The organism is Thalassovita gelatinovora, assembly GCF_001458355.1.
GTDB classification, from domain to species: Bacteria; Pseudomonadota; Alphaproteobacteria; order Rhodobacterales; family Rhodobacteraceae; genus Thalassobius; species Thalassobius gelatinovorus.
The window spans coordinates 109,140-164,920 of the sequence record NZ_CYSA01000027.1 but is presented as its reverse complement, the minus strand read 5'-3'; the positions used below and the strand labels follow the sequence as shown (position 1 = coordinate 164,920).

The window sequence follows — 55,781 nt, the reverse complement described above, 5'->3', positions numbered from 1 at the left end:
TCTTGCCATAGCTAAGTTTTGATCAACCCAACCGATCAACTGACCGAGGTGTCCCATGTCCCGCCTTCCCAGCTATTTCATTTCCCATGGCGGCGGTCCTTGGCCATGGATTCCGCAGATGGCCGCCGAACTGGAACCGCTGGCCGCGTCATTTCGCGCCATGCCCGATGAAATCGGCCAGACGCCCAAGGCGGTGCTGATGATTTCGGGCCATTGGGAAAAAGACGACTTTGCGGTGATGCATTCGGCGCGCCCGCCGATGGTCTATGATTACCACGGATTCCCACCCGAAACCTACGAAATCCAATACCCTTCCCCCGGCGCGCCGGATCTGGCCGAAGACGTGGCGCAGATGATCCATGCGGCGGGGTTGCCGACGCGGCTGGATGACGAATATGGCTATGATCACGGCACTTTCGTGCCGATGGCGGTGATGTATCCGCAGGCCGACATACCGCTGTTCCAAGTGTCGATGCGTCACAGTTATGACCCGGCCGAACATTTCGAACTGGGTCGGGCGCTGGCCCCCTTGCGCGACCGTGGCGTGTTGATCGTCGGGTCGGGATTGAGCTACCACAATCTGCGCCTGTTCGGGCCCGCCGCAAAAGCCCCTTCAACCGCGTTCGACGGCTGGTTGTCCGAGGCTCTCGCCCTGCCGCCGGCAGACCGTACCGCTGCCCTGCTGGATTGGGAAAAAGCCCCCGAAGCCCGCACCTGTCATGCCCGCGAAGACCACCTTGTGCCGCTGTTCGTGGCGCTGGGTGCTGCGGAAAACGACCCGGCCAGCCGGGTATATCATCAAACCGGCATTCGCGGTGGCGTCACCGCCTCCAGCTTCCGCTTCGGCTAATCGCAAAAGAAAACGGCACTCGCGGGGTTACGAGTGCCGTTCAATCCATATTGAAATGCCGATCAGATACCGGATTTCACGCTTTCTTCCAGATAGATTTCGCGCAGCCGCTTGGCCACCGGACCGGGCTTGCCATCGCCCACCTTGGTGCCGTCGATTTCCACCACCGGCATCACGAAGCTCGACGCCGAGGTGTAAAATGCCTCATCTGCGGCCTGTGCCTCGGCGATGGTGAAGGGGCGTTCTTCGACCTGCATCTGTGCTTCGCGGGCAAAGCGCAGCACGGCGGCGCGGGTGATCCCGTGCAGGATGTCTTGCGAAAGGTTGCGGGTGATGATGGTGCCATCCTTGACGATATAGGCGTTGTTGCTGGTGCCTTCGGTCACCTGACCGTCTTCGACCAGCCAAGCATCATCGCACCCGGCTTTCTTGGCCGCCATCTTGCCCATCGACGGGTACAGCAACTGCACCGTCTTGATGTCGCGCCGGCCCCAGCGGATATCCTCGATCGAAATGACCTTGATGCCTTTTTTCGCCACCGGATTGTCGGCAAGTCCCGGCTTGTTCTGGGTGAACAGGACCAAAGTCGGCTTGGTTTCTTCCGGATCGGGGAACACGAAATCACGATCCCCAGCTGACCCGCGCGAAACCTGCAGGTAAATCATGCCCTCGTCGATGCCGTTCAGTTCCACCAGCTTGCGATGAATGTCCAGCAGGTCATCGAAGGCTTCGGGCTTTTCCATGTCCAGTTCGTTCAGTGACCGTTCCAGCCGCGCCAGATGGCCGTCAAAATCGATCAGCTTGCCGCCCAGAACGGAAGTCACTTCGTAAACCCCATCCGCCATCAGGAAGGACCGATCGAAGATCGATACCTTGGCTTCGGTTTCGGGCAGGTACTCACCGTTAAGGTAAACGGTACGGGTCATGGGCTGTCTCCTTATCCCCAAAGCGCCGCAACGGGCGGATGCACCCCTGCGGCGTCGAATTGCAATGCGTTATCGCGGTCTTCGGCCAGAAGCAGCGGCCCGTCAAGGTCCGTCACCATCGCGCCTTGCGCCACCAAAGTGGCCGGGGCCATCGCCAGCGAACTGCCAACCATGCAGCCAACCATGACCTTATAGCCGGCCACCAGCGCTTCGTCGCGCAGCAACAGCGCCTCGGTCAGCCCGCCGGTTTTATCCAGCTTGATGTTGACCACGTCATATTTGCCTTTCAACCCGGTCAGCGAGGCGCGGTCATGACAGCTTTCATCGGCACAGACCGGCACCGGGCGTTCCATCCCCAACAGCGCATCGTCCTGCGCGGCGGGCAAAGGTTGCTCCACCAGGGCCACGCCCAGACGCACCAGATGCGGCGCCAGATCGGCATAGACTTCGGCGCTCCAGCCTTCGTTGGCGTCCACGATGATCGTCGATTTCGGCGCCCCAGCGCGCACCGCTTCCAGACGCGCCATATCGTCGGGCGTGCCCAGCTTGATCTTCAACAAGGGTCTGAACGCATTCACTTCGGCCTGCGCCCGCATCGCGTCGGGTTCGTCCAGCGACAATGTATAGGCGGTGATTTCAGGCCCCGGCGCGGTCAACCCGGCCAATTGCCAAACCCGCTTGCCGGTCTGCTTGGCTTCCAGATCCCACAGGGCGCAATCGACCGCATTGCGCGCCGCCCCGGCTGGCAACACGGTTTGCAACGCGTCGCGGCTGACATCTGATGGCAGGCTCAAGATTTCTTCGGTCACGCTGTCGAGCGTTTCATCATAGCGGCCATAGGGCACGCATTCGCCCCATCCGGTCACGCCCCCACGGGTCACCTTCACCGTCAGAACCTGCGCCTCGGTCCGGGCGCCCCGGCTGATCCGGAATACCTGCGCCAACGCAAACACATCTCTCTCAACGGTAATCGTCATGCGCCCCATCCCCTTCTTCTTGGTCCAAATACTCAAACCGGCGGACCACCCACCACCGGGTGCCCCGCCTTTCGTTTCAATCAGATCGCCGCCAGCGCGTCCACCAGATTGCCCGCGCCGAACCGGAACGGATCGGTCGCCGGCAGACCCAGATCGGCCTCGACCTTGGCCAGATAGGCCTTGGCATCGGCTTCGCTCATATGCTGGGTGTTGATCGCGTATCCCACCACTTTCGCATCCGGGTTTGCGACTCGCGCCAGCGTCGTCGCCATGTCGCGCACCGCTTCAAGGCTGGGCAGCGTGTAGCCCGGCAAACCGCGCATATGGTCCCGTGTCGGTTCGTGGCACACGATCAACGCATCGGGCTGACCGCCATGGATGAGCGCCATCGTCACCCCGGAATAGGACACGTGGAACAGGCTGCCCTGGCCTTCGATGATGTCCCAGTGATCGGCGTCGTTATCGGGCGTGATGTATTCCACCGACCCGGCCATGAAATCGGCCACCACCGCATCCAGCGGCACACCGTCGCCGGTGATCAGGATCCCGGTTTGTCCGGTGGCGCGGAAATCGGCCTTCATGCCGCGGTCGCGCATTTCCTTTTCCAGGCACAAGGCGGTGTACATCTTGCCCACCGAACAATCGGTGCCAACCGCCAGAACCCGCTTGCCGGTCCGCTTGACGCCGTTGGCGATGGGGTAATCGACTTCCGGCACCCGCACGTCGTGCAACGCACGGCCCGTCGCTTCGGCCACCGCGACAAGATCCGGTTCGTCGCGCAAGAGGTTGTGCAACCCGCTGGCCAGATCGAAGCCTTCTTCCAGCGCCGTCACCAGCACCTTCTTCCAGGCCGGGCTGATGATGCCGCCGCGATTGGCCACACCAATGACCAGCGTCTTGGCACCCGCCGCCTTGGCCTCGTCCAGCGTCATGTCGGTCAGGCCCATATCGGCGTTGCAGCCCTCCATGCGGAATTGCCCCACGGCGAATTCCGGGCGCCAGTCCTTGATGCCCTGCGCCACCTTTGCGGCCAGTTGGTCGGGCGCATCGCCCAGGAACAGAAGATAGGGGGTCTCAATCATCGTTTCGGCCTTTCAATCATAATTCCCGAACCATTCTCCATATTCGCAACAGGATTGCTTTGCGAAATCATCACGATATTGCAGCGCAGAAATAGATTTCTGCGAATTTTTCAGATATCTTCGAAGATTCTTCGAAAAATTCACAAGCATGAACAATCATTCACCATAGAACCCGAAAAATGCCGCGTCTGCAAAATAACCTTGCGCAGAGATGCGCAATTTAATAACTCTCAACGGGAAAATTCCGCAATTTAGTTACCCGAAGGATGATGCCATGAGCTTCCGCATTCAGCCCGCCGCCCCCGCCCGCCCGAACCGGTGCCAATTGTTCGGCCCGGCATCCAATACCAAGCTGTTCGCCAAAATGGCGACCTCGGCGGCGGATGTGATCAATATCGACCTGGAAGATTCGGTCGCGCCTTCGGACAAGGACAGCGCTCGCGCCAACGCGATCGAAGCGATCAACACCGTCGACTGGGGCAATAAGTACCTGTCCGTCCGAATCAACGGGCTCGACACGCCTTACTGGTACCGCGACGTGGTCGACCTGTTGGAACAGTGCGGTGACCGGCTCGATCAGATCATGATCCCGAAAGTGGGCTGCGCCGAAGACGTCTATGCCGTCGACGCGCTGGTCACCGCGATTGAACGTGCCAAGGGCCGCAGCAAACAGATCAGCTTTGAAGTGATCATCGAATCGGCCGCTGGCATCGCCCATGTCGAAGCCATCGCCGCCGCCAGCCCGCGGTTGCAGGCGATGAGCCTTGGCGCCGCCGATTTCGCGGCCTCAATGGGGATGCAGACCACCGGCATCGGCGGCACCCAGGAAAATTACTACATGCTGCGCGAGGGCGCGAAATACTGGTCGGACCCGTGGCATTGGGCCCAAACCGCCATCGTCGCCGCCTGCCGCACCCACGGCATCCTGCCGGTCGACGGTCCGTTCGGCGATTTCTCCGACGATGACGGTTTCATTGCGCAGGCGAAACGCTCCGCCACTTTAGGCATGGTCGGCAAATGGGCGATCCACCCGAAACAGATCGCGCTGGCCAATCAGGTTTTCACCCCCTCCGAGGAAGCCGTCAACGAGGCCCGCGAAATCCTCGCTGCGATGGAAGACGCCAAAGCCAAGGGCGAAGGCGCCACCGTCTACAAAGGCCGTCTGGTCGACATCGCCAGCATTAAGCAAGCCGAGGTCGTCGTCGCCCAGGCCGAACTGATCGCGAAGAACTGACCCACAGAACGCGGCGCGGGGGCAGCCTTTGCACCGCGCCACGTGTTCTGTTCGAAAATATCCCCGGGGGGCGCGCATCGCACGACGGGGGCAGCGCCCCCTCCCCCGCGCGAAAACAAAGCGCCTTTCCCTCACCTGCATGTGACCTGCCCCATGATCCTGGCCCTGATCCATACAGCTGACATCCACCGAACCACCTTCGACCGGCTGCGCGACCGCATCGCGCCGCAACTGGGGTTACATCACATCATCCGCGAAGACTGGCTTGCACGCGCACGGCAAAGGATCGACGGTGCTTTGACGCGGGAAATCACCGAAACAATCGCAATGACGGATGGTCCGGTGCTGTGCAGTTGCACAACGCTCGGCCCCATCGCCGAAGCCGCCGGGGCGCTGCGGGTCGACCAACCGATGATGCGACAAGCGGCACAAAGCGGCGGCAAGCTGCTGATCGCCTATTGCCTCAAATCAACCGAAGCATCCAGCTTGTTACTGCTGCGCCGCGAGATGGCCCGGGCCGGCAATGACTGCGGTGTCGAACCGCTTTACCTCGGATCTCTCTGGCCGTTATTCGAAGCGGGCGAGACAGAGAGTTTCGCCAAAGCCACGGCCGCAGCGTTGCGCGCGTCGGTCGGGAAACGCTGCGACCTTGCCGCGGTGGTGCTGGCGCAAGCTTCGATGGCGCAGGCCGCCGATTACCTCGTTGATCTGCCGATTCCGGTTCTCGCATCGCCCGAAACCGCATTCCGGGCGGCGTTGGAGCGGATCGGTCAGGCCTGAGGCCCAGCCCCATCGCCAATCAGAAAAGCATTGCCAGTTGCATCTGAGCCTTGTCGCGGCCATATAACCAGCCAATACCGGCTGGAGAACGACCTATCATGACCAACTACCTCGACTTTGAACGCCCGCTTGCCGAAATCGAAGGCAAGGCAGAGGAATTACGCGCCATGGCGCGGCAGAACGAGGAGATGGATATCGAAGCCGAAGCTGCGGCGCTGGACAAAAAGGCGGGCAATCTGCTCAGGGATCTTTACAAGGATCTGACCCCGTGGCGAAAATGTCAGGTGGCACGTCATACTGACCGGCCCCATTGCAAAGATTACATCGAAGCACTGTTCACCGAATACACACCGCTGGCCGGTGACCGGAATTTCGCTGATGACCATGCGGTGATGGGCGGGCTGGCGCGGTTCAACGACCAGCCGGTGATCGTGTTGGGCCAGGAAAAGGGCCATGATACCAAAAGCCGGATCGAACGCAATTTCGGCATGGCCCGACCCGAAGGGTATCGCAAGGCGGTGCGTTTGATGGAAATGGCGGAAAAATTCGGCCTGCCGGTGATCACGCTGGTCGACACGTCGGGCGCCTATCCCGGCAAGGGTGCCGAAGAACGCGGCCAATCCGAAGCGATTGCGCGGTCGACGGAAAAATGCCTGCAAATCGGCGTGCCGGTGATTTCGGTGATCATCGGGGAAGGCGGATCGGGCGGTGCAGTGGCCTTTGCCACCGCCAACCGTCTGGCGATGCTGGAACATTCGGTCTATTCGGTGATCAGCCCCGAAGGCTGCGCTTCGATCTTGTGGAAAGATGCCGGCAAGATGCGCGAAGCCGCCGAAGCGCTGCGCTTGACCGCGCAAGATCTGAAAAAACTGGGTGTGATCGACCGGATCATCGGTGAACCGATGGGCGGGGCCCATCGGAACCGCGATGCCGCCATGCAGGCGGTCAGCGATGCCATCAAATCCATGCTGGACGAGATCGGCAAAGACAGCGGCAAGAAACTGATTGCCGACCGGCGCAAGAAATTCCTCGACATGGGATCAAAGGGTCTCGCGGCCTGACCCGGCAAACGCCGCGAAATCCGCGCCGGATTGCGGCCCCCTTTCGCCGCCCCGGATTTACCGCGATAGTCGGCCCATGATCGACAAACTGGAAATGTTCATCGCGCTGTCCCGCGAACGGCATTTCGGCCGCGCCGCCGAAAGCTGTGGCGTGACCCAACCCAGCCTGTCTGCGGCCATCAAGCAGCTGGAGGATCAGCTGGGCGTCATGCTGGTCTATCGCGGGTCACGGTTTCAAGGTCTGACCCCCGAAGGCCAGCGGGTGCTCGACTGGGCGCGCCAGATTGTCGGCGATGCCCGCACGATGAAGGAAGAAATGCGCGCCGCCCGTCAGGGCCTTTCGGGCAATCTGCGGCTTGCGGTGATCCCGACCGCGCTTACCCTGGTGGCCGATCTGACGGCGACATTCACCAAAGCCCATCCCAAGGTGCGCTTTACCATCCTGTCGCGAACATCCATCGAAATCCTATCGATGCTGGAAAATCTGCAGATCGACGCCGGTCTGACCTATCTCGACAACGAACCTTTGGGCCGGGTCAGCACGGTGCCGATCTATGCCGAACGCTATGCGCTGATCCTGCGGCACGATCATCCGTTGGCGGATCGCCCTCAGATCGGTTGGGAAGACCTGACCGACCTGTCGCTTTGTCTGCTGACACCGGACATGCAGAACCGGCGGATCATCACGCAGCACCTTTCCGAAGCCGGGATTGAAGCCGAGCCGATGATTGAAGCCTCGTCTTTGATCGTGCTGATCAGCCATGTCCTGAAGGGGGGGTGGGCCACGATTCTGCCGGTGAAGGCGGCCGAAGTGTTTCTTATGAGCGGCGAACTGGCCGCGATTCCGCTGCAATCGCCCGATGCCAGCCATCGTGTCGGGTTGATCGCCCCCTACCGGGAACCCCATACGCCGGTGCTTGCGGCGCTTTTGGATCAAGCAGCGTCGCTGTCGGACCGTTTCAGAGATTAATAGGCAATGCCTATCGATTAACGAAACAACGATATTGATTCCCGGTGTGAAAACGCGCCAGATCGCGCTAGTTTACTTTTAGGGAGGGCTGTGCGGTGCCGCATGCTTCGCTTGCCGATACTCAATTGGACCGACTTCAGGAAATTCTTGCCCGGCATGACGGGCTGGAAGGACCGCTTTTGCCGATCCTGCACGCGATCCAGACCGAATTCGGATATATCCCCGCCGCCTGCATTCCCGTCATTGCCGACCACTTGAATATCGGTCGCGCCGAAGTGCATGGCGTGGTCAGCTTCTACCATGATTTCCGCGACGCCCCGGCAGGCCGCCATGTGGTCAAGATCTGTCGGGCCGAAGCCTGTCAGGCCGTCGGAGCCAAGGCGCTGGCGGAAATAGCGCTGGCAAAGCTGGGGTTGGAATGGCACGGCACCACACCGAATGGCGCGGTGACGATCAAACCGGTCTATTGCCTGGGGCTGTGCGCCTGCGGCCCGGCGGCGATGGTCGATGACAAGGTGGTGGGCCGGGTCGATGCGGCCAAGCTGAACCGAATACTGACGGAGGCGGGCGCATGAAGATCTATGTCCCCCGTGACAGTGCCGCCAAGGCGCTTGGTGCCGATGCCATCGCCGATGCGATCCGGGTCGAAGCACAAGCGCGCGGCATCGAGGTGACAATGATCCGCAATGGCAGCCGCGGCATGGTCTGGCTGGAACCGCTGGTCGAGATCGAAACCGACAGCGGCCGGATCGGGTTCGGCCCGATCGACCCCGCCGACGTCCCGGCCCTGTTCGACGATCTGTCTGCCCATCCCAAGGCCTTGGGTCGGGTCGAGGAAATCCCGTTTTTTGCCCGCCAGACCCGGCTGACCTTTGCCCGCTGCGGGGTGATCGATCCGCTGTCGTTACAAAACTATGAAGCCCATGGCGGTTTGGTCGGGCTGCGCCGGGCGCTGGACATGACAGCAGACGAGATCATCACCGAAGTCACCGAAAGCGGTTTGCGCGGGCGCGGGGGCGCAGGATTCCCCACCGGCATCAAATGGCAGACCGTGGCAGCGGCAGAGGCGGATCAGAAATATATCGTTTGCAATGCCGATGAAGGCGATAGCGGCACCTTTGCCGACCGGATGATCATCGAAGGCGACCCGTTTTGCCTGATCGAAGGGATGATCATTGCCGGGATCGCCGTCGGGGCAACCAAGGGCTATGTCTATATGCGGTCCGAATATCCCGATGCCATCGCGGTGCTCTGCGATGCGGTCCGCATTGGACAGGCCAGCGGGGTGCTGGGCGCGGATGTGCTGGGCTCGGGCCGCGTTTTTGACATCGAAGTTCGCGTCGGGGCCGGGGCCTATGTCTGTGGCGAGGAAACTTCGCTGCTCAATTCGCTGGAAGGCAAGCGCGGCGTGGTCCGCGCCAAGCCGCCACTGCCCGCTCTGGAAGGGTTCATGGGCAAGCCGACGGTGGTGAACAATCTGCTGTCCCTGACCACCGTGCCGGTGATTTTCGAAAAAGGCGCCAAGGCCTATGCCGATTTCGGCCTTGGCCGGTCGCGCGGCACCATGCCGATCCAGATCGCGGGCAATGTCCGTCATGGCGGATTGTTCGAAACCGCCTTTGGCATGCCATTGGGGGACCTGATCGAAGACGTTGCCGGCGGCACCGCATCGGGCCGCCCGGTCAAGGCGGTGCAGGTCGGCGGTCCCTTGGGGGCCTATATGGGGGTTGAGAAGTTCGACACCCCCTTCGGATACGAGGAATTCGACCAGAGCGGCGGGTTGATCGGCCATGCCGGGGTCGTGGTGTTCGATGATCGCGCAGACATGCTGGACCTGGCCCGGTTCGCAATGGAATTCTGCGCGGTGGAAAGTTGTGGCAAATGCACGCCCTGCCGGATCGGCGCGGTGCGCGGTGTGGAAACCATCGACCGGATCGCCGCCGGGGACGTGGACGCCATCGATCTGCTGACCGATCTTTGCGAGGTGATGAAATCGGGGTCGCTCTGCGCCTTGGGCGGGTTCACCCCGTTCCCGGTGATGTCGGCGCTGGAACAGTTTCCAGAAGAATTTACCGGCGTGAAGGAGGCGGCAGAATGATGTGCAAAATAGATTTCGCCGCGCTGTCGCGCACCGATCCGCTGGGGGGCGCCGCCCCCCAGATCCCCCGGGATATTTTTGAACAGAAGAAGATCAAAGGGATGATTTCATGAGGGATTTCATCCTTCCAAACGATCGCGACATGGGCACGCCCGCATCGAAATCCGACACGATGGTAACGCTTACCGTCGATGGGTTCGAGGTGACAGTGCCCGCAGGCACCAGCGTGATGCGCGCCAGCAACGAAGCCGGGATCGCAATCCCCAAGCTGTGCGCCACCGATAGCATAGAGGCATTTGGGTCGTGCCGGCTTTGCATGGTGGAAATCGAAGGCCGCCGCGGCACCCCTGCCTCCTGCACCACGCCTGTCTCCGAAGGCATGGTGGTGCAGACCCAAAGCACCAAGCTGAAAAAGCTGCGCCGCGGCGTGATGGAGCTCTATATTTCCGATCACCCGCTGGATTGCCTGACCTGTGCTGCCAATGGGGATTGCGAATTGCAGGATATGGCCGGAGCGGTCGGGCTGCGCGATGTGCGATATGACGCCAAGGCCAACCATTTCGAACCGCGCAACACCTCCGGAGAGGTCAATCCCGATTACATCCCGAAAGACGATTCCAATCCCTATTTCACCTATGATCCGGCGAAATGCATTGCCTGTTCGCGCTGCGTGCGCGCCTGTGAAGAAGTCCAGGGCACTTTCGCCCTGACCATAGAAGGGCGCGGTTGGGACAGCCGGGTATCCGCCGGCATGGCGGGTGACGATTTCCTGTCCTCCGATTGCGTCAGTTGCGGTGCCTGCGTACAGGCCTGCCCGACCGCGACTTTGCAGGAAAAATCGGTGATCGAACTCGGCACGCCGGAACGATCCGTGCTGACGACCTGTGCCTATTGCGGTGTTGGCTGTACGTTCAAGGCCGAATTGCAAGGCGATGAACTGGTCCGGATGGTGCCGTATCGGCATGGCAAGGCGAACCGGGGTCATTCCTGCGTCAAGGGCCGCTTTGCCTATGGCTATGCCCATCACCGCGACCGCATTCTGAACCCGATGATCCGCGACAGCATCGATCAGCCGTGGCGCGAAGTCGGTTGGGACGAGGCGCTGAATTTTGCTGCCAATCGCCTGCGCGGGCTGCAGCAAAAGCATGGCCGCGAATCCATCGGGGTGATCACTTCTAGCCGCTGCACCAACGAAGAAACCTATCTGGTGCAGAAACTGACCCGCGCCGTGTTCGGCAATAACAACACCGACACCTGCGCCCGGGTCTGCCATTCACCGACCGGGTACGGATTGGGTCAGACCTTTGGCACCTCGGCCGGGACACAGGATTTCGACAGTATCGAACAGGCCGACGTGGTGGTAGTGATCGGAGCCAACCCCACCGATGCGCATCCGGTTTTCGGATCGCGGTTGAAAAAGCGGTTGCGCGCCGGTGCCAAGTTGATCGTGGTCGATCCGCGCCGCACCGATCTGGTGAAATCGAACCATATTCGCGCCGCGCATCATCTGGCGCTGCGCCCGGGCACCAATGTCGCCGTTGTGACCGCGATGGCTCATGTCATCGTGACCGAGGGCCTGATGAAGGAAGACTTCATCCGCAGCCGCTGCGATTGGGATGAATTCCAAGACTACGCGGCCTTCGTCACCGATCCGCGCCACAGCCCCGAAACCACCGAGGCATTGACCGGCGTGCCGGCAGAGGACTTGCGGCAAGCGGCGCGGCTTTATGCGACCGGGGGCAATGGCGCGATCTATTACGGGCTGGGCGTGACCGAACACAGCCAAGGATCGACCACCGTGATCGGGATTGCCAATCTGGCGATGCTGACCGGCAATATCGGCCGCGAAGGCGTCGGGGTGAACCCGTTGCGCGGGCAAAACAACGTGCAGGGATCCTGTGACATGGGATCGTTCCCGCACGAATTGCCGGGCTATCGCCATGTCAAACTGCCCGAGGTGCGGGCGATTTTTGAGGACGCATGGGGCGTCAAGATCGACCCCGAACCGGGATTGCGGATTCCCAACATGCTGGATGCCGCCGTCGAAGGGACGTTCAAGGGGCTTTATTGTCAGGGTGAAGACATCCTGCAATCGGATCCCGATACCAAACATGTGGCGGCGGGACTGGCGGCGATGGAATGCGTCATCGTGCATGATCTGTTTCTCAATGAAACCGCCAATTACGCCCATGTTTTCCTGCCCGGATCGACCTTTCTGGAAAAGGACGGCACCTTTACCAATGCCGAACGCCGCATCAACCGGGTGCGCAAGGTAATGGCACCGAAAAACGGATATGCCGATTGGGAAGTCACCCAGTTGCTGGCCAATGCGATGGGGGCAGAGTGGCATTACACCCACCCCGCGCAGATCATGGCGGAAATTGCCGCCACCACGCCCAGCTTTGCCAATGTGACCTATGATCTGATCGATGAAAAAGGGTCGATCCAGTGGCCTTGTAACGACGCCCATCCCGAAGGCACCGCCACCATGCATGTCGACGGTTTTGTGCGCGGCAAGGGGCGGTTCATCGTCACCGAATATGTCGCCACCGATGAAAGGACCGGGCCGCGATTCCCGCTGTTGCTGACCACCGGGCGGATCCTGAGCCAATACAATGTCGGAGCACAGACCCGGCGCACCGAAAACGTGATCTGGCACGATCAGGATCTGCTGGAAATCCATCCGCATGATGCCGAAGTGCGTGGCGTTAAGGATGGCGACTGGATCAAGCTGGCTTCTCGGTCGGGGGAAACCACGTTGCGGGCGCAAATCACCGACCGGGTCAGCCCCGGCGTCGTTTATACCACCTTCCACCACCCCGATACACAGGCCAATGTGATCACCACCGATTATTCTGACTGGGCCACCAATTGCCCGGAATACAAGGTGACTGCGGTGCAGGTTTCCATGTCGAACGGACCGTCCGAGTGGCAGGAAGATTATGCCGAACAGGCCAAGCGGGCGCGGCGGATACAGCCGGCGGCGGAATAGGCGATGCAGCGGCGTGCGTCTCATATCCTGCCGGTTCACACCTCTGGTCCAACCGACCTGCGCGATCTGGATCGCGCCCTGCCCGACGAAGTGCCGGTGGCATTGGTGTATAACGGATCGACCCTGGCGGTGATGATGGCATCGCCCGGCGATCTGTCCGATTTCGCGCTTGGGTTTTCGCTGACCGAAGGGATTGTCAGATCGGCGCAGGAACTGGGCGAGATCGAAATCATCGCCCATGACAAGGGCATTGAGCTGCGCATGTGGCTGGCAGCGGACCGTGCCGAGGCGGTCGCCGATCGCCGCCGCGCCATTGCCGGGCCGGTCGGATGCGGATTGTGCGGCATCGACAGTCTGGATCAGGCACTGCGGTCGCTGCCCTCGGTCGGGGTCGGCACGCTGTTGCGCAGCCGCGATATCGTTGCCGCCACCGAGGCTTTGCGCAATGCACAGCCCCTGCATGATGAAACCCGCGCGGTGCATGCCGCCGGATTCTACCGCCCCGGCGACGGGATCCTGTGCGCCCGTGAAGATGTCGGACGGCACAATGCCCTAGACAAACTGGCTGGGGCGTTGTCGTTGCAAAACCATGACCCGTCCTATGGTGCTTTGGTGGTGACCAGCCGATTGTCTTCGGAAATGGTTCAAAAGGCCGCGATGATCGGCGCACCGGTCCTGATCGCGGTTTCTGCCCCGACCGCGTTGGGTGTTCGGTTGGCCGAAGACGCTGGCATCACCCTTGTCGGTCGCGCCCGCAACGGACGGTTCGACATTTTCACCCATGCCCAGCGCATCGATACCGGAGGCCCGCAATGAAGCCGGACAAGCTGATCTATATGGCGAACCAGATCGCGACCTTTTTCGAAAGCAGACCACATGAAGAAGGTGTCATCGGTGTGGCCGATCACATCAGCGATTTCTGGGAACCGCGAATGCGGCTGCAACTGTTCGATATTCTGGCAGCGGGCGGCGCGGGCCTGAAACCGCTGGTGGTTGAGGCCGCGCCGAAAATCCGCAAACCGGTTATGGTGGAGTGAGCAATCAGCGGTCCACCTAGAATGGGCCACCCCCTGATCGCCTAGACCCATTTGGCCAGTGGCGGCAGGCTCATCAGAACGGCATTCGCATCATGCCCGGTTTCCAACCCGAATTTGGTGCCCCGGTCATAGACCAGATTATATTCGGCATAGAGCCCGCGATGGACCAGTTGGGCATCCTTGTCCGCCTCATCCCACACCGTGTTGCGGCGTTTTTCGGTGATCGGCACGAAGGCGGGCAGAAACGCCCGGCCAACATCCTGAATGAAGGCGAAATCGGTTTCCCATTCGCCGGTATTGTGATCGTCGAGGAAAATGCCGCCGACACCACGCGCCCGCTTGCGGTGGGGGATATAGAAATATTCATCCGCCCAATCCTTGAATCGCGGGTAATAGCCCGGGTCGTGCCGGTCGCAATGTTCCTTCTGAACGGTGTGGAAATGCGCTGTATCCTCGGCGTATTCGATGCAGGGGTTCAAATCCGACCCACCGCCGAACCACCACGCGTGCGGAGTCCAGAACATCCGCGTGTTCATATGAACGGCGGGCGTATGCGGGTTTTGCATATGCGCCACCAAAGAAATACCCGACGCCCAGAACCGCGGATCATCCTGCATCCCCGGAATACCCTTGCGCGCGGCCATCGCCGCCTGCGCCCGTTCGCCCAGTTCACCGTAAACGGTGGACACATTGACACCGATCTTTTCGAACACCCTGCCGCCGCGCATCACGCTCATCAGACCACCACCGGCATCCGTTCCGTCTTCCGAAGCGCGCTTGGTCTCGGTCACTTCGAACCGGCCCGCCGGTTGATCGGCGAAGGGGCCTTCGGTCTGGCTGTTTTCCAGTCCCTCGAAGGCGGCGACGATATCGTCGCGCAATTGTCTGAACCACGCGCTGGCGCGCTGTTTTTCTGCTGCGAAAGCTTCGGTCATGGGGTCCTCATCCTGTCAGTGCAATTTGACTAGCAGCCCACGCCGATCAGGACCACTGTCACATTGGCGCAGGGATCAATGCGCCGGGGCCGAAACCGGGTCGATCAGGGTACGGCCCCCGTCAACGGTCATGATCTGCCCGGTCATGAAGGCCGATGCTTCGGATGCCAGATATTGCGCCGCATGGGTCAATTCGGTTGGGGCCGCGATACGCCCCAGCGGGGTGTGTTTTTCGATCTCGCCGCGATAATCGGTGTGGTCACGTAACGTGTCCATCAAGCTGTTCGACATCACCGACCCAAAGGCCAGCCCGTTCACCCGGATCCGGTGCGGCGCCAGCGCCACCGCCAAAGACCGAGTCATCTGATCCAGAGCAGCGGTCGATACCGAATATGCCAGAAGTTCCGGAGACGTCCGCCGCGCCGCAATGCAAGACAGGTTCACGATCGCGCCCGCGCTGCCTTCCCCGCTGCCATTGGCCTGCTTGATCATCCGCTTGGCAACCAGTTGCGACAGTCGCAGCGACGCCAGAAGATTTTGCTGCAACATCGCCTCGACCGCATCGTCATCGGCATTCAGCGGATCAGCGGCAATAATCTGACGCGACGCATTGATCAGGATATCAACGCTGTCGAAAGCATCCAATGTGGCCGAAAGCAGATTTGCCAAGGTCAGCTTTTCGCGCAGATCGCCCGCGAAATAGCGATAAGCGTTGCCCTCTTCATTCGGACCCAGCTCTTTGGCTAGGCTATCTTCGTCCATATCGGCGAACATGACGTTCGCTCCCTTGGCAATGAAATGCCGGCCGATCGCCAAACCGATCCCGTTGGCACCGCCGGTCACAATGGCTGTCTTGCCTGAAATGGCAAAGGTCATATGCGAAGCTCCTGATTCTGAAAGGTAGGGTAACCGGGTCTAACGTTTCTGACGAGAGGGCCGTTTGGCGTGAAGAACCTTGAACCGATTGTCGCCTGCCGCTTCTTTAACATCGGTGAAAAAACCGGCAAGAGCCGTTTCATAGGGAAGGTGTCGGTTGGCCACCATCCACAATTCACCCTGTGGCGACAGATTTCGCGCCGCCGCCGCGATAAAGGTCCGGCCCAATTCGGGATCTGCGGCGCGCCCGGTATGAAACGGCGGGTTCATCACGATACCGTTCAATCGACGATCCGCGCGCCATGTGGTCGCATCGGCCCAATGGAACGTGGCGCGTTCGTCTTCGATATTGATCCGGGCGCAATCCAGTGACGCATGATCGGCTTCGACCAGACTCAGGGTTTTCACTGCCGGGCGCTGTAACACGGCCCGCGACAGGTATCCCCACCCGGCCCCCAGATCGGCCCAGTCACCGCTCAGTTTTTGCGGCAAGGCCGCCGCCAGAAGGTCCGAAGCCGGATCGATGCCATCGGCGGAAAACACCCCCGGCGCGGTGACGAAGCCGCCTTCGATCTCGACCGTTTCGGGTGCGTCCCAATCGCTCAGATCGACGCTTCCGGTAAACCAGAACAATTTGCCATGCGCCTTGGAAATCACCGACTGCACGTCGATGCGCTTGCGGATTTCTTTTAATGCACTGTCGACACCGTCGGTTTTTTGCCCGTCGATCACCACGGCCCCATCGGTCAGCGCCACCGCCCGCGCAATCAGCGCCCGGGCCAACCGCTTGGCACGCGGCAAGAAAACAATGCTGACCGCATAGCGCCCTTCGGGGGTGATCGTGCAATCGAACCCCTGACCGCTCAACCGGTCGAAATCGGGTTTGAAACCGGTCACGATCTGGCATTGCGCCTGCGGCAGATCGGACAAATCGGTATCGGACCGCGCAGCAAACACACCGATCCGGCCATCGGACAGGTTCAGACCGCCGCCCTCAAGGGCCAGCGATAGACGTGGATGGCTCATCTGATCAGACCCTTTGACAGGGGAAAAGGATCATTCCTTTTCCATTGTGCATTGCAGCGGGTGCTGATGACGACGGGCGAAATCCATCACCTGCGTCACCTTGGTTTCCGCGATTTCGTGGCTGAACACTCCAACCACGGCCAGACCTTTTTTATGCACCGTCAGCATGATTTCAAAGGCCTGTGCGTGGTTCACTCCGAAAAACCGTTCCAGCACTTGCACGACGAATTCCATCGGCGTGTAATCGTCATTCAACAGCATGACCTTATAAAGCGGTGGCCGCTTGGTTTTCGGTCGGGTCTGCAACACGACGGACAGATCGGAATCATCGTCTTTCTTGTCAGACATTTTGACGGGCCAATCGATCATGAGCACGCTTCTTTGGTTTTGACGGTTGTGGCTTAGAACGGTCTATATAACCTGTGTGTTAGAATAGGAAAGAGGTCTGCCGCAGGCAGAGGGGAAAACTTGGCCGGAAAACTTGTAACAATCGGGTTCGATGCGGATGACACTCTTTGGCATAACGAACGCTTTTTTCGCCTGACACAGGATCGATTCGCAACCCTGCTACAGGATTATGCCGATTCTAATCACCTGATGGACCGTCTGTTGCAGGCGGAAAAACGTAATATCGGCCAGTACGGGTTCGGGATCAAAGGCTTTGTCCTGTCGATGATCGAAACCGCATTGGACGTGACCGGCGACCGGGTGCCGGGGTCAGTGATCCGGGCTTTGATAGATGCCGGGCAGGACATGCTGCAACATCCAATTGAATTGCTGCCCCATGCCCGCGAAGCGGTTACAGCTTTGGCGGAAACCCACCGGGTGATCCTGATCACAAAGGGCGATCTGATGGATCAGGAACGCAAACTGGCGCAATCGGGTCTGGGCGATTTGTTCGACGGGGTCGAAATCGTGTCCCAAAAAAACCCAACCGTTTATGCCGAAATCTTCAGCCGACTGGGCGACGGACCAGAAACCGGGCTGATGGTGGGCAATTCGATGAAATCCGACGTGGTGCCAATGGTCGAAGTCGGAGGGTGGGGGGTCTACGTGCCATACGGATTGGTCTGGGAAATCGAACGGGCCGACCCGCCAGTCGCGTCGCACAGATATCATGCGCTTGACCATCTGGGCCAATTATCCGCGTTGATCGAACGGATCGAAACGGGTTGAGGACTTTAGTTACCGCCTTGCCCGATCCCTTGCCGAAATCTGCAGGGCCTGTTCGCGCGAGACAGGCACGGAATGAAAAGGCGCAAGTCGGCTGGAATACCGAAACTTTGGCAAAACGCGACCGATCCCCGACATCCACGCGGGTGACGCGACCGGATATGTTCAAAAATTAGGCAAAAAACCACCCGCAAAACCAGAGATTGAAAAATTCACAATCTTGCCGCAATCGCACTTGTTGGGGATGCCACCCCAGTTACCCCCAAGATTTGCGCAGCAACGGCCGTTCGTCCGCTGTTCGCCCCCCGAAACGAACAAAAGCCTTAAAAATGATTGCTTTATTCGTGAAAATTCATGTGCTAGCCTGTTCATAATAAACGTCGCCAGATGGGCAAACCGTCGGCGCAGAGGCAGCAAAGGCAGTGATCGTGACGGATCAGCAGTGGAAACCGGCCCGCTTGGGCTTGGTGATGTTCGCATTTATTTGGATTCTGGCTATTGTGCCGCTTAGCGCGCACGCAGCCCCTTACGCAGCTATGGTCATTGATGCCCGGTCGGGCGAAGTGCTGCATTCACGCAATGCCGATACTCGTCTGCATCCCGCCTCCCTGACCAAGATGATGACGCTCTATATCGCTTTCGAAGCGATCGAGCATGGCGAAATCAGCCTCGACACCGTGGTGCGCGTGGCCCAGAAAGCCGCCGCCGAACCGCCGTCGAAATTGGGTCTTGTGACCGGGCAGCGGATCAAGCTGCGCTATCTGATCCGCGCCGCAGCGGTGAAATCCGCAAATGACGCCGCCACCGCCATCGGCATCGCGATTTCAGGCTCCGAAGCGGCCTTTGCCCGCCGGATGAATCGCACCGCCAAAGCGCTGGGGATGACCCGGACCACGTTCAAGAACGCCAACGGGCTGACGGAATCGGGCCATTTGTCCACCGCCCGCGACATGACCACCCTCGGACGGCATCTGTTTTTCGACTATCCGCAATATTACAACCTGTTTTCGCGCCGTTCCACCGATGCCGGTGTGCGCGAAGTCAGCAACACCAACCGCCGCTTTTTGAACGCCTATAAAGGTGCGGACGGGATCAAGACGGGCTACACCCGCGCCGCCGGTTTCAACCTCGTTGCGTCAGCCGAACGCGGTAACAAGCGAATCATCACCACAGTTTTCGGTGGCCGCTCCACCACCACGCGCAACGCACAGGTTGCCGAACTGATGGATCTGGGGTTCCGCCGGGCACCCAACCGGGTCGCAACCCGCAAACCACAGCGGCCCAATTACGCCGGTATCGCACCCGAATCGGGCGCAGAAGGTAAAACCATCCGGATGGCCACCGCCGTAAAGCGCAGCCTGCGCCCGCGGCTGCGTCCCGGTGAACAGGCCAAACCGCCGGTCCTGCTGGCGCTCAAGGATGACATCAACAGCGCCTTGGCCGAAGTTGAAACAGCAGGCACCCCCGCCGTCACCCCCAAAATGCGCCCCGAAGACGTGGTTCTGGCCAGCGCCGAAAACGCGGCTGCAGTCGAAGAAACCCTGGCCCGCGAATCCGCCACGCCGGAACCCGAAGTCGTCACCCGTGTCAGCACTTCGGGCGGGCGCCATTGGGGCATCAATATTGGTCGCTATCCCAGCCGCTACGCCGCCGAACGGCAGCTTCTGAAAGTGGCACTGACAGAAATGAGCACGCTTGACGGCAGCTTGCGCAAGGTCGTGAACCGTAAAAATGGCTATGACGCCAACTTCCTTGGCATGACCCGCGACAGTGCCGACCTGGCCTGCCGCCGTTTGCAGGCACGGCAAGTCACCTGCTTCATGGTCGGACCCGGCTGAACAACGACACCGGCCCGAATGCCCCACCGGATCTGAAAATACGCCGGGCCGCAAAACGGTCCGGCGTATTTCTGTCGGCGAACGCACTTGTCGCCGGTTGTTTTTTACTGAAAGTGCCCGCGTCAGGGCTTCGGATGATCGTCCCAATCGCCATTCAGGATACGTTGCGCATTGCCTTCGGGATCATCGTATTGATTGGTCCGCACCGTGAAGATAAAAAACAAAAGCCCCAGACCGCCCAGGATCAGTGAAATCGGGATCAGATAGGCCAGTACGTCCATATCACTTACCTCAGCCGCAATGCATTGAGAGAAACTGTAATCGAACTGGCCGACATCGCCAAGGCCGCAACCAGCGGCGTTGCCAAACCCAGCACCGCAATCGGCACCGCGATCACGTTATAGATCGTGGCGATGCGGAAATTTTCCCGAATCCGCTTTGTGGCAGATCGGGCGGTTTTCACCGCATCCGCAATCGGGCTCAGATCACCGCCCAGCAGCACGATATCGGACGCCACCCGCGCGGCATCAAGCGCCGATGCCGGCGAAATCGACACATGCGCCGCGCTCAGCGCGGCGGTATCGTTCAACCCGTCACCGACCATCAGAACATGTTTACCCTGCGCCCCCAACGCAGTGATCCGCGCCGCCTTGTCTTCGGGCAGGGCTTCGGCCACCCAATCCTGAATGCCCAGCCGAAGTGCCAGTTTTTCCACCGCAGCCGGCGCATCACCGGACATCAGGATAATTTCCTTGCCGCTGTCCAGCAGCGCCTTGACCGCCTCCTCTGCGCCATCGCGCAGACGGTCAGTAAAGGCGAAAGCTTTCGGTGCTTCGCCCGCGACCGACAGCCAAGCGCTGGTTTCACCGCGCGGTTCTGCCCCAACCCATTGGGCCCGGCCCAACCGGACGCGCACACCCTGCCAACGGCCTTCGGTGCCGTAACCCGGCACCTCGGTCAGGCCCTCGACCCGGGCCGGTTTCACCCCGGCCGCGGTCAACGCCGAACGCAGTGACACCGACAGCGGATGCGCGCTGCCTTGCGACAAGGCCAGCGCGATTTCAAGATCGCGCACAGCGTGATCGCCCATATTGATCAGTTCCGGCGTTCCCGCGGTCAAGGTGCCGGTCTTGTCGAAAACCACCGTATCGACCTGCGCCAACCGTTCCAGCGCCGTTGCGTGCTTGATCAGCATCCCCTTGCGGAACAACCGCCCCGACGCCGCCGTCGTCACCGCAGGCACCGCCAACCCCAAGGCACAAGGACAGGTGATGATCAGCACGGCGGCGGCAATATTCAGCGATATCCGGACATCGCCGGAATACAGCAACCAGCCAAAGAAACTCAGCGCTGACAAGATATGCACCCCCGGCGCATAAAGTTTGGCCGCCTTGTCAGCCAAAGACGTATAGCGCGACCGCCCCGATTCCGCGATGGCGACCAGATCGGCCATCCGGTGCAACGACGTGTCCTTGCCCACCGCAGTGGCGCGGATCACCAACGGGCCAGTCAGATTGACCTCGCCCGCCGACACAATCCGACCCGCTTCGGCAAAGACCGGCACGGTTTCACCGGTCAGCAAGGACCGGTCGATTTCCGAAGTGCCTTCAACGATTTCACCATCCACCGGCATCCGCCCGCCGGGCCGCACCAGCACCAGATCGTCCAGCTTCAATTCGGCCACCGGCACCTGCTTTTCCTCGCCGTCGATCAACAGGAAAGCGCGCGGCACTTCCAGCGCCGCCAATTCTTCGGCGGCAGATCGGGCAATCGCCCGGGTCCGGTGATCCAGATAGCGCCCCGCCAGCAGGAAAAAGGTCAGCGTCAGCGCCGCGTCGAAATAGGCATGTTCACCCGAAAGCGATATTTCCCACAGCGATGTTATCACCGCCAGCGTGATCGCCAAAACGATCGGCACATCCATGTTCAACCGTTTGTTCTTCAACGCATTCCAAGCGTTGCGGAAAAACGGTTGGCCGGAAAACACGATAGTCGGCAGCGCAATCGCCGCCGAAATCCAGTGGAACATGTCGCGGGTGGCATCCACCGCGCCGGACCAGACCGAAACCGACAACAGCATCACGTTCATCGACGCAAATCCCGCCACCGCCAACCGCATCAGCAGGTCGCGCCCGGCCTTGTCGGTTTCCGTCGCCGACAGCGTCCCCGCGTCCAATTCATGCGCCTCATATCCGATCCGGTCCAGAACACCGGTCAGATCCTGCGGCATGACATCCGGTTCGGCTTCGATGCTGACCCGCTTCAGCGTCAGGTTCACCCGCGCCGAATGCACCCCGGGATGCTTCATCAAGGCGCTTTCCACCGACGAAATACAAACCGCACAATGCACGGCAGGCACCGACAGCGCGATCCGAGCCTCTTTCGGTTGATCTTGTTCGGCCAAGGCTGCGGCCGCAGGCGCGGCGATACAGGCAGGACAGGCCGATGGAGGGGGACGCATCGCGGCAGTCATCGGTTTACCGTTTCACATGCAGGACGACCCGCTGGGTGAATTCGGTGCCATTGTCGGAAATTGCTTTCATCCGCACGTTCCATTTGCCGCCGCTCAATTGCAGCGGCGCGACATAGGCTTCACCATCATAGCTGAAATCGGGCGTCACATCCTCGGAGATCTCGGTCGGTCGCCCCACCGTCGCGTCCAGCTTGGCAGCGCGCACCGGGCGGCCGTCTTCGTTGGTGATCTTCAGGGTGATTTGCCCGTCCGCTTCACCGGCCCAGATGGTCCAGCCAAGCGCCTCTTGTGCGGCCTTGCGCTTGTTGAATTCCTGGCTGGCGACATAGGAATTTTTCACTTCCAGCCCCGGAAAGGTTCTCACCGCCTGCACCGCCAGAACGACATTGACAGAAATGATGATACCAAAGGCCGCAACGAAACCGATCAGAACATGTTTTCCGGTGATTTCCTTGACCATCAATTTGCCCTCCCGTTGAAAACGGTATCTTTGTAAGCGCGTTCACCGCTGGCTGTGTCTTCGACCCAGAAACGGAATCCGACCCGTTCGCTTTCGGCCGGTTCCGACCCTTTCGGGGCAATCACATAGACCCGCTGCAACAGCATGTCATCCGCTGGAACCGAAACCGAAGAATAGGGGGTTCCTTCCAATTGCACCCGCAAAGACGGATCGCCCTTCAGGGTGATATTGAACGGTCGGTCTTCGCCATGCTTGTTGCGCAGTCGCACATCATAGGTATTGCGAATAGAACCGTCCGACATGGTCACGAAAGTCGGGTTGCGCACCGGTGCCACGGTCAGGTCGATTTCGGGCCGGATGAACAGCGCCACCACCAAGCCGACACCGACCAGTGTCCAAAGCGTTGTATACATGATCGTGCGCGGCCGCAGGACATGTTTCCAGATGCTTTTGACCGGTTTTCCGGCACGTTCCGCCGCTTCGTCCGTCAGTGCCATGTAATCGATCAAACCACGCGGTTTACCGACCTTTTCCATTATTTCATCACAGGCATCGATGCACAGCCCGCAGGTAATGCATTCCATCTGCTGACCGTCGCGGATGTCGATCCCCATGGGGCAGACATTGACGCAGGCCATACAATCAATGCAGTCGCCCAAGGCTTCGGCGCCATCTGCCTTGCGGTGCTTGCCGCGCGGTTCCCCGCGCCAACTGCGATAACCGATGGTCAGGGTGTCTTCGTCCATCATCGCGGCCTGAATCCGCGGCCACGGGCAGGCATAGATACAGATCTGTTCACGGGCGAAACCGCCAAAGAAAAAGGTCGTGACGGTCAGCACCAGCATCGTCGTGTAAGCGACAGGATGCGCGTTCAATGTGACCAGATCGACCAGCAGCGTCGGCGCATCGGTGAAATAGAACACCCAAGCGCCGCCAGTGGCCAGACCGATCAGGAACCACGCCGCCCATTTGGTCACCCGAAGCCGGGCCTTGCGAAAATCCATTTTCTTCTGCCGATGCAGACGCAAACGGGCATTCCGGTCGCCTTCGATCCAGCGTTCGACCAGAATGAACAAGTCGGTCCAAACCGTCTGCGGGCAGGCATAGCCGCACCACACCCGGCCCAGCGCAGAGGTGAACAGGAACAATCCCAGCCCCGCCATCACCAGAAGACCGGCAATGAAATAGAATTCATGCGGCCAGATTTCGATCCAAAAGAAGAAAAACCGGCGATTGGCCAGATCGACCAACACCGCCTGATCGGGCAATTGCGGACCACGATCCCAGCGAATCCAAGGGGTCAGGTAGTAGACGCCCAGCATGAGCGCCATCAAGACCCACTTAAAACTGCGAAAAGCGCCTTTCACACGGCGCGGAAAAATGGGTTCTCGCGCAGCGTAGAGGCTTGGCGGGGCTTCGGGTTCGGTCTGAGACACGGAATCACTCCGATTATTTCGGTTTTTTTCCACCTCTTTTCACAGGCAACACACAAAGTAGCATTGACCTGCATCAAATAAATATCTTCCAGATATCTAATTTCCGATTTGGTTCTTTAACCATTTCGTGAACGCGCGCAGATGGGGCCGTTGCATCCCGGGTCGGGTTACCAGGAAATATCCCTTTTCGCGTTCATCCTGATACAGCACTCGCAACCGACCGGCCTGAATATCAGCTTCGACGAAAACCCGTGCCAGAACGGCGGCCCCCCGGCCCGCCCGCGCTTCTTCCATGATCAGATTTCCCGGCAACGTGGTCATGCCCGAAGCGGGGCGTTTTTCCACCCCCTGTTCGCGCAACCAGTCGGTGCTTTCATGGGTGCCCAATTCCTGCAACCAATGCAGCTTTTCCAGCTCTGCCGGGCAAAGCTGCCCCTGCTTGGGCACCAGATCGGGCGATGCGACCACCACGATCGGGGATTCGACCAACAATGTGGCGTCGTGCCCCGGCCAGTCCCCGCGGCCATAGCGCAAAGCGATATCAATCCCGCCGGGTTCCAATGGCTTCACCTCGGCGGTGGGGTCGATCATCAGGCTGACGTCGGGGTGTTTCTGCCGGAAAGCGGCCAATCGTGGCATCAGCCAACCCGACGCAAAGGCCGGTGTCGTGGAAATCTGAATCGCCCGGTCGGAATCGGCATCCACCAAACTGTCGACCATACGCGTGATTTCCCCGAAACACCGGTCCAGCACGGCCGCCAGTTGCACCCCGTCATCGGTCAGCACCGGTATACGCGGTTTGCGGTCCAGCAAGTGCAATCCAAGATGCGCCTCCAGCGCCTTGATCTGCTGGCTGATCGCGGCGTGACTGACATTCAGCATATTCCCGGCCGCGGCCATGCTGCCAGCTTGATGAAAAGCTGAAAAGGCGCGCAAGGCGCTCAACGGTGGTAGATTTCGCAAATTCATTCGTAAGTTATACTTACGCTAAAGTAAAATTACCAGAGTCGCCTGAACTGCACATATCCCCTATTTCATTCGGCACAACATCAGGAACAGGAGATTTGAAATGTTGACGATACTTGCAGGTTCATTCCTTGTTGCGGCACGGAACAATTCCACTGGGACACCCGGATTTTCCTATCCCAAAGTGGCTGAAAAACAGATTAAAACCCCACTTAAAGCGGAGAACCCCACCCGTCCCATCGCCCCGGTCCGGCGGCGCTTTCTTGGAAGGTTTTGACCGGTTGCTCTTCTCCGTGCCATAGTCGACCGACCAGCATGGAGGAGAGCGTCCCCCAACGGGGGGCGCATGAACTTTGGGAGAGGTTTTGACAGACAGTGCCGAGAAGAACCGCAAAAGCCTGACAACGTCCGAAATCACCGCCGTTGCGCATCTCTATCGTGGCGAAGTTTACCGCAGCACGATCTGGCGCACGCGTCTCGACACAACCACCAACTGGGCCGTTGTCACGCTCGGGGTGGCGCTGTCGATTTCCTTTGCGTCGCCAGATGCGTCACCGATCCCATTGGTTCTGGTCGGTGTGCTGATCGTGTTCTTTCTGATGCAAGAAGCCCGGCGCTATCGCTATTTCAACGTCTGGCGCGCACGCTGTCGCTGGATGGAAACCCATTTCTATGCGCCGATGCTGGATGATGGCGATCTGCATCTGGAAGAAAACTGGCAGAAAACGCTGGCCAACGATTACCTGAATCCGCGTTATCACGTCCCGATGATGACCGCGATCGGGCGGCGTATCAGACGTAACTATTTGTGGATATTGATGATTCAATCACTGGCCTATGCCGGTAAACTGGCGGTCCACCCGACACCGGTGCAAAGTCTGGATCAGGCATTTCAACGCGCCGATGTCGGCCCACTGCCCGGCGAAATTGTTGTCGGTATTGGTCTTACCTATGTCTTCACCTGGATCGGCATCGCGATCTGGAGCCGAAATGACGACAACCGGCGGGCCCAGCTGCGCAAAACTGACAGCTCGATGGGTTGATTTATTCCTGAATTCAGGAATAAGAGGCACCGGCCTTCCAGGAAACGCGCGAACAGGACGGAAGGACCGGTGCCAAACCCGGGGCGTCGGGAAACGCCTCGGGTATTCTTTATGCGATGTTACTCGCCGCCACCCAATTGATGGACATAAGCCGCCACGGCGCGGATCTGCGCTTCGCTAAGGCGTGCGTTCCAATTGGGCATCACCCCGAAACGGGCATTGGTGATCGTTTCTTTGACGGTGTTGTAATCCCCGCCATAAAGCCAGATCGCGTCGGTCAGGTTCGGTGCGCCCTGATAAATGTCACCGGTGCCGTCTTCGGCGTGACAAGCCGCGCAGTTATCTTCAAAAACAACCGCGCCTTCCGCCACTTTCGACGCATCCATCGCATCGCCCGAAAGCGACATGACAAAGTTTGTCACCTGATCGATCTGTTCGGGCTCCAGCAATTCATCGCGGCCAAAGGCAGGCATTTCCGAATACCGGGTATCGTCCGAATCTTCGCTGCGCACACCAAAGGAAATGGTCTGATGGATGGCTTCGATATCGCCGCCCCACAGCCAATCATCATCCAACAGGTTGGGATAGCCTTTGGCACCGGCGGCCCCAGACCCGTGGCACTGGGCGCACCAGGTCTTGAACACGGCGGACCCGGCGGACACGGCATAGGTATTCAGTTCCGGATTTCCCGAAATTTCGGTCAACTCGGCTGCTGCCAGCTTTTCGTTGATCGGACCCAGCTTGGCTTCCTGTGTCGCGATTTCCGCCGCCACGTCGCCACGCGTCGACCAGCCAAGGAACCCGGCAGAAGCCCGGTTGATCCCGGGCCAGGCCGGATAGGCGATAGAATAGATCACTGCAAAGACAATACAGGCGTAGAAGGTCCACAGCCACCAGCGCGGCAGCGGATTGTTGAGTTCCTCGATACCATCCCACTGGTGGCCGGTGGTGCCGACCTCTTGTTTCTGATTTGGTTTCTTAGCCATTTCCTCACGCCTCCTTGGCGTCACCGCGCGGGGCGGGTTTGTCTTCGTGCCGGAAGGGGATGTCCGCGACGTCGCGATAGGTCTTGCTGCTTCCCGGGCGCATCACGAACACGATGACGCCCACGAAGAAGATAAACAAAGCCAGCAACACCCAGCTATCCGCGATCTCTCTGAGCAGGGAATAGGTTTCCATCATTCCCTCCTTAGCGGCTTGCATCCGGGGTGAAAGTCGAAAAATCGACCAACGTTCCCAGCATTTGAAGATACGCGATCAAAGCATCCGCTTCGGTAATGCCCGGCTGACCGTCGAAGTTGCGCACCTGCACGCTTTCTTCACCATAGCGTTCCAGCAGCCCGTCATAGTCCGCATCCGGATCCGACTGAGCGGCAAAGTCTGCCTGAGCGTTTTCGATCATGTCATCGGTGTAAGGAACGCCGACGAATTTATGCGTCGCCATCAGTTCACCAACATACTTGCCGTCGATCGGCCGATTTTCGAGGAATCCATATTTCGGCATCACCGATTCCGGCACCACCGATTGCGGGTTACGCAGGTGATCGGCATGCCATTCATCCGAATACCGGCTGCCCACGCGGGCCAAGTCTGGCCCGGTCCGCTTCGATCCCCATTGGAACGGGTGATCGTATTGCGATTCCGCCGCCAGCGAATAATGGCCATAGCGTTCGACCTCGTCCCGCATCGGCCGGATCATCTGACTGTGACAGACATAGCAGCCTTCACGGACATAGATGTCGCGGCCCGTCAGTTCCAGCGGGGTGTAGGGGCGCATGCCCTCTACATCCTCGATGGTGTTTTCCAGCCAGAACAACGGAGCGATCTGAACGATGCCACCGATGGTCACGACAAGAAAGGCGAAGATAGCGAGAAGCGTTACGTTCTTTTCGAGAACGACGTGTTTGTCTAGAATACCCATCTCTCTAGGCCTCCTTATTCAGCCGGGACCAAGCTGTTCGTGGTTTCTACAGCCGGCGAACGCTTAACGGTCATGAACAGGTTGTAGCACATGATCAATGCACCGGTGAGGAACATCAAACCACCCGTACCACGCACAACGTACATCGGAAGCTTGGCGGCCACGGTGTCGGCGAACGAATTCACCAAGAAGCCGTTTGCATCCACTTCGCGCCACATCAGGCCTTCCATGATGCCGGTCACCCACATGGATGCCGCATAAAGAATGATCCCGATCGTAGCGAGCCAGAAGTGCCAGCTGACCAAGCTCAGGCTATACAGCCGCTCGCGGTTCCACAGCTTGGGCACTAGGAAGTACAAAGCACCGAAGGTGATCATCCCGTTCCAACCCAGAGCACCGGAATGCACATGGCCGATGGTCCAGTCGGTGTAATGCGACAGCGAATTCACCGCGCGGATCGACATCATCGGACCTTCAAAGGTCGACATGCCGTAGAACCCGATCGAAATCACCATCATCCGGATGATCGGATCGGTACGCAGCTTGTCCCAAGCCCCCGACAAGGTCATCAGACCGTTGATCATGCCACCCCAGGAAGGCATCCACAGTACGATCGAGAACACCATGCCAAGCGTCGACGCCCAGTCAGGCAGCGCAGTATAGTGCAGATGGTGCGGACCAGCCCAGATATAGATGAAGATCAGCGCCCAGAAGTGAATGATCGACAGCTTATAGGAATAGATCGGGCGCTCGGCCTGTTTCGGCACGAAATAGTACATCATGCCCAAGAACCCAGCCGTCAGGAAGAAGCCCACAGCATTGTGGCCATACCACCACTGCGTCATCGCGTCCTGCACGCCGGACATGACCTGAACCGATTTCGAACCGAAGATCGACACCGGGATCGACAGGTTGTTGACGATATGCAGTAATGCCACGGTCAGGATGAAGGACAGGTAGAACCAGTTGGCCACATAGATGTGGGGTTCTTTACGCTTCATGATGGTACCGGCAAAGACCAGCAGATAAGCGACCCAGATAATGGTCAGCCACCAATCAACATACCATTCGGGTTCGGCATATTCCTTAGATTGGGTTGCCCCCAGCAGATAACCGGTTGCGGCCAACACGATAAAGAGCTGATAGCCCCAGAACACGAACCATGCCAGATTGCCGCCCCAAAGCCGCGCGGCACTGGTGCGTTGCACAACATAGAGCGAAGTCGCGATCAACGCGTTGCCACCAAAAGCGAAGATAACCGCCGACGTGTGCAATGGACGCATACGCCCAAAATTCCCGTACCCCTGCAGGAATTCGAAATTCAACTGCGGGAAAGCCAGCTGGAAGGCGATGATGACCCCGACAAGGAAGCCGACAACACCCCACACGGCGGTCGCGATAACACCGAAGCGCACCACACCGTCCATATATTCCCCTGAAAAATCCTTGCCCGCCGGTTCATCCGTGCGGCGCAAGACAAAAATAAATGCCACGAAAGCGAACAGCGCGATTTCCAACGCGTTCACCGTATAGGCCAAATCGCGACCGTAATTGGCCGCGATCAGCGCCAGAAGCGTGACCAGACCAAGCGCGATCAGCTTGATATAGTTAACCATTTTGCGTCCCTTCGTCTCTAACCCGCACGATTCGATGCCGCACGGGCGGTTCTAGACTGGCCGTTTAATGCGCCCGGGCGGGGTATGTTTGCCTTGATCTGCATCAAAACCAATCTTTCCTTTTTGTCGTGCGCCGGTGTTTCTTATTGACCCGTATCAAAGTCGGCAGCGCAAACCGGCCTTAGTGTCACCACATGCAGCCCTGAACCAAAGAGGAAAATCATGGCTTACAAGACCCTATTCACGGTACTGACCAATGCCGACCTGATAAACCCCGTGCTGGAAAAAGGCATCGAATTGGCCAATGCCTACGATGCTCATTTCGACGTGCTCTGCCTGGGGGTGGATCGAACCCAGACCGGATATTATTACGCAGGCGCGAACGCGATGGTTCTGCAAGAAACCATCACCCGCGCCAATGACGAAGCCAAAGAGATCGAAGCGAAAGTGAAAAAGCGGCTCGGCAATTCCGATATCCGCTGGAACACCGATCTGGGCGTGGCCCAATTGGCCGATATCGGACGGCATGTTGCCGCCCATGCGCGGTTTGCCGATCTGGTACTGCTGCCACAGCCTTACGGCGAAAACCGCGGTGCCGAATTGGAACCCATCGTCGAAGCGGCGATGTTCGACGGCAAGGTCCCGGTATTGGTTTTGCCCGAAAATGGCGGCGATGTGACCGATCAGAAACGGATCACAATCGCTTGGAACGAAAGCAACGAATCGATGGCGGCTGTACGCGCGGCCATGCCTTTGCTGAAAGAAGCGATATCGGTGCGCGTGGTGGTGATCGACCCGCCAGCCCATGGCCCGAACCGGTCCGATCCGGGCGGTCAGCTGTCGCAGTTTCTGGCCCGCCACGGTATTCGGGCGGAAATAGACGTGCTGTCGAAAACGCTGCCACGTATTTCCGACGTGATCCTGCGCCACGCCACCGACACCGATGCGGATATGTTGGTGATGGGGGCCTATGGCCATTCGCGGTTCCGCGAAGCCATCCTCGGCGGTGCCACGCGCGATATGCTGGAAAAGGCGAAACTGCCTGTCTTCATGGCACATTGATCAGGTTGGGCGGGATTTCCCGCCCAGCCACCACGACCACCCGCCAAGGTCAGGCCCGGATCCAGAAAACACGAACCGAAAAGACCGGCGCCTGATCAGGCCCAACGGGCGTCAGGCGAACATGCCGCCATCGGCGTCATCGCCGGCTTCTTCCATCAGTCGGGTGAAATCAGGCACCGTCACGTGCCGCTTACCTTCCAGATGAATGACACCATCGCGTTTCAGCGCCGAAATCTGGCGGCTGACCGTTTCCAGTGTCAGGCCCAGATAATCCGCCATCGCTTCGCGAGTCAGCGGCAAGTCAAATACCAGCGCCCCTTCGGTCGGTCGCAGGTTTAGCGTGGCATCGCGCCGGGCGATGATCGACAGCAGGCTGGCAATCTTTTCCCGCGCCGTCTTGCGCCCCAGCACCAGCATCCATTCGCGCGCCGCATCCAGTTCGTCCAGCGTCATTTCCAATAGGCGCTGCGCGATATGCGGGGTTCTTTCCATCATCTGTTCGAATGGCTTTTTGCGGAAACAGCACATGACCAAATCGGTGGTCGCCACCACATCATACGCTGACCCGTCGCGCCCCGGACGCCCGACGAAATCGCTGGGCAACAGCAGCCCCACCATCTGGGTGCGGCCATCTTCCATCGTCTGGGTCAACGTGGCGATACCGGTCACCACCGATCCCACGAAATCCATCTTGTCACCGGACCAGATCACCGTCTGACCGGCTTCGAAGCTGCGATAATATTTGATGGCTTCCAACAAATCCAATTCATCCGCTTCACAGCGGGCGCAAACCGCACGGTGCCGGATCGGACAGTCGTCGCATTCATGGCTAATCTGGGCTTGCTCTTCTTTCAACATCTCGGACCGTTCGCGCGCTTGATCTGGGTCAAAGAGGACCCACTTCGTTTCTACTAGAGGCTATGCGCATGGAAACCAAAACGCAACTTGCAAAACTGGGACTGTTTGACGCGAAAGTGCCAAGGTACACCAGTTACCCCACGGCCCCGCATTTTTCAGGAAATGTGGACGCTGAAAAATTTTCCCAATGGATCAAAGAGATAGAACCTGACTCGGAAATATCTCTTTATGTCCATGTTCCATTTTGTCGCCGGCTGTGTTGGTTTTGTGCATGTCGCACGCAAGGCACACAAAGCGATTCCCCCGTCATTGCCTATCTGGAAACGCTCAAAGCCGAACTGGCCCTGTTGAAAAACGTACTGCCAAGGGGTGTGAAATTGTCGCGGCTACATTGGGGCGGCGGTACTCCGACCCTGTTGTCACCGTCGATGATGCGTGATCTGGCCGGGGCGATTGCCGATGTAGCCCCCTTTGCCGAAGGGGCCGAATTTTCGGTGGAAATCGATCCCAACGAAATCGACGACGCCCGCCTGACCGTTCTGGCCGCAGCCGGGATGAATCGGGCGTCGATCGGGGTGCAGGATTTCGATGACGAAATCCAGCAGACCATCGGACGGATCCAGGGCTATGACGTGACCCGCGACGCGATCGAAGCGATCCGCGCGCATGGAATTGACAGCGTCAACGCCGATATCCTGTTCGGCCTGCCGCATCAGTCGCGCGAACGGATCACTGAAAGCGTACAGAAACTGCTGTCGCTTAATCCTGACCGGGTGGCGCTTTATGGATACGCCCATGTGCCATGGATGGCGAAACGCCAGCAGTTGATCCCCTCTGACGCCCTGCCCACACCGCAGGAACGGCTGGAACTGTTCGAAACCGCGCGCAGCCTGTTTTTGTGGGACAATTACGTTGAAATCGGCATCGACCATTTCGCCACCCGCGAAGACAGCTTGGCGGTGGCACAGAAGGCGGGCAAGCTTCGGCGCAATTTCCAAGGCTATACCGATGATCGCTCCCAGGTTCTGATCGGCGTCGGTGCATCGTCGATTTCGCGTTTCCCACAGGGATATGCGCAAAACCACCCTTCTACCGGGGCTCATACAGCCGCGATACGCGATGGTCGGTTCTCGACCGCGCGCGGCCATGTATTCAGCGCCGATGACAAGTTGCGCGGCCGGATCATAGAAATGCTGATGTGCAATTTCGCCATTGATAGCGAAGAACTGCTGGATTGCTACGATGTCAGTCGCGCACAGCTCGAAGACATGGTGACCAAGGCTGAAACCTCCTTCCCCGGCATTCTGAACCGTCAGGGTCTGGATATTTCCATCCCCGCCAAAGCACGCCCGCTGACCCGGATCATCGCGCGTAGCTTTGATGCCTATGATCTATCCAAGGCCGGGCACAGTTCGGCAATCTAAGCTGCGGGGGAAAACGCAGTCCGGCACAGATTTCGCGGCGGGTTCCGGCGTGGAAAATGCGTCTTTGACCGGATAGGGTACGTCCATGCGTATTGCCACATTCAACCTGCAAAACCTGCGCCTGCGCGGCACCCATCTGGATGGCGCACGCGATGGCGACGTACCACAGGATCACGGGGCACAGGCCAAAGCGCTTGATCGCGCCGACCGCGCCCTGACTGCGCAGGTCATCCGTGACACCGATGCCGATATTCTGGCGTTGCAGGAAGTTTTCAATCAGCCGACGCTGGATCATTTCAACACCCATGACCTTGCGCCGCTCGGGGCTGACTATCCGTTCCGCACCTGCCTGCCGGGCAATGACGGGCGCGGCTTGGATGTCGGGCTGATGTCGCGGATCGAACCGGCGCTGATCCGGTCCCATGCCGACCTGACCCCGCAGGGTCTGAACCTTCATTTCGATGCTCTTGCCGACGATTTGCCGATTTTTCGCCGCGATGTGCTGTTGGTTGAAATTGGTCCCCTGACCCTGTTCATCTGCCATTTCAAGGCGCCCTACCCTGACAGCGATCAGGTCTGGGCCATTCGCCGCGCCGAAGCACAGGCGCTGCGAACACTGATCACCCGCGAAATCCCCGACCATGCCCGGGCGCTTTGGATGATCCTTGGCGATCTGAACGAACCCGCCCGCAACGAAAACCGCGCGGCCGCGATTGCCCCCTTGCGCGATGGCTTTGCCGTCGATCTGCTGGACCGTATCGCGCGCACGGACCGATGGTCCTGGCATAACCCGATTGAGCACCTTTACGGTCATCCCGATGCCATGCTGGCCAGCCCGGCATTGGCGCGACGCTGGCCCGATGCGATCCCCCGGATTATCCGCAGCGGCATGGGGTTGGAAACCCGTCGCAATGCAGGCCCCCACCTGCCGGGTGTGGGCCATCACCGTCCCCATGCCAGCGATCACGCCGCCGTGGTGGTGGAACTGTCGGGCATTTAGCCGCTGGGTTCCAGCGTCGCAGCCAGCAAGCTTCGGGCATAGTCGGTCTGCGGATTGTCAAATAGGTCTTGCGCCGATCCCGCTTCGACCACATCGCCCTGTTTCATCACGATCATCTTGTGGCTCATCGCGCGCACCACGTTCAGATCGTGGCTGATGAACAGATAGGCCAATCCGTATTTGTCCTGCAGATGCCGCAACAGATCGACGATCTGCACCTGCACCGTCATGTCCAAAGCACTGGTCGGTTCGTCCAGAACCACCAGACGCGGCCGCAGGATCATCGCGCGGGCGATGGCGATGCGCTGCCGCTGCCCGCCGGAAAATTCATGCGGGTAGCGGTGCATCATGGCGGGGTCCAACCCGACCTCCTGCATCACCTCGGCCACCATGTCGCGCCGGTTGCGCCCAGGTTCGACGCCATGCACGCTCAGCCCCTCGGCGATGATCTGTTCGCAGGTCATCCGTGGTGACAGGCTGCCGAACGGGTCTTGAAACACGATCTGCATTTCCTTGCGCAGCGCCCGCAATCGTTTGGTGGACCACCCCCGCACGTCGCTTCCGTCGAAGGTGATACCGCCCTCGGACCCGATCAAGCGCATGATCGCCAGCGCCAGCGTGGTCTTGCCCGACCCGCTTTCGCCAACGATGCCCAGCGTTTCGCCCTCGCGCACGCTGATCGTGGCGTCATTGACCGCCTTCACATGGCCGACGACCTTCTTGAAAAAACCCTGCTGGATCGGGAACCAGACCCGCAAACTGTCGGTCTTGACCAATTCCTTGGCCCCTGCCGGCACCGCGATAGGCTGCCCCGATGGCTGTGCCGACAGCAGCTTCTGGGTATAGGGATGCTGTGGATTTTCGAAAATCGCCGCAGTCGGCCCTGTTTCGACGATTTCACCATCCTTCATCACGCAGACCCGGTCAGCGATCCGCCGCACGATGCTCAGGTCGTGGGTGATGAACAACAGCCCCATATCTTCGGACCGCTTCAATTCGGCCAGCAATTCCAAAATCTGCGCCTGAATGGTCACGTCCAGCGCCGTCGTTGGTTCATCCGCGATCAGGATGTCAGGCTTGTTGGACAACGCCATGGCGATCATCACTCGCTGCCGCTGCCCGCCCGACAATTGGTGCGGATAGGCACCCAGTCGGCTTTCGGCGTCACGGATACCGACCTTCTGCAACAGTTCCAGCACGCGTGTCCGGGCTTCATGGCCCACCACAGATTGATGCAGGGCCAAAGATTCGGTCAGCTGCCGCTCGATCGTATGCAACGGGTTTAGCGACGTCATCGGTTCCTGAAAGATGAAGCTGATATCATTGCCCCGTACCTTGCGCAGCAACCGGTCCGGCGCATCGATCATTTCCTGACCGTCATAGCTGACAGAGCCACCGACCTGCGCCACATCGCCCAACAAGGACACAGTGGACAAAGCGGTCACCGATTTTCCGGACCCACTTTCCCCCACTAGGGCCACCGTTTCACCCCGGTCCACGCTGAACGACACGCCCTTGACCGCCATGTTGGTCTTGCCGTCCTGCCGGAAAGCGACGGTCAGGTCCTTGACCTCAAGAATACTCATAGAGACCTCATCGCATTCAGCATGATCACACCCCAGATCGCGCCACCGATGGTGAAGGACAACCCGAACCAGTTCAGGGGCCGGGCCTGCCACCGCATCAGGCCGGCATAGAGCACCGACAACGCCACCGGTCCGAAGGGCACCGCCCAAAGCCACAGCAAAGTGCCAAAACGACGCGCGGACAGATCGGCGCCCAGAATCCCGAACCCGATCCAGCCCAGCACAATGACCGACACGGCGACCGCCGTTCCGCTAAGCCCGTTCAGGGTGCATTGCCATTTTGAGATACAGACGGGCGCGGTCATTGAAACGTCTTCCTCGGATCAAACGCGTCGCGCACGCCTTCGAAAATGAACACCAGAAGCGACAGCATCACCGCGAACACGGTGAATGCGGTGAAAGCCAGCCACGGCGCCTGCAGGTTCTGTTTCGCCTGCAAGGTCAACTCACCCAAGCTTGGTGCCGAGGACGGCAATCCGAACCCAAGAAAATCCAGACCCGCCAGCGTCGAAATGGTGCCGGTGACGATGAAGGGTAGCATGGTCAGCGTCGCCACCATTGCGTTGGGCAGCATGTGGCGGAACATGATCACCCGGTTCGACACGCCCAAAGCCTTGGCCGCGCGCACATATTCCAGGTTCCGCGCCCGCAGGAATTCGGCCCGCACAACCCCCACCAAAGCGGTCCAGCCGAACAGCACGATGATAAACACCAGCAGCCAGAATCCACGCCCCAGAATGGCGAACAGGATGATGATCACGTAAAGCGACGGCGTCGCCCCCCAGATTTCGATCACCCGCTGGAAAATCAGGTCGAGCCAGCCGCCGAAATAGCCCTGCAATGCCCCTGCCGTGATCCCGACCACGCTGGCCAGAGTGGTAACGATCAGGGTGAACAGGATCGACAACCGGAAGCCATATATCACCCGGGCCAGAACATCGCGCTTGGTGTCGTCGGTTCCCAGCCAGTTCATGTCATTGGGCGGCAGCGGCGCCGCCCCCGGCCGATCCACCGTGGTGCGATAACTGTACGGGATCGGCGGCCACAGCGCCCAGCCGCGTTCAAACCCATCGGTGCCTTGGTCAAATCTACCGTCGGAAATCGCCGCGACCATCCCTTCGGGATCGTCCCAGCAGTCTTCCAGCCCGCCGCTCATGATCAGGCATTGCACTTCAGGATCGCGATAGGGCGCTTCGGTCTGGAAATCGCCGCCAAAGGCGGTTTCTGGATAGAACCGGACAATCGGCGCATAGAACTCACCGCGATATTTCACCAGAATAGGTTTGTCATTGGCGATGAATTCGGCGCAAAGCGACAGGCCGAACAGGATTGCGAACAGGATCAGCGACCAGAAGGCGCGGCGATTGCGTTTGAAATTGTTCCAACGGCGCTGGTTGAGCGGGGACAATGCCATCAGCCTTCCCTCTTCTCGAAATCAATCCGCGGATCGACAAAGACATACATCAGGTCCGACAGGATGCCGACCACCAGCCCGATGATACCGAAAATGAACAGGGTGCCGAAAATCACCGGATAATCACGCGCCACCGCCGCTTCGAACCCCAACCGGCCCAGCCCGTCGAGGCTGAAAATCGTTTCGATGATCAGCGACCCGCCAAAAAACACCCCTATGAACACCGCCGGGAATCCCGCGATCACGATCAGCATCGCGTTGCGGAACACATGGCCATACAGAACCCGGTTTTCCGACAATCCCTTGGCCCGCGCGGTCATCACGTAATGTTTCTTGATCTCATCCAGAAAACTGTTCTTGGTCAGCAGCGTCAGCGTGGCAAAGGCCGCAATGGTCGATGCCAGCACCGGCAGCGCGATATGCCAGAAATAATCGACCACCTTGCCGACCAACGACAGCTCCGCCCAATTGTCCGATGTCAGCCCCCTGAGCGGGAAAATCTGCCAGTAACTGCCGCCCGCGAACAGCACCAGAAGCAAAATCGCGAACAGGAAACCAGGGATGGCATAGGCCACGATGATCACCGCGCTGGTCCAGGTATCGAACCGGCCCCCATCCTGCACCGCCTTGCGGATGCCCAGCGGGATCGAAATGGCATAGGCGATCACGGTCGACCACAGACCCAAAGTGATCGACACCGGCATCTTTTCCAGCACCAGATCGATCACGCTGATCGACCGGAAATAGCTTTGGCCGAAATCAAGCCGCATATAGTTCCACAGCATGTTGAAAAACCGCTGCAATGGCGGCTTGTCGAACCCGAATTCCTTTTCCAGTTGGGCAATGAATTCCGGCGGCAAGCCACGCGCCCCGGCATATTCGCTTTCCGAGGTGACAGCGGCGCTGCCGCCGCCCGCATCACCGCCCCCGGCGATGCCTTCGAACACGTCACCTTGGCCCTGAACCTGGGCGATGATCTGTTCGATTGGTCCACCCGGCACAAATTGCACCAGCGCGAAATTGATCACCATGATCCCGATCAGCGTCGGAATCACCAGCAAAAGGCGGCGAAGAATATAGGCTCCCATGTTGCTGCCTTACCGGATTGCCCCGGCGTCTTTCAACGCCTGATATTTGTCCGGGTTGAACCACCACAGCCCCATTTCCCCCAGCGACGTTTTCGGCGGGGTATCGCCATAGGGTCGGTCATACATGTCGAAATAGGCGATGTTATGCGACGCCTTGAACCATTGCGGCACCCAGATATGCATCGCCCGCAAAACCCGGTCCAACGCCTTGACCGCCGTGGTCAGGTCTTCGCGCGACTTGGCGTTTTCGATTGCCGTGATCAACGCATCCACTGCCTCGTTCTTGACCCCCGCAATATTGCTGGACCCTTCCGCATCCGCCGCGTCGGATCCGAAAATGCCGCGCAATTCGATCCCCGGTGTTTGTGACATCGAATAGCGCCGCACGGTGATATCGAATTCAAACTTCTTTTCGCGTTCCTGCAATTGCGCATTATCAACCCGGTTATAGATCGCTTCGACCCCCAGCCGTTTCAGGTTCTCAACGTAAGGGTTGAAGATGCGTTCGAAGGAGGGGCTGTCATTCAGCATCTCGATGGTCAGCTTTTCACCCTTGGCGTTGACCCGGATACCGTCATCACCGACGGTCCACCCCGCCTCTTCCAGCAACTTGCCGGCTTGGCGCAGCATCTTGCGGTCCGCCACCTTGGCCGGGTTCGACACTTCGGGCACAAAAGCCGGTTCCGTAAACACGGATTGCGGCACGAAAGCACGCAGCGGTTCCAACAGCGCCAATTCCGCCTCTGAAGGCAGCCCGTCTGCTTGCAGATCGGAATTTTCCCAGAAACTGTCAGTGCGTTCGTACAACCCGTAAAACAGGCTTTCGTTCGACCATTCGAAATTGAACGCCATCGAAATCGCCTGCCGCACCTTCGGGTCGGCAAAAATCGGGCGGCGGAGGTTAAACCACCACCCTTGCGTCCCCGCCGGGCGACCGTCGGGCAGGGTTTCCACCTTGACCCAACCTTTGTCGATAGCCGGAAAATCATAGCCGGTGGCCCAGAGCAGCGACAGGAATTCTTCGCGGTAACTATAGGCCCCTCCCTTGAACGCCTCAAAGGCCGAGGTGTAATCGGCGTAATATTCCACCGTCAGAACATCGAAATTGTTCTGACCCACATTCACGTTCAGATCCTTAGCCCAATAATCGTCGCGCCGCTTGTACTTGACCGACCGACCCGGATCGACCGACAACAATTCATAAGGCCCCGATCCCAAAGGCGGTTCCAGCGACGATTCCGAAAAATCACGATCCGCGTAATAGGCTGCAGAAAAGATCGGCAAACCGCCCACTGTCATGATCATTTCACGCAATGGTCCATCGGGATCGAAGGTGAATTTCACCGTGGCTGAATCCAGCGCCTCGACACTCTGAACATCCTTGAGCAAAACCTTGTAGACCGGTACCCCCTTGTCGCGCAGCACGTTGAAGGAAAACATCACATCCTGCGCGGTGATCCGGGAACCGTCCGAAAATACCGCTTCGGGTCGCAAGTGGAACACCACCCATTCTCGGCTTTCGGGATAGTCCAGGCTTTCCGCCACCAATCCATAGGCGGCGTCAGGTTCATCCAGATTTCCGGTCAGCAGACTGTCAAAGAACACCGATGACATCGCCGCCGCATTCCCCTTCAGGATATAGGGCGACAGGCTGTCGAACGTACCCGACGTCCAGGTCGAAAATTCCCCGCCCTTGGGCGCGTCAGGATTGACGTAATCGAAATGCGCGAAATCTGCTTCGTATTTCAGATCCCCGAAGGCAGAAATCCCGTGGCTGTGGATGATCTTTTCTTCCGCCCGCAGTGGCAGTGCCAGCAATGTCAAACCCAGCACCATCATCATCGTCAACACGCGCCATAAGGCCGGCGTGGCAATGGCTTTAGTGGTGGATTGATTCGTGTTTTCCCGGTGGTCAGGGATCATCTCGGGTTCTCCTGCATGGACTTCTGCTTTTTGGGTCAAGCTATAGAGACATATTGCAGGTTCAAGACAAGATTACCTGATCAAAACGTGATTATCCCCATGTACCAACAAAAAACCGCCGTCCGATGTGGACAGCGGCTTTGAAATTCGTCCCGAAACGCGTTCGCTCAGTCGTCCAGGCTATCCAGATAAGCGACAAGATTGGCCCGGTCGGTGATCTTCTTCAGACCAGCGAATGACATCTTGGTGCCTGGCGCGAACCCTTTCGGATTGGTCAGGAAATCGTTCAGATGATCCGGGGACCAGACATCGGCAACAGCGACCAAGCTTCCCGAATATCCAAATCCGTCTATCGAACCGACAGTGCGGCCCACAACGCCGTAGAGCGACGGGCCGGTTGCGTTGGCGCCTTCTTCGATCTTGTGGCAGGCTTTACACTTCGAAAACACCTTGGCGCCTTTGGCGACATCGGCTTCGGCCAGCACTTCTTCAAAGCTCGGACCTTCTTCGACGACTTCTTCACCCTGGTCATCATCCGCGCCAGTATCAATGACATAGGCTTGTTCAGCGTGATCGCCGTGACCACCTTCCATTGAATAAAGTGTCTCTGCAGCCCAATTACCGAGCAAGAACACCAAGAGCGTTCCGCACAGCGCGCCACCAGCTTTCGTAAGGGTCATCGTATCAAACATGGGAGCCCATCCGTTTCGTGTCTGTCGGCGCGTATGTATCCGCTTCCCCTTGTCTTGTGCAAGGTGTAGTTTGCGCGACCAAACGCCTAAGTGGGGCAAAGTGACAGGAAAAACAACATATGACCAAGCGGATTGCATTCCAGGGTGAACCCGGTGCCTATTCTCACGAAGCCTGCCGCGCCGCGCGGCCCGGGATGGAAGCTCTGCCCTGTCGTACCTTCGAAGAAGTAATTGCGGCGGTTCGCGACGGTCGTGCCGAACTGGCAATGCTGCCGATTGAAAACTCCACCTATGGCCGGGTGGCCGACATTCACCGACTGCTGCCCGAAAGCGGGCTGCATATCATCGATGAAACTTTCGTACGGGTGCGCATCGCGCTGATGGCCAACCCCGGCGTCACGCTGGATCAGATCAACACGGTCAATGCCCATCTGGTGCTGCTGCCGCAAAGCGCCAATTTCCTCAAACAGCACGGTATCCGTGGCGAAGCCTATGCCGACAGCGCCGGCGCGGCGGCCGATCTGGCCGCCAGCGGGGCAACCGATCTGGGCGTGCTGGCTTCGGAATTGGCTGCCGAAATTTACGGCCTGAACGTGCTGGCCCGCGATATCGAAGATTTCGGCCATAACACCACCCGGTTCCTGGTGATGTCACGCGACCCGAACCATGACCGACGCGGGGAAACCTGCATGATGACCACTTTCGTGTTTCAGGTCCGTAACATTCCGGCAGCGCTGTACAAGGCGATGGGCGGCTTTGCCACCAATGGTGTCAACATGACCAAGTTGGAAAGCTATATGGTGAACGGATCGTTCACCGCGACCCAGTTCTATGCCGATATCGAAGGCCACCCGGACGATCCGAATGTCAAACTGGCGCTGGAAGAACTGGATTATTTCACCACCCACACCAAGATCCTGGGTGTCTATCCGGCCGAAACCCGCCATCACTGACCCGTCAATCGACAGACAAAAAACACCCCGCCACTGGCGGGGTGTTTTTTTTGCAAATCCTCTGACGCAGTTGCGTCTTAGTGCAGCTTTGCGTCAACTTCAGCAATAGCCGCGTCGATCAGCTTGTTGCCGGACGCTGCGGTCATCTTCTTGGCGATCACGTCATTGGCAGCACCAACGGCGATCCCGATCGCTGCATCGCGAACATCCTTGACCGCAGACGCTTCGGCCGAAGCAATCTGATCCTTTGCCGAAAGCAAACGGCGTTCGATGGATTTCTCCAACTCGACCTTGGCCTGCTCGGCAAAGATGCCGGCTTCTTCCTTGGCTTGCGCGACGATCCGGTCGGCCTGTTCCTGAACTTCCTGCTGCTTGCGCTCGTAGGAGGCCAGAACGGCTTGGGCTTCTTCGCGCAGGGCACGGGCTTCGTCCAGATCGGACTTGATACCCTCGGACCGCTTGTCCAGCATCCCGCCGATCATGCCGGGTACCTTGAAGTAGAACAGCACCGCGATGAACAGGATGAATGCCAGCAACACGATGAAATTCGTGTTGTGCAACGAAAAGAACGGGCCAGACGCCGCAAGGGCCGGGCTGGCCGCTGTCAGGGCGAAAAGAGTTGCCAGTTTACGCATATCCCTTACCCCTTGATCCGGGCAGCCACGGCTGCGTCGACGGTTTTCGCATCGGCTTCGCTGCCCAGGGCGGCGATGATTTCTGCGGCGGTGTCCTTGGCAACATCCTTGATGCTGTCGAGGGCATTAGCGCGGATCTCGGCGATGACTTTTTCACCTTCGGCCAGTTTGACGGCGATCTCGGCATCGGCTTTGGCAACCGCTGTATCGAGTTCCGCCTGCATTTCGGCCTTGGCTTCAGCACCAATGCGCTGAGCTTCGGCACGGGCTTCGGCCAAGGCTTTGTTATAAGCCTCTTCCGCGTCCAGTGCCTTCGCCTTCAGCTCTTCAGCCTTAGCGATATCATTCGTAATTGTCCCCTGACGCTCGGCCAGAACCGCAGCAATGCGGGGCAGCGCGATGCGCGACAGGACGAAATAGATCACGACCAGCGTGACCAGAAGCCAAAAAATCTGGTTACCCCAGGTGGAAAAATCCAGCTGCGGCATACCCGGAGCGGCAGCTTCGTGCCCCCCTTGCATTGCCTCGGCAGCGTGGCCTGCGGCTTCGTGCGTTTCAGTCGCCATGACGTCCTCCTTGGGAACTTCCGGTTACACCGGGAAGGCGCGCTGCGCCCACCCGGCCGTAAGGATGTGTTCCGTAAGGCTTAGACGGCGAACATCAGCAGCAGAGCGACGAGGAACGAAAAGATCCCCAGTGCTTCTGCAAACGCGATGCCGATGAACAGGGTGGCGGTCTGCGACGCAGCTGCCGACGGGTTGCGCAGGGCGCCTGCCAGGTAGTTACCTGCGACGTTACCCACACCGATTGCGGCTGCACCCGAACCGATTGCTGCCAGACCTGCGCCGATATGTGCCAGTTCACCTTCCATGATGTATCTCCTTACGATTGGAAGTTGGAATAGATAGAGTTCTTGAGACAGACCTTAGTGCGACGGATGCAGGGCATCTTTCAGATACACACAGGTCAGAATGGTAAAGACATAGGCCTGAATAAAGGCCACCAGGACCTCCAGACCATACATTGCGGTGATCGCCAGCACCGAAACCGGGCTAACCACTGCGATCGCTGCGAAACCCGCGAACACCTTGATCACGGCGTGGCCCGCCATCACGTTACCAGCAAGACGAATGCTGTGGCTGACGGGACGCACGAAGTAGGAAATCAGTTCGATAATGGCCAGGATCGGGCGCAGCGCCAGCGGCGCGCTGGACACCCAGAACAGTCCCAAAAATCCAAGCCCGTGCTTGACCAGGCCCAAAATTGTCACCGACAGGAATACCAGAAGCGCCAAAACCACAGTGACGGCAAAATGCGACGTGGTGGCAAAGCTCATCGGCAGCAGGCCAAGGAAGTTGGCGAAGACGATGAACAGGAACAAGGTCATCACATAGGGGAAAAACTTGACCGCATCCTTGCCGGTCACATCTTCGACCATCTTGTAGACGAACCCGTAAGCCAATTCACCGATCGACTGGCTGCGCGACGGGATCATGGCCCGGCGCGAGGTACCCAGAACCATCATCAAGATGACTGCGACAACCGCCAGACCCATCCACAGGGTTGCATTGGTGATCGTGTACCATTCGATTGTGTCGCCACCAAAGAGCGGCTTCACGATGAACTGATCCATCGGATGAAATACCAGACCGCCTGTTTCGGCGCCGTGCGCTTCGCTTGCCACGTCTATACCCTCTCGTTCTTCTCGGCCTCATCGGCCAATATCTGCTCCTGGATCTCTTTCGACGTGCGGATCATCGTCTTTATACCCGCCGCCAGACCCAGCAATGTGAATATGACAAGGAAGATCGGGATCGTCCCGAACAGGCGATCAAGCCCGTATCCTATGCCAAACCCGATCCCAAGACCGGAAACCATTTCAATCACCATGCGCCAGGCCATATTGGCCTGAGAATAGTGTTCATCCGCGCGGGGTTTCGGGGCCTGGGTCTTTCGAACCGCCTCGAGCCGGGCCTCAAGCTGCTGGATCTGCTGCTTTTGGTCGGGATCGGTCACGCGCAAAACCCCCATCGGATGTTCGGGCACTTGCTATGCTGCGCAGGCACCCGAGTCAAGCACGCAAAACAGGCCACCGAACCAATGCTAACCTATTGTTTTGTAGAGCATTTGTTGCGGCATGAAAATGCAGGCAAGAGACCGGCAAGCGGATGTTAGCGCCATCTGCGCCGGAAAACGTTATTCAACCTTTCGGTTGATCTTTGGCAGCACGCGGTTGACCGGTTGTTCCCGCCCGCCTAGGAAAAAGACATGATCAGACTTTCCGACCTTGATGCCGTTTTTGCAGCGCTTGCCGATCCGACCCGACGGCGGATTTTATCAATGTTGCTTGAAGACGACATGGCGGTCACCGATGTGGCCGACCCGTTCGAAATGTCCTTGGCGGCGATTTCGAAACACCTGACGATCCTGGCCAATGCCGGGCTGATCAGTCAGGAAAAACGCGGCCGGGTGAAATGGTGCAAACTGGAACCGGACGCGCTGCGCGACGCCAGCGTCTGGATGCAGGGGTTCGGCCAGTTCGAACCGGTCAACCTGGAAGCGTTCGAACGGTTTCTGAAAACCGAGCTTGGCGAAACGGGTGACGCCTCTGAAGGGTAAGCCCCCCGTTCTGCCGCGCCTTAATGTTCGTCGCGCAACAACAACAACAACGCCATCACCGTCAGAATCACCCCGCCCAGAACCCAGGCGGTCGGCACCCCGTGGCCCAGCGCCAGTTCCCAAACCAACACCCAGCTTGGGGTCAGATAGGTATAGGCCATTACCTTTGCCGATGGCAGCCGCAGCGACGCGTATTGCAGCAAAACGAAGGTCACCGCGCTGGCGAAGACCGCGATATAGATCAGCGTGATCCAGACGATCCCGGGCAAGGCCGCCCAATCGGTCGCCATGATGTCGCTCCAGCCAAAGACAGTGACGAGCCCGCAACAGGCCAGCAGCATGCCAAAGGTGAAAACCACCGCCGGTTCGCCCCGGTTCAGCAATCGCACCATCGGAGTATAGATCGCATGAGCGATACAGCCCCAGAAAAAGATCACCTCGCCTTCGCCGACCTGAAACCGCAGCAGCGCCGACACATCCGCCCCGAAAATGACCCAAAGCGCCCCTGCCCCGCCGATCGCCAACGCCAGAACCATCCGTCCCGTTGTCACCTGACGCAGCAGGGCGAACCCGGCCAGCGCGGCCATGATCGGCGTCAGGGTGAATACCGCAGCCGCCGACACCGGCTGCGCGGTTTTCAATCCATAGAACATCAGCACGAAATAGGTGGCAAAGGTGCCGCCCAGCACCAGATAGCGCCAAGGCGCGCGAAAGGCGCTGCGCGGAATGCCCGTGGTCAGCGCGGCAGCAATCCCGACCAACACGGCGGCAATGGCAAAGCGCGCCGCGGTCAAGGCCGTCGGCGCAATATGGTTCGCCGCCATCACGCCCAGCGAAAACGACCCCGCCACGAGGGCGGAAAACACCAACATGGCCAGATGGCCGCGTGCCGCTTGGGTCATCTCAACCCCAGTCCTTGGCACGTTCCTTGAGGAACTTCACGAAGGCCTGCACCTTGGTGGTGCGATGCAGATCGACATGAGTCACCAGCCACAAAGACGATTGCCAATCTTCGCGGTCGGTGCAGATTTCCGTCAGATCGGGATGTTTCTCGGCTTCCCATTTAGCCATGAAACCGATACCGACCCCCGCCAATACAGCCAGATGCAGTGCCCGGTAATCGACGCTACGGAAGATGATGTTTTCTTCGGGAACCTTTTCCCACAGCCAGCGATAAAAAGGCGCAAGACTGTTGCGGTTATCGGTGCCGACAAACAGGTGGGTCTTAAAATCGTCGGTGCAATCGGGCTTCCCCATTCGGTCGACATAAGATTTCGCCGCATAAAGCGCCGTATTCTGAGTCAGCAGTGGTTGCACGACGTTGTCGGGTTCTTCCGGTGCGCGCCCGGCGCGGATGGCGACATGGGCTTCACCATATTCCAATCGGAACAACCGATCCCCGGTCAGGTAGCGCAGAATGACTTCGGGATATTTGAGGCGGAAATCCGCCATGACCGGCATCAGCAGCGTCGATAACCCCGACAAAGAGGTCACGACCAATTCGCCCGACACGCCATCCCCCTGGCCTTTGATTCGTCCGGCCAATTGGCTGAACTGATCGTCGGTGGCCTGCGCCACCCGCATCAGATCCTGTCCGGCTTCGGTCGGGGTGTAGCCACGCGCATGGCGCTGGAACAGCTTGATGCCCAACTGGGTTTCCAAAGCGTCGATATGGCGAATCACGGTGGCGTGATGGACCCCCAATACTTCGGCAGCACCGCTAACCGTGCCCATGCGCGCCACCTGAAAGGCGGTGCGAATTTCATCCCAGTTATCCATTGAAAATCATCCTGTTTCGGCTCTGGAAAATGCCCCGGCCATGCGATAGCCGCCCATAACAGGCAGGCTATCAACGAAAAAAGCGCACCACAACGGGCGCGCTTCATTCAATTCTTTTAGGAATAAATTATTCCGTGGTGACGGTGGTGCTGTCGCTCGAGGACGAGGACGCGACCAGAGCCAGCACAACAGCACCAGCGATAGCGGCGGGCGCGATGCCTGCGCTGCCCAGCGACGGAGCCGCCAGAATATCGTCGTCGTCAGGAGTCACAACGGGATCGGCTGCGCCGCCCAGACCACCAGCAACGGCTGCGAGAGGAGAGAAAGCGACAATCGCGGCGGCCGCAATAATTTTGAATTTCATGGGTAAACCCCCTTAGATATAAGACTGGGCTCAACCTAGTCTTCCCGGGTGCAAATTGTCAATCACTCTGACCCTGCTAATTTTGGGGACACTGCGCAGTATGGCAGTATTGCTACACCCGTGCTTCAGAACGCCTCAAAAGGCGTCAATACCGCTTCCAGAACAATCATTTCCGATAAATCAGCCCGGAATCTCAATAAACTTCAGATCAGGCTTTGTCAGTGTGTTTCGCACCGTCTTCAAGGTCGCATCCGGGGCACATCAACGTTCAATTACGCACATAAATATGCGCATTTTGCGAGATTTTCAATATTTTCGCACATCGATATAGAAGGCACATCAGACGATTAAACACAGGACATGTAACATGACCCATTCCATCTTGCATATCGATGCCAGCATCAAACCTGCAGGCTCGATTTCCAAGGATTTGACCCGCGCCATCGTTGACCGGTTGCGCGGCGCTCATACCGATTCGGACCTCATCTATCGCGATCTGGGGGCCAACCCGGTGCCCGAAACCGACGCGGCCTGGATCGTTGCGGTGAACACCCCTGCCGATCAGCGCAACGCCGAGCAGTCCGAAATCGCCGCCCTGTCGGACCAATTGATTGCCGAACTCAAAGCCGCCGACACCGTGGTGATTGGCCTGCCGGTCTATAATTTCAACCTGCCCAGCCAGTTGAAAACCTGGTTCGATCAGATGGCGCGGGCGGGTGAAACCTTCCGCTACTCCGAATCGGGTCCGGAAGGATTGGTAAAGGGCACCCGTGCGATCATCGCCTATTCATCGAACGGTACCCGGCTGGGATCGGATATCGATTTCGCTTCGGGCTATCTGCGTCACATGCTGGGCTTCTTCGGTATTACCGATGTACAATTCGTCGCCTCAGACCACTTCGCCATCGATGCCGAAGCATCGCTGAACGCCGCCAATGAAGGCATCGCCAACCTCGCGGCCTGATTTTCGGCGCAGTGAAACGCACAAATTCCGAATGCCAAAGTCACGGGCGGTTGCAGATCAGCGACCGCCCGGATTTCTGTGGGATGCCCGCTTTCAGTTCAGCGCTAAGATACTGCGGACCTGATCCCATGTTATTACCAAGGTCGGATTATCCCCATTCCAACGGGTCAAGACGCAAAAGCATTGCCAGTTGTTCGTAAACCGCGGGTTCGCCACGTTCGAGCGCCGCCGGTTTTTCAAAAAACGCCTCAACCGCCACTGCGAAAAACTCCTCTGGGCCCTCGGCACCATAGGCGTCCAATACGGTCCTGCGCCCCGCCTGAACATGTTGAACGTGGTTTTCATACGCGGTGACGAACACGCGTTGCCAGTCTGCGAAGCTCTGATTTCCGTTGAGGTTGGGGACACCGTCAGTATGCCCGGACAGATCGTCGATCTGATGGGCGAATTCATGAAAAACGACGTTATGACCGTCCTCGTCATTGATGGCGCCCTGTTGGGCATGCGCCCAGGACAGAACCACCGGACCGCGGGCCCAACTTTCACCCGTCCGCACCGTTTCGCGTTCGGTCACCACATAGCCGCTGTGTTCGGCATGGCGCGACTTGAACGCCCCCGGATAGATCAGAATGGTGCGCAGATGGTCGTACCATGCGTCACTGTTGACGACGAGAAGGCAGGCTTGCGCCGCGATTGAAAGCCGCATTTCTTCGGTCACGTCCAACCCGTTGCAGCCGATAAATTCGATCTGGCTCACAAACGCGTTGATCTTGCCTTCGAACCTGCCGCGCAATTCGGACGGCAGTTTTCGGGTCAGCGGCACCTGTTGCGCGACAATGCTACGCTGATGATCCGTAAGCGGGGTCGTCAGAAGGTTTGCGCGCGCCTGCCGTTTAGACCAGGACCAAGCGCCCAAAGCACCTGCCGCGATGAGCAAGAGAATAGGATAAACTGCCATCTGAACCTGCTCCACCGGACAACCCGCCCCAGAGTAGCTAGACATTCGCGGGTATAAAACAAGCGGTAACGACGTTCGGTTCTGTCCTGCCGCACCTCGCAAAATACCGATTTTCCGCTCAGCGCTGCCATGGAGCGTCGGCCCCATCGGCGCGCCATTCTTCCTCCAGTGCGATACGTTCCAGCGCCCGCAATTCATCCAGCGTCGTCACCCGTGCGCCCCGTCCGCGCAAATGCTGCAACAACCGATGCGAATGGATGATTGTCGGCACCGCATCCAACGGTTCCCACGCATCCAGCATCGTAACCCGGCGCAGGTTGAATTCCGGCGGCAGCACATAAAAGCGCAGATCGCTGTCCCACAGCAGATCCTTCAGAACCGGCTGATCCCTGTCGCCGTCAGAGCCCTCATAACGCCGTTTCCATTCGGCGAAAAACGCCGCCATTTCGGCATCGTTTCGATACAGCATCACTCCCGAATTCAGCTGTGGAAACGCGTAAGGTGTCGGATGAGTCCCGTCCTGTATCAGCTCCATCCGCCGACGGACATCATGGGCCAGCGACAGCGCGAACCGGTCGGCCAGATCGAACAGATCACCCAAAGGGGCAATCACCAGCGTGTCGCAATCCAGAAACAACACCCGATCGAACCGCGCCTTGGACAAACACTCCAACTTGACGCGCGGATGGGTCGACGGCACCGGATGCACCCGGTCGAACCCGTCAACACCCGGCGCATCCGGCAGATCGGTGAACAGATCGACCGGCACCCCGGGATTGCTGTGCCGGATGCTGGCCAGGCATTGCACCGCCAGATCGACATATCCCGCCCCTGTTGCCACCAAGATCACGCCATCGCGCATGGTTTCCCCCATCACTTGCCACACTCCGTTTACAACACGATGCCACCGCGCGCGAACCCATCTTGGCCACCGCGCGCGAACCCATCTTGTTGAAAACCAATCCGGTTATGTCCGACCACAAAGCCCACAACGTTCGGAAATAATGACTATCGAAACACGAAGATCGCGCCTATCGTGCCGATCATTCCTGACCACAGAAAGAATGCCCCATGTTTGCCGTTGCAGATACTGAAAAACTGGTGGCGGATGGCATCATCACGCCCCTTCAGGCCAAGGAAATCACAAACCGCGCCCGCGACGCGATGATAACACTTGCCGTAAATTCTGTGCTTTGTCTGGGCATTCTGGCCGCAACGGCCGGATTCATCTTGTGGCTGGCCAATCCGGTCGCGGTTGCCCTGTTGGGATCGCTGATGCTGGCCGGTGGCATCGCCATTCTGGCGCGCGGCGCCAATATGGTCCGCATGTTCGGCAACGCGGCTTCGCTGATCGGCGCGGGCCTGTTGCTGGGCGGCGGCACGGTTGAACTGCTGATGAATTTCGAACACAGCGCCGGTTGGATCATGACGGCTGTGGGCGCAATCACCACCGCCCTGTCCGCCCTGGCGTTGACCCGCAAAAGTGCTGCGGCAGGCTTCGTGATCGGGGCGATATTGCTGATGGGTGTTGGGCTGCACCTTTTTGGACTTGGCTTCCTGTTCTATCAGTTCGACCTGTTCGGCGCCGTAAAAGCGGGCTTCTTCCTCTACGCCTTCGCGGTGATCGCGGGTGCGGGTTGGTTCACCGATGTCCGGCTGATCACGGCCTTATCCATCGTCCCCTTTGCGCAGGCGCTGGATACCGGGACCGAATACTTTCACGCCGCTTACGTGTTCTATTCTCCGGAACCGGTGCTTTCGATATTACAACTCAGCGCGCTGATTGCACTGTGCCTCTGGATCGCGGCGCGCCGGCCCGGTCAAGTGGCGCGCCATGCCGGTATTCTTGCGATACTGGCCTTTATCGTTGCCAACATGTCCGCGTTGGTCGGATCGCTTTGGGGCAATACGGTGGGCGAAACGATCTGGGGACCCGAATATTCCGATTTCAGCGGAACCGACGGCCAAAGCGACTTCGAACAATACCAAGCCGCGCAGGAAGCGTTCCGTGACATGTCCCTGCACATTTCTGCAAATGTCTTTTCCGTACTATGGGCCATCGCGCTGGTCGCCATCGTGTTCTGGGCCGCCCACCGCAACAAACGCGGGCTGTTCAACGCGGCCATGACCTTTGGCGCAATCCACGCCTACACCCAGTTTTTTGAAAGCTTTGCCGATGAACCGCTTGCCTATGTCATCGGCGGGCTGGCGGCGATCCCGCTGGCTTGGGGCATGTGGCGACTGAACGCGACCATGCTCGCCAAATCACATCCCCTTGCCGACAGGCCGATTTGAACCGGAAAACTTGACTCTGCCGCGCCGCATCTCTAAACGCTGCCTCAATTCCGGGAGTCTGTCATGCTTCCGGTCCTTTGCATCATGCAAGGATCGCCCCCCGTCAGCGCGTCGCGCCCACGGGGGCAGTTGGCATTTGGGCCGGTCCTGCTTACCTGTAGGACCATATTGAAACGGCGTTGAAGGAGCCGCAGGAATGTTTGAAAATCTATCCGAACGCCTGGGCGGAGTCTTTGACCGCCTGACCAAGCAAGGCGCGCTGAGCGACGAAGACGTCAAAACCGCCCTGCGCGAAGTGCGTGTCGCACTGCTCGAAGCCGACGTATCGTTGCCCGTCGCCCGCGATTTCGTCAAGAAAGTACAAGATCAGGCCACCGGCCAATCGGTGACCAAATCGGTCACACCGGGTCAACAGGTCGTCAAGATCGTACATGACGCGCTGGTCGATGTTCTGGCCGGCGAAGGCGATCCCGGTGCGCTGAAGATCGACAACCCGCCGACGCCGATCCTGATGGTCGGCCTGCAAGGGTCCGGCAAAACCACCACCACCGGCAAGCTGGCCAAGCGGTTGACCGAACGCGAAGGCAAGCGGGTGCTGATGGCCTCGCTTGATGTCTACCGTCCGGCGGCGATGGAACAGTTGGCGGTTCTGGGCACCCAGATCGGTGTCGACACCCTGCCGATCGTGCCGGGGCAGAAACCGGTCGATATCGCCAAACGCGCCAAGCAGCAGGCGACGATGGGCGGCTATGACGTCTATATGCTCGACACTGCGGGTCGGTTGCATATCGACGAAGTCCTGATGGACGAAGTCGAACAGGTTCGCAACGTCGTCAACCCGCGCGAAACCCTGCTGGTGGTCGACGGATTGACCGGTCAGGTCGCCGTCGAGGTGGCCGAAGAATTCGATGCCAAGGTTGGCATTTCTGGCGTCGTGCTGACCCGGATGGATGGCGACGGGCGTGGCGGTGCTGCCTTGTCGATGCGCGCCGTCACCGGCAAGCCGATCAAATTCGTCGGTCTTGGCGAAAAGATGGACGCGCTGGAAACCTTTGAACCCGACCGGATCGCGGGCCGTATCCTTGGCATGGGCGACATCGTGGCGCTGGTCGAAAAGGCGCAAGAAACCATCGAGGCCGAACAGGCCGAACGGATGATGCGGCGGTTCCAGAAGGGTCAGTTCAACATGAACGACCTGAAAATGCAGCTGGAACAGATGATGAAGATGGGCGGCATGGAAGGCATCATGGGCATGATGCCGGGCATGGGCAAGATGGCCAAGCAGGTGCAGGAAGCCGGGTTCGACGACAAGATCATCACCCGCCAGATCGCGCTGATCCAGTCGATGACCAAGAAAGAACGCGCCAATCCCAAATTGTTGCAGGCCAGCCGCAAAAAGCGGATCGCCAAAGGCGCCGGTCAGGATGTCAGCGAACTGAACAAACTGCTGAAAATGCACCGGCAAATGGCCGACATGATGAAGAAAATGGGCAAGATGGGCAAAGGCGGCATGCTGAAACAGGCCATGAAAGGCATGTTCGGCAAAGGCGGCATGCCTGCCGACATGGCCGGAATGGACCCGTCCCAAATGGACCCCAAAGCGCTGGAAGCCGCCGCCAAGGCGATGAGCGGCGGCAAGGGATTGCCCGGCGGATTGCCCGGTCTCGGCGGCGGCATGGGCCTACCCGGTGGCCTCAGCGGTCTGGGCAAGAAGAAGTAAACCGATGCTGACCCAAGCCCCCATTCTTGAAACCGATCGCCTGATCCTGCGCGGCCCCGAAAATCGGGATGCCGAACCGCTGATCGCCTTCCTGTGCGACCGTGAACGCGCGGCAGGTTTCGGGGCCTATGACAACCGGCATGACGCATGGCGCTGGTTCGGGTTGATGGTCGGGCATTGGCATATCCGTGGTTATGGATATTTCGTGATCGAAGAAAAAGCGACCGGGAAAGCCGCCGGAATTTGCGGTATCTGGAACCCCGACGGCTGGCCCGAACCGGAATTGGGTTGGGTCGTGTTCGACGGGTTCGAAGGCAAGGGATTGGCCTATGAAGCCGCCCTGCGTGCCCGCGAATGGGCCTATGCGCCCGACGGGCTGGGCTTTACCACGCTGACTTCGAACATCGTGCCATCGAATACGCGTTCGATCGCCTTGGCCGAACGGTTGGGCGCTTGGGCTGAACGCACCTATGTGAACGTCGCGATGGGTGAAGACATCCTGTACCGTCACCCGCGTCCCGATGACCTGGATTCCGACGGCTCGGTGGAAGCTTACGCATGAGCCTTGCATTGAACATCCCGGTGATCGAAACCGAACGGCTGATCCTGCGCGGCCCGCGTGAAAGCGATTTCGAACCTTTCGCCGCCTTCAGCGCATCGGAGCGGTCAAAATTCGTCGGTGGTCCCTATACCCGTTACCGCAGCTGGGGCGGGTTTCTGGCCGGCTACGGCCATTGGGTGCTGCGCGGATTCGGCATGTGGATGCTCGAAGACAAGACCAGCGGCACAACCGCCGGGCGCGTCGGCGTGATCTTCAACGAAGGTTGGGATGAACCGGAACTCGGCTGGCATATCTATGACGGCTTCGAAGGCAAAGGACTTGCCTATGAAGCCGCCTTGGCTGCGCGTGACTACGCCGCGCGCCATTTCGGCATCACCGCCCCGATCAGCTATATCGACCCGGACAACACCCGCTCCAAAGCTTTAGCCGAACGGCTGGGCGCACGGTTCGAACGGGCCGGCGAAGTGGTCGGCGAAACCTGCCACGTCTACCGCCATCCCGTGACGGAGGTCGCCTGATGCCGGTAAACATCCCCGTGTTGGAAACCAAACGCCTGATCCTGCGCGGCCCCGAACCGCAGGATTATCCGAATTTCAAATCGACCTTCACCAGCTACCGCGCCCGGTTCATGGGCGGGCCGCTGAACGATTATGAAACCTGGATGCTTTACGCCGCCGAAATCGGCCATTGGCAGATCCGCGGCTACGGCATGTGGATGATCCACGACAAAGAAACCGACAGGCCGCTGGGCATGGCGGGCGGCTGGAAACCGGCGAAATGGCCGGAACCGGAACTGGCTTGGATCATCTGGCCGGAAACCGCAGGCAAGGGCTATGCGCTGGAAGCGACCAACGCCGTGCGGTCCTATCTTTATAACACTTTGGGCTGGGAAACCGCGGTATCCTATCTGGACCCGAAGAACCTCGATTCGATCCGGCTCGCCGAACGGCTGGGCGCGAAAAAAGACCCCGAAGCGATCAGTGTCGACGGCAATGACGTGGTGTACCGACATCCCGGCCCGGCACGGTTGAAAGACACCCAATTGTCGCACGGCATTGCAATGGAATTGGCCAATTACGCCGATCCACTGTTCAAACCGAAAGGATTCGCCCTTGACTGACGCCGCAACCCGCGCTGCGGACCTCCTCAAGGAGCACCGCGAAAGTATCGACCGCCTGGATGCGATCCTTGTCTATACTCTGGGCGAGCGGTTCAAGCACACCCAGTCGGTGGGCCGTCTCAAGGCCGAACACGACCTTCCCCCGTCCGATCCGGCCCGCGAAGCCAAACAGATCGCGCGACTTGAAGATTTGGCAAACCGGGCTGACCTGGACCCCGATTTCGCCAAGAAGTTTCTGAACTTCATCATCGCTGAAGTCATTCAGCACCACAAAAAACATCAGGAATAACCGGTTCGATACCGGTCAACGCCATCTTAAGGAGAAAACACAATGGCTATGAAAATCCGTTTGGCCCGTGGCGGCTCGAAAAAACGTCCCTTCTACCGCGTTGTCGCAGCCGACAGCCGGATGCCGCGCGATGGCCGTTTCATCGAAAAGCTGGGCACCTACAACCCGCTGCTGCCGAAAGACAGCGAAGAGCGCGTGAAACTGGACATGGAACGCGTTCAGTACTGGCTGGACCAGGGCGCACAGCCCACCGACCGTGTGGCCCGTTTCCTCGAAGCCTCCGGCACCGTTGCCAAGACCGAACGCAACAACCCCAAGAAAGCCGTTCCGGGCAAGAAAGCTCAGGATCGCGCAGAAGAAAAAGCCGCCAAGGCCGCTGAAGCTGCCGAAGCCCCTGCCGAAGAAGCTGCGGCAGAAGAATAAGTCAAAGCAGCGTTGGAATACGGGCCTTCCCGCCCGATTTTCAACGCGATCTGGCTGGTCTGATGCGGTGGTGGCGCGATCTGCGCCGCTTCCGCACCGGCCCCGTGAACGAGGCATTGCTGCAGCAATGCCTCGACGCGTTTCTAAGGCCCTGTCTTGGGCTGGACATGCTTTGGTCCGGGGGCTGGTTCACGATCCTTGCGGAATATCCTGAACGTATTTTGGAACATGATACCCGCGCTGCACCGCTGGGCGCTCCAAGATCCGCTTGTACCAGTCTCGA

Annotated in this window: 60 protein-coding genes (1 of these 60 only partly in view); 26 read left to right on the top strand and 34 right to left on the bottom strand. The window is 59.0% G+C overall.

What is annotated here, in order from left to right; all coding sequences use genetic code 11:
- Positions 1-55 precede the first annotated feature (55 nt).
- The gene (locus tag TG4357_RS17115; RefSeq protein ID WP_058264118.1) at positions 56-850 is read left to right on the top strand and encodes a DODA-type extradiol aromatic ring-opening family dioxygenase; all 795 of its coding nucleotides are present in this window, start codon (positions 56-58) and stop codon (positions 848-850) included.
- A gap of 62 nt (positions 851-912) precedes the next feature.
- Here the strand turns inward: TG4357_RS17115 and TG4357_RS17110 are convergent, their stop codons facing one another.
- The 3 genes from TG4357_RS17110 to dgcN form a co-directional block, all read right to left on the bottom strand.
- The gene (locus TG4357_RS17110; protein ID WP_058264117.1) at positions 913-1,776 is read right to left on the bottom strand and encodes a D-amino-acid transaminase; all 864 of its coding nucleotides are present in this window, start codon (positions 1,774-1,776) and stop codon (positions 913-915) included.
- A gap of 11 nt (positions 1,777-1,787) precedes the next feature.
- Positions 1,788-2,753, bottom strand: coding sequence for an N-acetyl-D-Glu racemase DgcA (gene dgcA / locus TG4357_RS17105; protein WP_058264116.1), 966 nt, complete (start codon positions 2,751-2,753; stop codon positions 1,788-1,790).
- Positions 2,754-2,833: 80 nt separating this feature from the next.
- Complete coding sequence (gene dgcN, locus TG4357_RS17100) at positions 2,834-3,835, bottom strand: N-acetyltransferase DgcN (protein WP_058264115.1); 1,002 nt, start codon at positions 3,833-3,835, stop codon at positions 2,834-2,836.
- A 274-nt stretch (positions 3,836-4,109) separates the two neighbouring features.
- On the opposite strand from dgcN, the gene TG4357_RS17095 reads away from it, so the two are divergent.
- From TG4357_RS17095 to TG4357_RS17055, 9 genes are all read left to right on the top strand, one after another.
- Positions 4,110-5,069, top strand: a complete 960-nt coding sequence (locus TG4357_RS17095) for an L-malyl-CoA/beta-methylmalyl-CoA lyase (protein ID WP_058264114.1) — start codon at positions 4,110-4,112, stop codon at positions 5,067-5,069.
- 153 nt (positions 5,070-5,222) lie between these two features.
- Positions 5,223-5,849, top strand: coding sequence for a hypothetical protein (locus TG4357_RS17090; protein WP_058264113.1), 627 nt, complete (start codon positions 5,223-5,225; stop codon positions 5,847-5,849).
- 98 nt (positions 5,850-5,947) lie between these two features.
- The gene (locus tag TG4357_RS17085; RefSeq protein WP_058264112.1) at positions 5,948-6,910 is read left to right on the top strand and encodes an acetyl-CoA carboxylase carboxyltransferase subunit alpha; all 963 of its coding nucleotides are present in this window, start codon (positions 5,948-5,950) and stop codon (positions 6,908-6,910) included.
- A gap of 76 nt (positions 6,911-6,986) precedes the next feature.
- Entirely contained in the window at positions 6,987-7,880 is an 894-nt protein-coding gene (locus TG4357_RS17080; RefSeq protein WP_058264111.1) for a LysR family transcriptional regulator, read from the top strand.
- Between the two features lie 95 nt (positions 7,881-7,975).
- A complete protein-coding gene (locus TG4357_RS17075; RefSeq protein WP_082644181.1) occupies positions 7,976-8,455 on the top strand; it encodes a formate dehydrogenase subunit gamma in 480 nt (159 codons plus the stop codon).
- Positions 8,452-9,978, top strand: a complete 1,527-nt coding sequence (locus TG4357_RS17070; protein ID WP_058264110.1) for a formate dehydrogenase beta subunit — start codon at positions 8,452-8,454, stop codon at positions 9,976-9,978. Before TG4357_RS17075 ends, TG4357_RS17070 begins: the two co-directional genes overlap by 4 nt.
- 109 nt (positions 9,979-10,087) lie before the next feature.
- Positions 10,088-12,970 (top strand): formate dehydrogenase subunit alpha, encoded by a 2,883-nt coding sequence (fdhF, locus tag TG4357_RS17065; RefSeq protein ID WP_058264109.1) that lies wholly within the window; start codon positions 10,088-10,090, stop codon positions 12,968-12,970.
- Between the two features lie 3 nt (positions 12,971-12,973).
- Positions 12,974-13,786, top strand: coding sequence for a formate dehydrogenase accessory sulfurtransferase FdhD (fdhD, locus tag TG4357_RS17060; RefSeq protein ID WP_058264108.1), 813 nt, complete (start codon positions 12,974-12,976; stop codon positions 13,784-13,786).
- Positions 13,783-14,007, top strand: coding sequence for a formate dehydrogenase subunit delta (locus TG4357_RS17055; protein ID WP_058264107.1), 225 nt, complete (start codon positions 13,783-13,785; stop codon positions 14,005-14,007). The genes fdhD and TG4357_RS17055 overlap by 4 nt, the downstream gene beginning before the upstream one ends.
- A gap of 41 nt (positions 14,008-14,048) precedes the next feature.
- Here TG4357_RS17055 and hemF read toward each other — a convergent pair whose 3' ends face one another.
- The 4 genes from hemF to clpS form a co-directional block, all read right to left on the bottom strand.
- Positions 14,049-14,942: an oxygen-dependent coproporphyrinogen oxidase gene (gene hemF, locus TG4357_RS17050; protein WP_058264106.1), complete on the bottom strand. Its 894-nt coding sequence runs from the start codon at positions 14,940-14,942 to the stop codon at positions 14,049-14,051.
- A gap of 75 nt (positions 14,943-15,017) precedes the next feature.
- Positions 15,018-15,818, bottom strand: coding sequence for an SDR family NAD(P)-dependent oxidoreductase (locus tag TG4357_RS17045; RefSeq protein WP_058264105.1), 801 nt, complete (start codon positions 15,816-15,818; stop codon positions 15,018-15,020).
- 39 nt (positions 15,819-15,857) lie between these two features.
- On the bottom strand, positions 15,858-16,844 hold the full coding sequence (locus TG4357_RS17040) for a class I SAM-dependent methyltransferase (protein ID WP_058264104.1): 987 nt from the start codon (positions 16,842-16,844) through the stop codon (positions 15,858-15,860).
- Positions 16,845-16,874: 30 nt separating this feature from the next.
- The gene (gene clpS / locus TG4357_RS17035; protein ID WP_058264103.1) at positions 16,875-17,213 is read right to left on the bottom strand and encodes an ATP-dependent Clp protease adapter ClpS; all 339 of its coding nucleotides are present in this window, start codon (positions 17,211-17,213) and stop codon (positions 16,875-16,877) included.
- A gap of 99 nt (positions 17,214-17,312) precedes the next feature.
- On the opposite strand from clpS, the gene TG4357_RS17030 reads away from it, so the two are divergent.
- Together TG4357_RS17030 and TG4357_RS17025 are read left to right on the top strand one after the other, a co-directional pair.
- Positions 17,313-18,020 carry an HAD family hydrolase gene (locus TG4357_RS17030; protein ID WP_058264102.1) on the top strand — a complete coding sequence of 236 codons (708 nt, stop codon included), beginning with the start codon at positions 17,313-17,315 and terminating at the stop codon, positions 18,018-18,020.
- A 467-nt stretch (positions 18,021-18,487) separates the two neighbouring features.
- Entirely contained in the window at positions 18,488-19,855 is a 1,368-nt protein-coding gene (locus TG4357_RS17025) for a D-alanyl-D-alanine carboxypeptidase family protein (RefSeq protein WP_058264190.1), read from the top strand.
- A gap of 122 nt (positions 19,856-19,977) precedes the next feature.
- Here the strand turns inward: TG4357_RS17025 and ccoS are convergent, their stop codons facing one another.
- The 5 genes from ccoS to TG4357_RS17000 form a co-directional block, all read right to left on the bottom strand.
- Positions 19,978-20,136: a cbb3-type cytochrome oxidase assembly protein CcoS gene (gene ccoS / locus TG4357_RS17020; protein ID WP_058264101.1), complete on the bottom strand. Its 159-nt coding sequence runs from the start codon at positions 20,134-20,136 to the stop codon at positions 19,978-19,980.
- Positions 20,137-20,141: 5 nt separating this feature from the next.
- A complete protein-coding gene (locus tag TG4357_RS17015) occupies positions 20,142-22,328 on the bottom strand; it encodes a heavy metal translocating P-type ATPase (protein WP_058264100.1) in 2,187 nt (728 codons plus the stop codon).
- 4 nt (positions 22,329-22,332) lie between these two features.
- Positions 22,333-22,788: a FixH family protein gene (locus TG4357_RS17010; protein WP_058264099.1), complete on the bottom strand. Its 456-nt coding sequence runs from the start codon at positions 22,786-22,788 to the stop codon at positions 22,333-22,335.
- Positions 22,788-24,257, bottom strand: a complete 1,470-nt coding sequence (gene ccoG, locus TG4357_RS17005) for a cytochrome c oxidase accessory protein CcoG (RefSeq protein WP_425329297.1) — start codon at positions 24,255-24,257, stop codon at positions 22,788-22,790. Before ccoG ends, TG4357_RS17010 begins: the two co-directional genes overlap by 1 nt.
- A 63-nt stretch (positions 24,258-24,320) precedes the next feature.
- Positions 24,321-25,193: a LysR family transcriptional regulator gene (locus TG4357_RS17000; protein WP_058264097.1), complete on the bottom strand. Its 873-nt coding sequence runs from the start codon at positions 25,191-25,193 to the stop codon at positions 24,321-24,323.
- A 362-nt stretch (positions 25,194-25,555) separates the two neighbouring features.
- Here TG4357_RS17000 and TG4357_RS16995 point away from each other — a divergent pair, with 362 nt between their 5' ends.
- Positions 25,556-26,233 (top strand): DUF2270 domain-containing protein, encoded by a 678-nt coding sequence (locus tag TG4357_RS16995; RefSeq protein WP_058264189.1) that lies wholly within the window; start codon positions 25,556-25,558, stop codon positions 26,231-26,233.
- Positions 26,234-26,352: 119 nt separating this feature from the next.
- Here TG4357_RS16995 and ccoP read toward each other — a convergent pair whose 3' ends face one another.
- The 4 genes from ccoP to ccoN are packed head-to-tail and all read right to left on the bottom strand — an operon-like array spanning position 26,353 to position 29,770.
- Entirely contained in the window at positions 26,353-27,219 is an 867-nt protein-coding gene (gene ccoP, locus TG4357_RS16990; protein ID WP_058264096.1) for a cytochrome-c oxidase, cbb3-type subunit III, read from the bottom strand.
- A 4-nt stretch (positions 27,220-27,223) separates the two neighbouring features.
- A complete protein-coding gene (locus TG4357_RS16985) occupies positions 27,224-27,412 on the bottom strand; it encodes a CcoQ/FixQ family Cbb3-type cytochrome c oxidase assembly chaperone (RefSeq protein ID WP_058264095.1) in 189 nt (62 codons plus the stop codon).
- Between the two features lie 10 nt (positions 27,413-27,422).
- Positions 27,423-28,154, bottom strand: a complete 732-nt coding sequence (gene ccoO / locus TG4357_RS16980) for a cytochrome-c oxidase, cbb3-type subunit II (protein ID WP_058264094.1) — start codon at positions 28,152-28,154, stop codon at positions 27,423-27,425.
- Positions 28,155-28,168: 14 nt separating this feature from the next.
- Positions 28,169-29,770: a cytochrome-c oxidase, cbb3-type subunit I gene (ccoN, locus tag TG4357_RS16975; protein ID WP_058264093.1), complete on the bottom strand. Its 1,602-nt coding sequence runs from the start codon at positions 29,768-29,770 to the stop codon at positions 28,169-28,171.
- A 222-nt stretch (positions 29,771-29,992) separates the two neighbouring features.
- Between ccoN and TG4357_RS16970 the strand changes: the two genes are divergently transcribed.
- Positions 29,993-30,832: a universal stress protein gene (locus TG4357_RS16970; RefSeq protein WP_058264092.1), complete on the top strand. Its 840-nt coding sequence runs from the start codon at positions 29,993-29,995 to the stop codon at positions 30,830-30,832.
- Between the two features lie 111 nt (positions 30,833-30,943).
- Here TG4357_RS16970 and fnrL read toward each other — a convergent pair whose 3' ends face one another.
- The gene (gene fnrL / locus TG4357_RS16965) at positions 30,944-31,690 is read right to left on the bottom strand and encodes a transcriptional regulator FnrL (protein WP_058264091.1); all 747 of its coding nucleotides are present in this window, start codon (positions 31,688-31,690) and stop codon (positions 30,944-30,946) included.
- A 68-nt stretch (positions 31,691-31,758) separates the two neighbouring features.
- Between fnrL and hemN the strand changes: the two genes are divergently transcribed.
- Together hemN and TG4357_RS16955 are read left to right on the top strand one after the other, a co-directional pair.
- Complete coding sequence (gene hemN, locus TG4357_RS16960; protein WP_058264090.1) at positions 31,759-33,114, top strand: oxygen-independent coproporphyrinogen III oxidase; 1,356 nt, start codon at positions 31,759-31,761, stop codon at positions 33,112-33,114.
- Between the two features lie 85 nt (positions 33,115-33,199).
- Entirely contained in the window at positions 33,200-34,114 is a 915-nt protein-coding gene (locus TG4357_RS16955; protein ID WP_058264089.1) for an endonuclease/exonuclease/phosphatase family protein, read from the top strand.
- On the opposite strand, the gene TG4357_RS16950 is transcribed toward TG4357_RS16955, so the two are convergent.
- The 6 genes from TG4357_RS16950 to TG4357_RS16925 form a co-directional block, all read right to left on the bottom strand.
- Entirely contained in the window at positions 34,111-35,700 is a 1,590-nt protein-coding gene (locus TG4357_RS16950; RefSeq protein WP_058264088.1) for an ABC transporter ATP-binding protein, read from the bottom strand. The two genes, TG4357_RS16955 and TG4357_RS16950, sit on opposite strands and share 4 nt — an antisense overlap.
- Entirely contained in the window at positions 35,697-36,005 is a 309-nt protein-coding gene (locus TG4357_RS16945) for a hypothetical protein (protein ID WP_058264087.1), read from the bottom strand. The genes TG4357_RS16950 and TG4357_RS16945 overlap by 4 nt, the downstream gene beginning before the upstream one ends.
- Positions 36,002-37,114, bottom strand: a complete 1,113-nt coding sequence (locus TG4357_RS16940) for an ABC transporter permease (RefSeq protein ID WP_058264086.1) — start codon at positions 37,112-37,114, stop codon at positions 36,002-36,004. Before TG4357_RS16940 ends, TG4357_RS16945 begins: the two co-directional genes overlap by 4 nt.
- Positions 37,114-38,202, bottom strand: a complete 1,089-nt coding sequence (locus TG4357_RS16935) for a microcin C ABC transporter permease YejB (RefSeq protein WP_058264085.1) — start codon at positions 38,200-38,202, stop codon at positions 37,114-37,116. Before TG4357_RS16935 ends, TG4357_RS16940 begins: the two co-directional genes overlap by 1 nt.
- A 9-nt stretch (positions 38,203-38,211) precedes the next feature.
- Positions 38,212-40,125 (bottom strand): extracellular solute-binding protein, encoded by a 1,914-nt coding sequence (locus TG4357_RS16930; protein ID WP_074646840.1) that lies wholly within the window; start codon positions 40,123-40,125, stop codon positions 38,212-38,214.
- Positions 40,126-40,292: 167 nt separating this feature from the next.
- Positions 40,293-40,817, bottom strand: a complete 525-nt coding sequence (locus tag TG4357_RS16925) for a c-type cytochrome (protein ID WP_058264084.1) — start codon at positions 40,815-40,817, stop codon at positions 40,293-40,295.
- A 119-nt stretch (positions 40,818-40,936) separates the two neighbouring features.
- On the opposite strand from TG4357_RS16925, the gene TG4357_RS16920 reads away from it, so the two are divergent.
- Positions 40,937-41,770 carry a prephenate dehydratase gene (locus TG4357_RS16920; RefSeq protein ID WP_058264083.1) on the top strand — a complete coding sequence of 278 codons (834 nt, stop codon included), beginning with the start codon at positions 40,937-40,939 and terminating at the stop codon, positions 41,768-41,770.
- A gap of 77 nt (positions 41,771-41,847) precedes the next feature.
- On the opposite strand, the gene TG4357_RS16915 is transcribed toward TG4357_RS16920, so the two are convergent.
- From TG4357_RS16915 to TG4357_RS16895, 5 genes are all read right to left on the bottom strand, one after another.
- Positions 41,848-42,405 carry a F0F1 ATP synthase subunit B gene (locus TG4357_RS16915; RefSeq protein WP_058264082.1) on the bottom strand — a complete coding sequence of 186 codons (558 nt, stop codon included), beginning with the start codon at positions 42,403-42,405 and terminating at the stop codon, positions 41,848-41,850.
- 5 nt (positions 42,406-42,410) lie between these two features.
- Positions 42,411-42,971: a F0F1 ATP synthase subunit B' gene (locus TG4357_RS16910; protein ID WP_058264081.1), complete on the bottom strand. Its 561-nt coding sequence runs from the start codon at positions 42,969-42,971 to the stop codon at positions 42,411-42,413.
- 80 nt (positions 42,972-43,051) lie between these two features.
- Positions 43,052-43,276, bottom strand: a complete 225-nt coding sequence (locus TG4357_RS16905) for a F0F1 ATP synthase subunit C (protein ID WP_025046967.1) — start codon at positions 43,274-43,276, stop codon at positions 43,052-43,054.
- 54 nt (positions 43,277-43,330) lie between these two features.
- Positions 43,331-44,089, bottom strand: a complete 759-nt coding sequence (locus tag TG4357_RS16900) for a F0F1 ATP synthase subunit A (RefSeq protein WP_058264080.1) — start codon at positions 44,087-44,089, stop codon at positions 43,331-43,333.
- A 2-nt stretch (positions 44,090-44,091) separates the two neighbouring features.
- A complete protein-coding gene (locus tag TG4357_RS16895; protein ID WP_058264187.1) occupies positions 44,092-44,421 on the bottom strand; it encodes an AtpZ/AtpI family protein in 330 nt (109 codons plus the stop codon).
- A gap of 252 nt (positions 44,422-44,673) precedes the next feature.
- Here TG4357_RS16895 and TG4357_RS16890 point away from each other — a divergent pair, with 252 nt between their 5' ends.
- Positions 44,674-45,024 carry an ArsR/SmtB family transcription factor gene (locus TG4357_RS16890; protein WP_058264079.1) on the top strand — a complete coding sequence of 117 codons (351 nt, stop codon included), beginning with the start codon at positions 44,674-44,676 and terminating at the stop codon, positions 45,022-45,024.
- Between the two features lie 20 nt (positions 45,025-45,044).
- On the opposite strand, the gene TG4357_RS16885 is transcribed toward TG4357_RS16890, so the two are convergent.
- From TG4357_RS16885 to TG4357_RS16875, 3 genes are all read right to left on the bottom strand, one after another.
- The gene (locus tag TG4357_RS16885) at positions 45,045-45,926 is read right to left on the bottom strand and encodes a DMT family transporter (protein ID WP_058264078.1); all 882 of its coding nucleotides are present in this window, start codon (positions 45,924-45,926) and stop codon (positions 45,045-45,047) included.
- Position 45,927: 1 nt separating this feature from the next.
- Positions 45,928-46,803 carry a LysR family transcriptional regulator gene (locus TG4357_RS16880; RefSeq protein ID WP_058264077.1) on the bottom strand — a complete coding sequence of 292 codons (876 nt, stop codon included), beginning with the start codon at positions 46,801-46,803 and terminating at the stop codon, positions 45,928-45,930.
- Positions 46,804-46,930: 127 nt separating this feature from the next.
- Positions 46,931-47,167, bottom strand: coding sequence for a hypothetical protein (locus TG4357_RS16875; RefSeq protein WP_058264076.1), 237 nt, complete (start codon positions 47,165-47,167; stop codon positions 46,931-46,933).
- A 367-nt stretch (positions 47,168-47,534) separates the two neighbouring features.
- Between TG4357_RS16875 and TG4357_RS16870 the strand changes: the two genes are divergently transcribed.
- Positions 47,535-48,131: an FMN-dependent NADH-azoreductase gene (locus tag TG4357_RS16870; RefSeq protein WP_058264075.1), complete on the top strand. Its 597-nt coding sequence runs from the start codon at positions 47,535-47,537 to the stop codon at positions 48,129-48,131.
- Positions 48,132-48,279: 148 nt separating this feature from the next.
- Here TG4357_RS16870 and TG4357_RS16865 read toward each other — a convergent pair whose 3' ends face one another.
- A complete protein-coding gene (locus TG4357_RS16865) occupies positions 48,280-49,089 on the bottom strand; it encodes a M90 family metallopeptidase (protein ID WP_058264074.1) in 810 nt (269 codons plus the stop codon).
- A 118-nt stretch (positions 49,090-49,207) separates the two neighbouring features.
- On the bottom strand, positions 49,208-49,963 hold the full coding sequence (locus TG4357_RS16860) for a putative nucleotide-diphospho-sugar transferase (protein ID WP_233487550.1): 756 nt from the start codon (positions 49,961-49,963) through the stop codon (positions 49,208-49,210).
- Between the two features lie 197 nt (positions 49,964-50,160).
- On the opposite strand from TG4357_RS16860, the gene TG4357_RS16855 reads away from it, so the two are divergent.
- The 7 genes from TG4357_RS16855 (at position 50,161) to rpsP (ending at position 55,498) form a co-directional block, all read left to right on the top strand.
- Positions 50,161-51,384: a hypothetical protein gene (locus TG4357_RS16855; protein ID WP_058264073.1), complete on the top strand. Its 1,224-nt coding sequence runs from the start codon at positions 50,161-50,163 to the stop codon at positions 51,382-51,384.
- Between the two features lie 196 nt (positions 51,385-51,580).
- The gene (ffh, locus tag TG4357_RS16850) at positions 51,581-53,104 is read left to right on the top strand and encodes a signal recognition particle protein (RefSeq protein ID WP_058264072.1); all 1,524 of its coding nucleotides are present in this window, start codon (positions 51,581-51,583) and stop codon (positions 53,102-53,104) included.
- 4 nt (positions 53,105-53,108) lie between these two features.
- The gene (locus TG4357_RS16845) at positions 53,109-53,666 is read left to right on the top strand and encodes a GNAT family N-acetyltransferase (RefSeq protein WP_058264071.1); all 558 of its coding nucleotides are present in this window, start codon (positions 53,109-53,111) and stop codon (positions 53,664-53,666) included.
- Positions 53,663-54,184, top strand: a complete 522-nt coding sequence (locus TG4357_RS16840; RefSeq protein WP_058264070.1) for a GNAT family N-acetyltransferase — start codon at positions 53,663-53,665, stop codon at positions 54,182-54,184. Before TG4357_RS16845 ends, TG4357_RS16840 begins: the two co-directional genes overlap by 4 nt.
- Positions 54,184-54,786: a GNAT family N-acetyltransferase gene (locus tag TG4357_RS16835; protein WP_058264069.1), complete on the top strand. Its 603-nt coding sequence runs from the start codon at positions 54,184-54,186 to the stop codon at positions 54,784-54,786. Before TG4357_RS16840 ends, TG4357_RS16835 begins: the two co-directional genes overlap by 1 nt.
- The gene (locus tag TG4357_RS16830; protein ID WP_058264068.1) at positions 54,779-55,075 is read left to right on the top strand and encodes a chorismate mutase; all 297 of its coding nucleotides are present in this window, start codon (positions 54,779-54,781) and stop codon (positions 55,073-55,075) included. The genes TG4357_RS16835 and TG4357_RS16830 overlap by 8 nt, the downstream gene beginning before the upstream one ends.
- Positions 55,076-55,117: 42 nt before the next feature.
- Positions 55,118-55,498: a 30S ribosomal protein S16 gene (rpsP, locus tag TG4357_RS16825; RefSeq protein ID WP_058264067.1), complete on the top strand. Its 381-nt coding sequence runs from the start codon at positions 55,118-55,120 to the stop codon at positions 55,496-55,498.
- A gap of 189 nt (positions 55,499-55,687) precedes the next feature.
- Here rpsP and TG4357_RS16820 read toward each other — a convergent pair whose 3' ends face one another.
- Positions 55,688-55,781 carry the 3' portion of a glutathione S-transferase family protein gene (locus tag TG4357_RS16820; RefSeq protein ID WP_058264066.1) on the bottom strand. It continues 548 nt past the right edge of the window, so 94 of the gene's 642 nt are visible here — the last part of the coding sequence; the start codon falls outside the window, past its right edge; it ends in the stop codon at positions 55,688-55,690.

Excerpts from the sequence above, each read along its gene's own strand:
- TG4357_RS17115 (WP_058264118.1), top strand. The coding sequence starts at position 56 with ATGTCCCGCCTTCCCAGCTATTTCATTTCCCATGGCGGCGGTCCTTGG.
- TG4357_RS17110 (WP_058264117.1), bottom strand. The coding sequence starts at position 1,776 with ATGACCCGTACCGTTTACCTTAACGGTGAGTACCTGCCCGAAACCGAA.
- dgcA (WP_058264116.1), bottom strand. The coding sequence starts at position 2,753 with ATGACGATTACCGTTGAGAGAGATGTGTTTGCGTTGGCGCAGGTATTC.
- dgcN (WP_058264115.1), bottom strand. The coding sequence starts at position 3,835 with ATGATTGAGACCCCCTATCTTCTGTTCCTGGGCGATGCGCCCGACCAA.
- TG4357_RS17095 (WP_058264114.1), top strand. The coding sequence starts at position 4,110 with ATGAGCTTCCGCATTCAGCCCGCCGCCCCCGCCCGCCCGAACCGGTGC.
- TG4357_RS17090 (WP_058264113.1), top strand. The coding sequence starts at position 5,223 with ATGATCCTGGCCCTGATCCATACAGCTGACATCCACCGAACCACCTTC.
- TG4357_RS17085 (WP_058264112.1), top strand. The coding sequence starts at position 5,948 with ATGACCAACTACCTCGACTTTGAACGCCCGCTTGCCGAAATCGAAGGC.
- TG4357_RS17080 (WP_058264111.1), top strand. The coding sequence starts at position 6,987 with ATGATCGACAAACTGGAAATGTTCATCGCGCTGTCCCGCGAACGGCAT.
- TG4357_RS17070 (WP_058264110.1), top strand. The coding sequence starts at position 8,452 with ATGAAGATCTATGTCCCCCGTGACAGTGCCGCCAAGGCGCTTGGTGCC.
- fdhF (WP_058264109.1), top strand. The coding sequence starts at position 10,088 with ATGAGGGATTTCATCCTTCCAAACGATCGCGACATGGGCACGCCCGCA.
- fdhD (WP_058264108.1), top strand. The coding sequence starts at position 12,974 with ATGCAGCGGCGTGCGTCTCATATCCTGCCGGTTCACACCTCTGGTCCA.
- TG4357_RS17055 (WP_058264107.1), top strand. The coding sequence starts at position 13,783 with ATGAAGCCGGACAAGCTGATCTATATGGCGAACCAGATCGCGACCTTT.
- hemF (WP_058264106.1), bottom strand. The coding sequence starts at position 14,942 with ATGACCGAAGCTTTCGCAGCAGAAAAACAGCGCGCCAGCGCGTGGTTC.
- TG4357_RS17045 (WP_058264105.1), bottom strand. The coding sequence starts at position 15,818 with ATGACCTTTGCCATTTCAGGCAAGACAGCCATTGTGACCGGCGGTGCC.
- TG4357_RS17040 (WP_058264104.1), bottom strand. The coding sequence starts at position 16,844 with ATGAGCCATCCACGTCTATCGCTGGCCCTTGAGGGCGGCGGTCTGAAC.
- clpS (WP_058264103.1), bottom strand. The coding sequence starts at position 17,213 with ATGATCGATTGGCCCGTCAAAATGTCTGACAAGAAAGACGATGATTCC.
- TG4357_RS17025 (WP_058264190.1), top strand. The coding sequence starts at position 18,488 with ATGTTCGCATTTATTTGGATTCTGGCTATTGTGCCGCTTAGCGCGCAC.
- ccoS (WP_058264101.1), bottom strand. The coding sequence starts at position 20,136 with ATGGACGTACTGGCCTATCTGATCCCGATTTCACTGATCCTGGGCGGT.
- TG4357_RS17015 (WP_058264100.1), bottom strand. The coding sequence starts at position 22,328 with ATGACTGCCGCGATGCGTCCCCCTCCATCGGCCTGTCCTGCCTGTATC.
- TG4357_RS17010 (WP_058264099.1), bottom strand. The coding sequence starts at position 22,788 with ATGGTCAAGGAAATCACCGGAAAACATGTTCTGATCGGTTTCGTTGCG.
- TG4357_RS17000 (WP_058264097.1), bottom strand. The coding sequence starts at position 25,193 with ATGAATTTGCGAAATCTACCACCGTTGAGCGCCTTGCGCGCCTTTTCA.
- ccoP (WP_058264096.1), bottom strand. The coding sequence starts at position 27,219 with ATGGCTAAGAAACCAAATCAGAAACAAGAGGTCGGCACCACCGGCCAC.
- TG4357_RS16985 (WP_058264095.1), bottom strand. The coding sequence starts at position 27,412 with ATGGAAACCTATTCCCTGCTCAGAGAGATCGCGGATAGCTGGGTGTTG.
- ccoO (WP_058264094.1), bottom strand. The coding sequence starts at position 28,154 with ATGGGTATTCTAGACAAACACGTCGTTCTCGAAAAGAACGTAACGCTT.
- ccoN (WP_058264093.1), bottom strand. The coding sequence starts at position 29,770 with ATGGTTAACTATATCAAGCTGATCGCGCTTGGTCTGGTCACGCTTCTG.
- TG4357_RS16970 (WP_058264092.1), top strand. The coding sequence starts at position 29,993 with ATGGCTTACAAGACCCTATTCACGGTACTGACCAATGCCGACCTGATA.
- fnrL (WP_058264091.1), bottom strand. The coding sequence starts at position 31,690 with ATGTTGAAAGAAGAGCAAGCCCAGATTAGCCATGAATGCGACGACTGT.
- hemN (WP_058264090.1), top strand. The coding sequence starts at position 31,759 with ATGGAAACCAAAACGCAACTTGCAAAACTGGGACTGTTTGACGCGAAA.
- TG4357_RS16955 (WP_058264089.1), top strand. The coding sequence starts at position 33,200 with ATGCGTATTGCCACATTCAACCTGCAAAACCTGCGCCTGCGCGGCACC.
- TG4357_RS16950 (WP_058264088.1), bottom strand. The coding sequence starts at position 35,700 with ATGAGTATTCTTGAGGTCAAGGACCTGACCGTCGCTTTCCGGCAGGAC.
- TG4357_RS16945 (WP_058264087.1), bottom strand. The coding sequence starts at position 36,005 with ATGACCGCGCCCGTCTGTATCTCAAAATGGCAATGCACCCTGAACGGG.
- TG4357_RS16940 (WP_058264086.1), bottom strand. The coding sequence starts at position 37,114 with ATGGCATTGTCCCCGCTCAACCAGCGCCGTTGGAACAATTTCAAACGC.
- TG4357_RS16935 (WP_058264085.1), bottom strand. The coding sequence starts at position 38,202 with ATGGGAGCCTATATTCTTCGCCGCCTTTTGCTGGTGATTCCGACGCTG.
- TG4357_RS16930 (WP_074646840.1), bottom strand. The coding sequence starts at position 40,125 with ATGATCCCTGACCACCGGGAAAACACGAATCAATCCACCACTAAAGCC.
- TG4357_RS16925 (WP_058264084.1), bottom strand. The coding sequence starts at position 40,817 with ATGTTTGATACGATGACCCTTACGAAAGCTGGTGGCGCGCTGTGCGGA.
- TG4357_RS16920 (WP_058264083.1), top strand. The coding sequence starts at position 40,937 with ATGACCAAGCGGATTGCATTCCAGGGTGAACCCGGTGCCTATTCTCAC.
- TG4357_RS16915 (WP_058264082.1), bottom strand. The coding sequence starts at position 42,405 with ATGCGTAAACTGGCAACTCTTTTCGCCCTGACAGCGGCCAGCCCGGCC.
- TG4357_RS16910 (WP_058264081.1), bottom strand. The coding sequence starts at position 42,971 with ATGGCGACTGAAACGCACGAAGCCGCAGGCCACGCTGCCGAGGCAATG.
- TG4357_RS16905 (WP_025046967.1), bottom strand. The coding sequence starts at position 43,276 with ATGGAAGGTGAACTGGCACATATCGGCGCAGGTCTGGCAGCAATCGGT.
- TG4357_RS16890 (WP_058264079.1), top strand. The coding sequence starts at position 44,674 with ATGATCAGACTTTCCGACCTTGATGCCGTTTTTGCAGCGCTTGCCGAT.
- TG4357_RS16885 (WP_058264078.1), bottom strand. The coding sequence starts at position 45,926 with ATGACCCAAGCGGCACGCGGCCATCTGGCCATGTTGGTGTTTTCCGCC.
- TG4357_RS16880 (WP_058264077.1), bottom strand. The coding sequence starts at position 46,803 with ATGGATAACTGGGATGAAATTCGCACCGCCTTTCAGGTGGCGCGCATG.
- TG4357_RS16875 (WP_058264076.1), bottom strand. The coding sequence starts at position 47,167 with ATGAAATTCAAAATTATTGCGGCCGCCGCGATTGTCGCTTTCTCTCCT.
- TG4357_RS16870 (WP_058264075.1), top strand. The coding sequence starts at position 47,535 with ATGACCCATTCCATCTTGCATATCGATGCCAGCATCAAACCTGCAGGC.
- TG4357_RS16865 (WP_058264074.1), bottom strand. The coding sequence starts at position 49,089 with ATGGCAGTTTATCCTATTCTCTTGCTCATCGCGGCAGGTGCTTTGGGC.
- TG4357_RS16860 (WP_233487550.1), bottom strand. The coding sequence starts at position 49,963 with ATGGGGGAAACCATGCGCGATGGCGTGATCTTGGTGGCAACAGGGGCG.
- TG4357_RS16855 (WP_058264073.1), top strand. The coding sequence starts at position 50,161 with ATGTTTGCCGTTGCAGATACTGAAAAACTGGTGGCGGATGGCATCATC.
- ffh (WP_058264072.1), top strand. The coding sequence starts at position 51,581 with ATGTTTGAAAATCTATCCGAACGCCTGGGCGGAGTCTTTGACCGCCTG.
- TG4357_RS16845 (WP_058264071.1), top strand. The coding sequence starts at position 53,109 with ATGCTGACCCAAGCCCCCATTCTTGAAACCGATCGCCTGATCCTGCGC.
- TG4357_RS16840 (WP_058264070.1), top strand. The coding sequence starts at position 53,663 with ATGAGCCTTGCATTGAACATCCCGGTGATCGAAACCGAACGGCTGATC.
- TG4357_RS16835 (WP_058264069.1), top strand. The coding sequence starts at position 54,184 with ATGCCGGTAAACATCCCCGTGTTGGAAACCAAACGCCTGATCCTGCGC.
- rpsP (WP_058264067.1), top strand. The coding sequence starts at position 55,118 with ATGGCTATGAAAATCCGTTTGGCCCGTGGCGGCTCGAAAAAACGTCCC.